This window comes from Curtobacterium sp. MCLR17_054, from assembly GCF_003234335.2.
GTDB lineage: Bacteria > Actinomycetota > Actinomycetes > Actinomycetales > Microbacteriaceae > Curtobacterium > Curtobacterium flaccumfaciens.
Genome location: NZ_CP126263.1, coordinates 2896150 through 2952988, shown reverse-complemented (window position 1 = coordinate 2952988; position 56839 = coordinate 2896150). Strand labels below are relative to the sequence as shown.

Annotated in this window: 53 protein-coding genes (1 of these 53 cut by a window edge); 26 read left to right on the top strand and 27 right to left on the bottom strand. The window is 70.9% G+C overall.

What is annotated here, in order from left to right:
• Nucleotides 1-146, bottom strand: the beginning of a protein-coding gene (locus tag DEJ08_RS13980; RefSeq protein WP_111055130.1) for a DUF3253 domain-containing protein. Its footprint begins 253 nt before the window's first position; only the first 146 of its 399 coding nucleotides appear in the window; it begins with the start codon at nt 144-146; its stop codon lies off the left edge, out of view.
• 81 nt (nt 147-227) lie between these two features.
• Here DEJ08_RS13980 and DEJ08_RS13975 point away from each other — a divergent pair, with 81 nt between their 5' ends.
• Nucleotides 228-1568 carry an alpha-amylase family glycosyl hydrolase gene (locus DEJ08_RS13975; RefSeq protein ID WP_258367201.1) on the top strand — a complete coding sequence of 447 codons (1341 nt, stop codon included), beginning with the start codon at nt 228-230 and terminating at the stop codon, nt 1566-1568.
• Nucleotides 1569-1633: 65 nt separating this feature from the next.
• Here DEJ08_RS13975 and mmsB read toward each other — a convergent pair whose 3' ends face one another.
• The 3 genes from mmsB to chvE form a co-directional block, all read right to left on the bottom strand.
• Complete coding sequence (gene mmsB, locus DEJ08_RS13970) at nt 1634-2815, bottom strand: multiple monosaccharide ABC transporter permease (RefSeq protein ID WP_027466160.1); 1182 nt, start codon at nt 2813-2815, stop codon at nt 1634-1636.
• Complete coding sequence (gene mmsA / locus DEJ08_RS13965; RefSeq protein WP_111055129.1) at nt 2802-4355, bottom strand: multiple monosaccharide ABC transporter ATP-binding protein; 1554 nt, start codon at nt 4353-4355, stop codon at nt 2802-2804. The genes mmsB and mmsA overlap by 14 nt, the downstream gene beginning before the upstream one ends.
• Before the next feature lie 102 nt (nt 4356-4457).
• Nucleotides 4458-5585, bottom strand: coding sequence for a multiple monosaccharide ABC transporter substrate-binding protein (chvE, locus tag DEJ08_RS13960; RefSeq protein WP_071404245.1), 1128 nt, complete (start codon nt 5583-5585; stop codon nt 4458-4460).
• A 179-nt stretch (nt 5586-5764) separates the two neighbouring features.
• On the opposite strand from chvE, the gene DEJ08_RS13955 reads away from it, so the two are divergent.
• Nucleotides 5765-6814, top strand: coding sequence for a LacI family DNA-binding transcriptional regulator (locus DEJ08_RS13955; RefSeq protein ID WP_111055128.1), 1050 nt, complete (start codon nt 5765-5767; stop codon nt 6812-6814).
• 252 nt (nt 6815-7066) lie between these two features.
• Here the strand turns inward: DEJ08_RS13955 and DEJ08_RS13950 are convergent, their stop codons facing one another.
• From DEJ08_RS13950 to DEJ08_RS13935, 4 genes are all read right to left on the bottom strand, one after another.
• Complete coding sequence (locus tag DEJ08_RS13950) at nt 7067-8020, bottom strand: carbohydrate ABC transporter permease (protein WP_027466164.1); 954 nt, start codon at nt 8018-8020, stop codon at nt 7067-7069.
• A gap of 4 nt (nt 8021-8024) precedes the next feature.
• The gene (locus tag DEJ08_RS13945; protein ID WP_111023502.1) at nt 8025-8993 is read right to left on the bottom strand and encodes a carbohydrate ABC transporter permease; all 969 of its coding nucleotides are present in this window, start codon (nt 8991-8993) and stop codon (nt 8025-8027) included.
• A gap of 69 nt (nt 8994-9062) precedes the next feature.
• The gene (locus DEJ08_RS13940; protein ID WP_258367200.1) at nt 9063-10370 is read right to left on the bottom strand and encodes an ABC transporter substrate-binding protein; all 1308 of its coding nucleotides are present in this window, start codon (nt 10368-10370) and stop codon (nt 9063-9065) included.
• A 5-nt stretch (nt 10371-10375) separates the two neighbouring features.
• Entirely contained in the window at nt 10376-12451 is a 2076-nt protein-coding gene (locus DEJ08_RS13935) for a glycoside hydrolase family 127 protein (RefSeq protein WP_111055126.1), read from the bottom strand.
• A gap of 163 nt (nt 12452-12614) precedes the next feature.
• Here DEJ08_RS13935 and DEJ08_RS13930 point away from each other — a divergent pair, with 163 nt between their 5' ends.
• From DEJ08_RS13930 to DEJ08_RS13885, 10 genes are all read left to right on the top strand, one after another.
• Nucleotides 12615-13613 (top strand): LacI family DNA-binding transcriptional regulator, encoded by a 999-nt coding sequence (locus DEJ08_RS13930; RefSeq protein WP_111055125.1) that lies wholly within the window; start codon nt 12615-12617, stop codon nt 13611-13613.
• 717 nt (nt 13614-14330) lie between these two features.
• On the top strand, nt 14331-16034 hold the full coding sequence (locus DEJ08_RS13925; RefSeq protein WP_111055124.1) for a xylulokinase: 1704 nt from the start codon (nt 14331-14333) through the stop codon (nt 16032-16034).
• Nucleotides 16031-16741: an L-ribulose-5-phosphate 4-epimerase gene (locus tag DEJ08_RS13920; RefSeq protein WP_071247850.1), complete on the top strand. Its 711-nt coding sequence runs from the start codon at nt 16031-16033 to the stop codon at nt 16739-16741. The genes DEJ08_RS13925 and DEJ08_RS13920 overlap by 4 nt, the downstream gene beginning before the upstream one ends.
• Nucleotides 16738-18279: an L-arabinose isomerase gene (gene araA, locus DEJ08_RS13915; RefSeq protein WP_071404252.1), complete on the top strand. Its 1542-nt coding sequence runs from the start codon at nt 16738-16740 to the stop codon at nt 18277-18279. Before DEJ08_RS13920 ends, araA begins: the two co-directional genes overlap by 4 nt.
• A 17-nt stretch (nt 18280-18296) precedes the next feature.
• Entirely contained in the window at nt 18297-19571 is a 1275-nt protein-coding gene (locus DEJ08_RS13910) for a D-arabinono-1,4-lactone oxidase (protein WP_111055123.1), read from the top strand.
• A 94-nt stretch (nt 19572-19665) separates the two neighbouring features.
• A complete protein-coding gene (locus tag DEJ08_RS13905) occupies nt 19666-20625 on the top strand; it encodes a cation-transporting ATPase (RefSeq protein WP_111055122.1) in 960 nt (319 codons plus the stop codon).
• Nucleotides 20626-20830: 205 nt separating this feature from the next.
• The gene (locus DEJ08_RS13900; protein ID WP_110865217.1) at nt 20831-22498 is read left to right on the top strand and encodes an ABC transporter substrate-binding protein; all 1668 of its coding nucleotides are present in this window, start codon (nt 20831-20833) and stop codon (nt 22496-22498) included.
• On the top strand, nt 22495-24255 hold the full coding sequence (locus DEJ08_RS13895) for a dipeptide ABC transporter ATP-binding protein (protein WP_111055121.1): 1761 nt from the start codon (nt 22495-22497) through the stop codon (nt 24253-24255). Before DEJ08_RS13900 ends, DEJ08_RS13895 begins: the two co-directional genes overlap by 4 nt.
• Entirely contained in the window at nt 24252-25187 is a 936-nt protein-coding gene (locus DEJ08_RS13890; RefSeq protein ID WP_017888404.1) for an ABC transporter permease, read from the top strand. The genes DEJ08_RS13895 and DEJ08_RS13890 overlap by 4 nt, the downstream gene beginning before the upstream one ends.
• Nucleotides 25184-26188 (top strand): ABC transporter permease, encoded by a 1005-nt coding sequence (locus DEJ08_RS13885; RefSeq protein WP_027466175.1) that lies wholly within the window; start codon nt 25184-25186, stop codon nt 26186-26188. The genes DEJ08_RS13890 and DEJ08_RS13885 overlap by 4 nt, the downstream gene beginning before the upstream one ends.
• Nucleotides 26189-26350: 162 nt before the next feature.
• Here DEJ08_RS13885 and DEJ08_RS13880 read toward each other — a convergent pair whose 3' ends face one another.
• The 8 genes from DEJ08_RS13880 to DEJ08_RS13845 form a co-directional block, all read right to left on the bottom strand.
• Nucleotides 26351-27340, bottom strand: coding sequence for a squalene cyclase (locus DEJ08_RS13880; RefSeq protein WP_111055120.1), 990 nt, complete (start codon nt 27338-27340; stop codon nt 26351-26353).
• 50 nt (nt 27341-27390) lie between these two features.
• Entirely contained in the window at nt 27391-27780 is a 390-nt protein-coding gene (locus DEJ08_RS13875; RefSeq protein WP_111055119.1) for a DUF2087 domain-containing protein, read from the bottom strand.
• Nucleotides 27781-27852: 72 nt separating this feature from the next.
• The gene (locus DEJ08_RS13870) at nt 27853-29172 is read right to left on the bottom strand and encodes a GNAT family N-acetyltransferase (RefSeq protein WP_111055118.1); all 1320 of its coding nucleotides are present in this window, start codon (nt 29170-29172) and stop codon (nt 27853-27855) included.
• Nucleotides 29173-29676: 504 nt separating this feature from the next.
• Complete coding sequence (locus DEJ08_RS13865) at nt 29677-30108, bottom strand: hypothetical protein (RefSeq protein ID WP_111038226.1); 432 nt, start codon at nt 30106-30108, stop codon at nt 29677-29679.
• On the bottom strand, nt 30074-30874 hold the full coding sequence (locus DEJ08_RS13860; protein WP_258367282.1) for a signal peptidase I: 801 nt from the start codon (nt 30872-30874) through the stop codon (nt 30074-30076). Before DEJ08_RS13860 ends, DEJ08_RS13865 begins: the two co-directional genes overlap by 35 nt.
• Entirely contained in the window at nt 30871-31767 is an 897-nt protein-coding gene (locus tag DEJ08_RS13855; RefSeq protein WP_111055485.1) for a hypothetical protein, read from the bottom strand. Before DEJ08_RS13855 ends, DEJ08_RS13860 begins: the two co-directional genes overlap by 4 nt.
• Nucleotides 31764-32342, bottom strand: coding sequence for a TasA family protein (locus tag DEJ08_RS13850; RefSeq protein WP_111047202.1), 579 nt, complete (start codon nt 32340-32342; stop codon nt 31764-31766). The genes DEJ08_RS13855 and DEJ08_RS13850 overlap by 4 nt, the downstream gene beginning before the upstream one ends.
• Before the next feature lie 45 nt (nt 32343-32387).
• On the bottom strand, nt 32388-32942 hold the full coding sequence (locus DEJ08_RS13845) for an alternate-type signal peptide domain-containing protein (protein ID WP_071404262.1): 555 nt from the start codon (nt 32940-32942) through the stop codon (nt 32388-32390).
• Nucleotides 32943-33335: 393 nt separating this feature from the next.
• Here DEJ08_RS13845 and pnuC point away from each other — a divergent pair, with 393 nt between their 5' ends.
• From pnuC to DEJ08_RS13825, 4 genes are all read left to right on the top strand, one after another.
• Complete coding sequence (pnuC, locus tag DEJ08_RS13840; protein WP_111055486.1) at nt 33336-34001, top strand: nicotinamide riboside transporter PnuC; 666 nt, start codon at nt 33336-33338, stop codon at nt 33999-34001.
• Between the two features lie 90 nt (nt 34002-34091).
• Entirely contained in the window at nt 34092-34724 is a 633-nt protein-coding gene (locus tag DEJ08_RS13835; RefSeq protein WP_071404264.1) for a hypothetical protein, read from the top strand.
• Nucleotides 34725-34808: 84 nt separating this feature from the next.
• Entirely contained in the window at nt 34809-35243 is a 435-nt protein-coding gene (locus DEJ08_RS13830) for a chemotaxis protein CheY (protein WP_111029938.1), read from the top strand.
• Nucleotides 35240-35548: a winged helix-turn-helix domain-containing protein gene (locus tag DEJ08_RS13825; protein ID WP_111055487.1), complete on the top strand. Its 309-nt coding sequence runs from the start codon at nt 35240-35242 to the stop codon at nt 35546-35548. The genes DEJ08_RS13830 and DEJ08_RS13825 overlap by 4 nt, the downstream gene beginning before the upstream one ends.
• 11 nt (nt 35549-35559) lie before the next feature.
• Here DEJ08_RS13825 and DEJ08_RS13820 read toward each other — a convergent pair whose 3' ends face one another.
• The 6 genes from DEJ08_RS13820 to DEJ08_RS13795 form a co-directional block, all read right to left on the bottom strand.
• Complete coding sequence (locus tag DEJ08_RS13820; protein WP_111055488.1) at nt 35560-36780, bottom strand: ABC transporter permease; 1221 nt, start codon at nt 36778-36780, stop codon at nt 35560-35562.
• A complete protein-coding gene (locus DEJ08_RS13815) occupies nt 36777-37712 on the bottom strand; it encodes an ABC transporter ATP-binding protein (RefSeq protein WP_111055489.1) in 936 nt (311 codons plus the stop codon). The genes DEJ08_RS13820 and DEJ08_RS13815 overlap by 4 nt, the downstream gene beginning before the upstream one ends.
• 241 nt (nt 37713-37953) lie before the next feature.
• On the bottom strand, nt 37954-39612 hold the full coding sequence (locus DEJ08_RS13810; protein WP_111055490.1) for a glycoside hydrolase family 13 protein: 1659 nt from the start codon (nt 39610-39612) through the stop codon (nt 37954-37956).
• Between the two features lie 32 nt (nt 39613-39644).
• Nucleotides 39645-40559 carry a carbohydrate ABC transporter permease gene (locus DEJ08_RS13805; RefSeq protein ID WP_071405176.1) on the bottom strand — a complete coding sequence of 305 codons (915 nt, stop codon included), beginning with the start codon at nt 40557-40559 and terminating at the stop codon, nt 39645-39647.
• The gene (locus DEJ08_RS13800) at nt 40559-41515 is read right to left on the bottom strand and encodes a carbohydrate ABC transporter permease (RefSeq protein ID WP_110865283.1); all 957 of its coding nucleotides are present in this window, start codon (nt 41513-41515) and stop codon (nt 40559-40561) included. Before DEJ08_RS13800 ends, DEJ08_RS13805 begins: the two co-directional genes overlap by 1 nt.
• A gap of 12 nt (nt 41516-41527) precedes the next feature.
• Complete coding sequence (locus DEJ08_RS13795; protein WP_111055491.1) at nt 41528-42826, bottom strand: ABC transporter substrate-binding protein; 1299 nt, start codon at nt 42824-42826, stop codon at nt 41528-41530.
• 132 nt (nt 42827-42958) lie between these two features.
• Between DEJ08_RS13795 and DEJ08_RS13790 the strand changes: the two genes are divergently transcribed.
• Complete coding sequence (locus tag DEJ08_RS13790; RefSeq protein ID WP_111055492.1) at nt 42959-44188, top strand: ROK family protein; 1230 nt, start codon at nt 42959-42961, stop codon at nt 44186-44188.
• On the opposite strand, the gene DEJ08_RS13785 is transcribed toward DEJ08_RS13790, so the two are convergent.
• Complete coding sequence (locus DEJ08_RS13785; RefSeq protein WP_258367286.1) at nt 44100-44792, bottom strand: NUDIX hydrolase; 693 nt, start codon at nt 44790-44792, stop codon at nt 44100-44102. The genes DEJ08_RS13790 and DEJ08_RS13785 overlap by 89 nt on opposite strands.
• 183 nt (nt 44793-44975) lie before the next feature.
• Between DEJ08_RS13785 and DEJ08_RS13780 the strand changes: the two genes are divergently transcribed.
• The 4 genes from DEJ08_RS13780 to DEJ08_RS13765 all read left to right on the top strand — a co-directional run bounded on the left by DEJ08_RS13780 (nt 44976) and on the right by DEJ08_RS13765 (nt 49749).
• Nucleotides 44976-46307: an alpha/beta hydrolase gene (locus DEJ08_RS13780; protein WP_111055493.1), complete on the top strand. Its 1332-nt coding sequence runs from the start codon at nt 44976-44978 to the stop codon at nt 46305-46307.
• Nucleotides 46308-46342: 35 nt separating this feature from the next.
• Nucleotides 46343-48802: a bifunctional lysylphosphatidylglycerol flippase/synthetase MprF gene (locus DEJ08_RS13775; protein WP_111055494.1), complete on the top strand. Its 2460-nt coding sequence runs from the start codon at nt 46343-46345 to the stop codon at nt 48800-48802.
• Between the two features lie 38 nt (nt 48803-48840).
• Nucleotides 48841-49374, top strand: coding sequence for a hypothetical protein (locus DEJ08_RS13770; protein ID WP_111055495.1), 534 nt, complete (start codon nt 48841-48843; stop codon nt 49372-49374).
• A gap of 69 nt (nt 49375-49443) precedes the next feature.
• Nucleotides 49444-49749, top strand: coding sequence for a hypothetical protein (locus tag DEJ08_RS13765; RefSeq protein ID WP_146248568.1), 306 nt, complete (start codon nt 49444-49446; stop codon nt 49747-49749).
• A gap of 94 nt (nt 49750-49843) precedes the next feature.
• On the opposite strand, the gene DEJ08_RS13760 is transcribed toward DEJ08_RS13765, so the two are convergent.
• The 4 genes from DEJ08_RS13760 to DEJ08_RS13745 form a co-directional block, all read right to left on the bottom strand.
• Nucleotides 49844-50203: a hypothetical protein gene (locus DEJ08_RS13760; RefSeq protein WP_111055496.1), complete on the bottom strand. Its 360-nt coding sequence runs from the start codon at nt 50201-50203 to the stop codon at nt 49844-49846.
• 79 nt (nt 50204-50282) lie between these two features.
• The gene (locus DEJ08_RS13755) at nt 50283-51533 is read right to left on the bottom strand and encodes an MFS transporter (RefSeq protein ID WP_111055497.1); all 1251 of its coding nucleotides are present in this window, start codon (nt 51531-51533) and stop codon (nt 50283-50285) included.
• The gene (locus DEJ08_RS13750; RefSeq protein ID WP_111055498.1) at nt 51518-52090 is read right to left on the bottom strand and encodes an ArsR/SmtB family transcription factor; all 573 of its coding nucleotides are present in this window, start codon (nt 52088-52090) and stop codon (nt 51518-51520) included. Before DEJ08_RS13750 ends, DEJ08_RS13755 begins: the two co-directional genes overlap by 16 nt.
• Before the next feature lie 71 nt (nt 52091-52161).
• Entirely contained in the window at nt 52162-53367 is a 1206-nt protein-coding gene (locus DEJ08_RS13745) for an FAD-dependent monooxygenase (RefSeq protein ID WP_284180471.1), read from the bottom strand.
• Nucleotides 53368-53393: 26 nt separating this feature from the next.
• On the opposite strand from DEJ08_RS13745, the gene DEJ08_RS13740 reads away from it, so the two are divergent.
• From DEJ08_RS13740 to DEJ08_RS13720, 5 genes are all read left to right on the top strand, one after another.
• Nucleotides 53394-54026 carry a TetR/AcrR family transcriptional regulator gene (locus DEJ08_RS13740; protein WP_111055500.1) on the top strand — a complete coding sequence of 211 codons (633 nt, stop codon included), beginning with the start codon at nt 53394-53396 and terminating at the stop codon, nt 54024-54026.
• A gap of 158 nt (nt 54027-54184) precedes the next feature.
• A complete protein-coding gene (locus DEJ08_RS13735; protein ID WP_111055501.1) occupies nt 54185-55279 on the top strand; it encodes an SGNH/GDSL hydrolase family protein in 1095 nt (364 codons plus the stop codon).
• 229 nt (nt 55280-55508) lie between these two features.
• On the top strand, nt 55509-55790 hold the full coding sequence (locus DEJ08_RS13730) for a hypothetical protein (protein ID WP_111055502.1): 282 nt from the start codon (nt 55509-55511) through the stop codon (nt 55788-55790).
• Between the two features lie 70 nt (nt 55791-55860).
• Nucleotides 55861-56064, top strand: coding sequence for a hypothetical protein (locus DEJ08_RS13725; RefSeq protein WP_111055503.1), 204 nt, complete (start codon nt 55861-55863; stop codon nt 56062-56064).
• Nucleotides 56065-56084: 20 nt separating this feature from the next.
• A complete protein-coding gene (locus DEJ08_RS13720) occupies nt 56085-56615 on the top strand; it encodes a hypothetical protein (RefSeq protein ID WP_111055504.1) in 531 nt (176 codons plus the stop codon).
• Nucleotides 56616-56839 lie beyond the last annotated feature (224 nt).

Sequence of the window (56839 nt, the reverse complement as noted above, 5' to 3'; positions counted from 1 at the left end):
CCGTGCCGGCGGCAGGCCGCCGAACACCACTTCGCCTCCGGCGCCGCCGAGGACGGCATCCGTCGCCCGCACGAGGCGCAGGTCCGTTCGGCGTGTGCCGACTCCGATGCCGACGCATCGGCTTCCGTCCTGATCGCCCGTCCCATGGATCCATCCTCGTCCTGCTCGGCAGGGCGGTCCACAGCGACCACGCACACGGTCCAGGTGCGCCTGGCAGCATCGGAGCGGTGAACCCCGACACCGCCCCCGCCCGTCCGTCCGAGCCGGCCTGGGTCCAGCACGTGATGTGGTGGCACGTCTACCCGCTCGGCTTCGTCGGCGCCGAGGTCCGCCCCGCGTCACCGGTGGGGGAGCGTCCGCTCGAACACCGCCTCGACCGCTTGACCGGGTGGCTCGACCACGTCGTCGACCTCGGTCTGAACGGTTTGTTGCTCGGCCCGGTGTTCGCGAGCTCCACCCACGGGTACGACACGGTCGACCACTTCCGCGTCGACCCGCGCCTGGGCGACGACGCCGACTTCGACGCCCTGGTCACCGCGGCGCACGAGCGGGGCGTGCGGGTGCTGCTGGACGGGGTGTTCAACCACGTCGGCCGTGAGCACCCGGCGTTCCGTGCGTTGTCGGACCAGGGCCCGGAGGCGCCCACCGCCGACCTGTTCGCCATCGACTGGTCCGGGTGGCAGCCGGGGCAGCCCGTGCCCGTCGGACTGTTCGAGGGCCACGACATCCTCGTCGCGCTCGACCACGACAGCCGTGCCACCGAGGACCTCGTGGTGCAGGTCATGACGCACTGGCTGGCCCGCGGCGTCGACGGTTGGCGGCTCGACGCGGCGTACGCGGTGCCGCCGGCGTTCTGGGCGCGGATGCTGCCGCGGGTGCGGGAGCGGTTCCCGGACGCCTGGTTCAGTGGCGAAGTGATCCACGGCGACGCGGCGGCGATCGCGCGCGACTCGACGATGGACTCGCTGACCCAGTACGAGCTGTGGCAGGGGATCTGGCACGGCATCGCGGACCGCAACGGCCACGAGCTCGCACATGCGATCGAGCGGCACGACGCGCTGCTGGCCACCTTCGCCCCGACCACGTTCGTCGGCAACCACGACGTCACCCGGATCGCGAGCGCGGTGGGGGAGCGGTTCGCCGGGCACGCCGCCGCGGTGCTGTTCACGGTGGCGGGGACCCCCGTGGTCTACGCGGGCGACGAGTACGGCTGGACCGGGGTGAAGGAGGAACGCGAGGGCGGCGACGATGCTGTCCGCCCGGAGTTCCCGGCCGAGGTGCCCGCGCCGACGGACCTGACGCACGCGTACGAGGCGCTCATCGCCCTGCGCCGCCGGAACCCGTGGCTGCACCGGGCACACACCGACGTCGTGCACCTGACCAACACCGCCGTGGTGCTGCGGACCGCGACGGCGGACGCTGCCGTGGTGACCGCCCTGAACCTGTCGGACGACCCCGTCGAGGTGCCCGTGGCCGACGCGACGCAGGTCGAGGCGGGCGGGGCCGATCTCGGGGACGGGACCCTGCGCCTCCCGGCCGGGGGGTGGGCCGTCCTGTCGCGTTCGTGAGCAGAAACGGTCGGGTCCCCATCGAGGACCCGACCGTTTCTGCTCACCAAGCGAATACGCGAACGCTACTTGCGCGCGGACGCCGCCCGGCGCTTGTTGAACACGTCGAACGCGACGGCGGCGAGCAGCACCAGACCCTTGATCAGGGACTGGAACTCGGTGCCGACACCGAGGATCGACATGCCGTTGTTCAGCAGGCCGATGATCAGACCGCCGACGATGGCTCCCGGCACGGTGCCGATGCCGCCGGTGACGGCCGCGCCACCGATGAAGACGGCGGCGATGGCGTCGAGCTCGAAGCCGTTGCCCGCGCCCGGTGCCGCCAGGTTGAGCTGGCCGGTGAAGACCACGCCCGCCAGGGCCGAGATGACACCCATGTTGACGAAGAGCAGGAACGTGACGCGCTTCGTCTTCACACCCGACAGCTGCGCGGCCAGGGCGTTGCCACCGATCGCGTAGATGTGGCGGCCGAACACCGCGCTCCGCATGACGACCGAGTAGATCACCACGAGGGCGCCGAGCACGACGAGCACGATCGGGGTGCCGTTGTAGCTGGCGAGCAGGAGCGCCACGTAGATCACGAGCACGGCGCCGAAGGCCGTCTTCACGATGAACCAGGCGAACGGCTCGCTCTCGAGCTGGTACTTGCGACGCGTGATGCGACCGCGGAACGCGGCGATCACCATGACGGCCGCGGCGGCGAAGCCGAGGATCATCGTGAGCGGCTCGTACCCGGTGGTGCCGAAGGACGGCAGGAAGCCGGAGCCGAGCGAGCGGAAGCCGGCGGGGAACGGCGAGATCTGCTGGTTCTGCAGGACGATCTGGGCCGCGCCGCGGAACGCGAGCATGCCCGCCAGCGTCACGATGAACGCCGGGATCCCGAAGTACGCGATCCAGAAGCCCTGCCAGGCGCCGACGAGTGCACCGACCACCAGGCAGAGCACGACCGCGATCGGCCACGGGATGTTCCACTGCGTGATCATCACGCCGGCCATGGCACCGGTGAAGGCGACCACCGAACCGACCGACAGGTCGATGTGGCCGGCGATGATGACCATGACCATGCCGATGGCCAGGATGAGGATGTAGCTGTTCTGGACGATCAGGTTCGAGACGTTGATCGGGGCCAGCGTGATGCCGTTCGTGGTCACCTGGAAGAAGATGACGATGACGATCAGCGCGATGAACAGGCCGATCTGTCGGAGCTGCCCGGTGAGGTAGCCGACGGCGGACTTAAGCGCGTTCATTGACAGGGGTCTCCCGTTCCTGGGTCATGTACTGCATGAGGACCTCGGGCGTCGCCTCGGCGCGCGGGACGTCGGCCGTGATGGTGCCCTCGGAGAGGGTGTAGATGCGGTCGCAGATGCCGAGCAGTTCGGGGAGCTCGGAGGAGATCACGATGACCGCCTTCCCCTGGTCGGCGAGCTGGTTGATGATCGTGTAGATCTCGTACTTCGCGCCGACGTCGATGCCGCGGGTCGGCTCGTCGAGGATGAGCACGTCGGGGTCGGCGTACATCCACTTCGACAGGACGACCTTCTGCTGGTTCCCGCCGGAGAGCTTCCCCGTCACGACGTCGACGTTCGGCGCCTTGATGTTGAGGCTCTTGAGGAACTGGGTCGCGACCGTGGTCTCCTCCGAGGAGTTCACGAACCCCCAGTTGGCGAGCTTGCCGAGGGCCGACCCGGAGATGTTCCGCTTGATGTCGTCGATCAGGTTCAGGCCGTACCGCTTGCGGTCCTCGGTGACGTAGGCGATGCCGTTGTCGATCGCCTGCGAGACCGTGTGCGTCTTGATCGGGGTGCCGCGCTTGTAGACGGTGCCGCTGATGCCGGTGCCGTAGGACTGGCCGAAGACGCTCATCGCGAGCTCCGTGCGGCCGGCGCCCATCAGCCCGGCGATGCCGACGACCTCGCCGGCGCGGACGTTGAGGTTGGCCTGGTGGATGATCTCGCGCGACGAGTCGAGCTGGTGGTGGACGGTCCAGTCCTCGATCCGCAGCAGTTCCTCGCCGATGACGGGGTTCTCGCGCTCGGGGTACCGCTTCGACAGGTCACGGCCGACCATCCCGCGGATGATCCGGTCCTCGGACACGTCGTCGGCCCGCATGTCGAGCGTCTCGATGGTCTTGCCGTCGCGGATGATCGTGACCTTGTCGGCGATCGCCTTGATCTCGTTGAGCTTGTGGCTGATGATGATCGCCGTCATGCCCTCGGCCTGCAGCGAGCGGATGAGCTCGAGCAGGTGCGCGGAGTCGTCGTCGTTCAGCGCGGCGGTGGGCTCGTCGAGGATGAGGAGCTTCACCTCCTTCGAGAGCGCCTTCGCGATCTCGACGAGCTGCTGCTTGCCGACACCGAGGTCGACGACCTTGGTGACGGGGTTGTCCTTCAGCCCGACGCGCTTGAGCAGCTCGGCGGCCGTCAGGTTCGTCTTGTTCCAGTCGATGAAGCCGCCCTTGGACTGCTCGTTGCCGAGGAAGATGTTCTCGGCGATCGACAGGAAGGGGCTGAGCGCCAGCTCCTGGTGGATGATCACGACGCCCGCAGCCTCGGAGTCGTTGATGTTCGCGAACCGCACGGGTTCGCCGTCGAGCAGGATCTCGCCGTCGAAGGAGCCGGCCGGGTAGACACCCGACAGCACCTTCATGAGCGTCGACTTGCCCGCGCCGTTCTCGCCGCAGATCGCGTGGACCTGGCCGCGCTCGACCTCGATCGAGACGCCCTGCAGGGCCTTGACGCCGGGGAACGTCTTGGTGATGTCCCGCATCTCGAGGATGGTGTCCGCCATGTGGACGCCTTTCCGTCGTGCGCGCGTGCGCGCGCTGGTGGAGACGGACTGGAGGCGCGGTGCGGGCTGGCACCGCGCCTCCGGTCCGTGAGATGGACCTGACTACTTCAGGTCGGCTTCGGTGTAGTACCCGGAGTCCACGAGGACTTCCTTGTAGTTGTCCTTCGTGACGACCGTCGGCTGGAACAGGAAGGTCGGGACGACCTTGACCTTGTTGTCGTAGCTCTTCGTGTCGTTGACCTCGGGGTCCTTGCCGGTGAGCAGGTCCTCGGCCATGGTGACGGACTGCTTGGCGAGCTTGCGCGTGTCCTTGTAGATCGTCGAGTACTGCTGGCCGGCGATGATCGACTTGACCGAGGCGGCCTCGGCGTCCTGGCCCGTGACCGTCGGGAGCGGGCGGTCACTCGTGCCGTACCCGGCGCCCTGGAGCGCCGAGATGATGCCGATCGAGATGCCGTCGTACGGCGAGAGCACGCCGTCGAGCGTGGTGCCGCCCGAGTAGGACTTCGCGATCAGGTTCTGCATGCGGGCCTTGGCCGTGGCCGGGTCCCACTGCTGCGTCGCGGCCTGGGACAGCTTGTCCTGGCCGGACTGGATCTTCAGCGTGCCGTCCTCGAGGTACGGCTTGAGCGTCTTCATGGCGCCGTTGAAGAAGAACCCGGCGTTGTTGTCGTCGAGCGAGCCGGCGAAGACCTCGATGTTGAAGGGGCCCTTCTCGCCGGTCTTCTTGCCGTCGGCGTCGAGCACGCCCAGGCCGGTGAGCAGGCTGTTCGCCTGGTCGACGCCGACCTTCTCGTTGTCGAAGGACACGTAGTAGTCGACGTTCTTGTTGCCCGTCAGCAGGCGGTCGTACGAGATCACCTTGATGCCGGCCTTGGCGGCGGCGTCGAGCTGGTCGGAGAGCGCGCCGCCGTCGATCGACGCGATGATCAGGACCTTCGCGCCCTTGGTGATCATGTTGCTGACCTGCTGGGCCTGCTGCTGGACCTTGTTGTCGCCGTACTCGAGGTCGACCTTGTAGCCGGCCTTCTCGAGGTCGCTCTTGACGGCGTTGCCGTCCTTGATCCACCGCTCGGAGACCTTGGTGGGCATGGCGACGCCGACGAGGGCGCCCTTGTTGTCGCCGCTGCCGCCACCATCGGTGGACGCACGGCCGCCGGCCGAGCAAGCGGCCAGCGAGATCGCGATGCCGACGGCTGCGACGCCCGCGATGATCCTGCGCTTCATCATCGAAGTACCTCTGTTCCTTCGCGTCGTCCTCGACGCGGTCGGGTGCCGGGGCTGCTGTGCCCCGTGGGATGCGCTCGTGTGAGCGCTCACATCTTGTGGGTTCCGTGACGGGGTGTCAACTCAACACCGCCGTTTCGTGATCTTGCCGCGGCGACCGGACCGAGCGGTACGGTTGGCGCGTGAGCACCACGACCGCCCCCGAGGGCAGGGGCGGCAAGCGCCGGAAGGCCCCGACGATCTTCGACGTCGCCGAACGCGCCGGCGTGTCCCACCAGACCGTCTCCCGCGTGATCAACGGCGATCCGACCGTCCGCGAGCAGTTCCGGACGCAGGTGACCGACGCCGTCACCGAGCTCGGGTACCGGCCCCGCGCCGCCGCCCGGGCGCTCGCCGGTGGGCGGAGCAAGGCGCTCGGCATCATCACCGCCGGCGACGCGCTGTACGGCCCGTCGAGCACCTCGATCGGCTTCGAACGGGCGGCCCGCTCCGCCGGTTACCACGTGCTGCTGTCGACCCTGCCCGAGGAACCGCGGCCGTCCGACCTGTCCGGGGCGCTCACCACGCTGCTCGCGCAGGACGTCGCCGCGATCGTGCTCGTCGCCGCCGACAACCGGGTGCTCGACGCCCTCGCGTCGCTCACCGTGCCGGTCACGGTGCCCGTCGTGGTGTCGAACGCCGTGCAGCGCGACGCCGTCCGGACCCCGGTGGCGCCGAGCGTCGCCGCCGTCGCCATCGACCAGGCGGCCGGCACCTCGCTCGTCATGCAGCACCTGTTCGACCGCGGACACCGTCGGATCGTGCACATCGCCGGGCCGCACGTGTCGCAGGAGTCCGAGGTGCGCCGCGCCACCTACGTGCGGATCATGCAGGACGCCGGGCTCGAACCGGTCGTGCTCGAGGGCGACTGGACCCCGGCGAGCGGCTTCACGGCCGCCCGGCACATCGACGTGGGGACGGTCGACGCCGTCTTCGCGGGCAACGACCAGATGGCGCTCGGGGTGCTGCACGCCTTCGCCGACGAGGGGCTGCGTGTGCCCGACGACATCGCGGTCGTGGGGTTCGACGACGTCCCCGAGGCCGCGCACTTCACGCCGCCGCTGACCACCGTGCGGCAGGACTTCCGGGCGATGGGGGAGCGGGTGCTCGACACCGTGCGGGCCCTGGTCGAGGGGGAGCCCCGCGACGAGACCCTGCTCGCGCCCGAGCTGGTGGTGCGGCGCAGCACGTAGCGCCCCCTCGCACCGTGCGGCGGTGTGCAGGTGGTGCGAGGTTCTTCCTTGCGCGGGTCCGCGGCGCACGGTGCAGCGTTGCGCGGGCGGTGCGAGGTTGATCGCTCGGTGCGGCGCTACAGTCCCGCACCGAGCGATCAACCCCGCACCGGCCGAGCGGCCGCGCACGGTGCGAGGCCGCGCACAACCTCGCACCGGCCGAAGGGCCGCGCACGGTGCGAAGCCGCGCACGACCCCGAGCTGACCCGACCGTCAGCCCTTCAACGCCCCGGACGACAGCCCGGCGACGTAGAACCTCTGCAACCCGACGTACAGCGCGATGCACGGGATCATCGCCACCACCGACCCGGCGACGAGGTTGCCGTACGACACCTGCCCGTACGCCCCGGTCTGCAGGTTGAGCAGCGCGACCGGCAGCGTGTACAGCGAGTCCTTCGTCAGGAACGTCAGGGCTCCGAGGAACTCCGTCCACGACGCCAGGAACGCGTAGAGCGCCGCGGTCGCCGCCCCGGGGAGGAGCAGCGGGCGGAGCACCGACACCACGACGCGGAAGCGCGAGGCCCCGTCGACGAACGCCGAGTCCTCGAGCTCGGTGGGGATCGACTCGAACGCGTTCCGCATGACGAACACCCCGAACGGCAGGTTCACGGTCGTGTAGAACAGCACGAGCCCGAGCAGCGAGTTCGTCAGCCCCATGGCGTTCATCTCGAGGTACAGCGGCGTGAGGATGGCCTGGAACGGCACCATCATCGTCAGCAGCACCAGGCCGAACACGAGCCCGGCGCCCCGGAACCGGAAGCGGGCGAACCCGTAGCCGGCCATCGTCGCGATCACCGCGGTCAGCACCGCCGTGGCGATCGACACGATGAGCGAGTTCACGACGCCGGTGAGCAGGTGCGACGACGAGGCGAACACGGCGGCGAAGTTCTGCCACCCGAGCTGGAAGAACGTCGCCGGGTCGGGGGCCTGCGTGATGACGGCCTCGGACTGGAACGCCCGCAGGATCGACCAGATGAGCGGGACGCCGAACACGAGCGCGGAACCGATGCCGGCGATCGCGTACAGGGTGCGCTTGACGGTGGTGTCGCGGGGATGCTGGACGCTGCCCTGCTGGTGGCGCCGACGGCGGCCGTCACCCGTGGTGGTCAGGGTCCTGGTGGACAGGTCCGGCGCCGCGAGGGCCGCACGGGAGGTCGTGGTGCTCATGGCGTCAGTCCTTCTCTCGCAGTGCCCAGAACTGGAACACCGTCACGGCGGCGATCACCACGACGAGGGCGATCGACTGGGCGGTCGCGGCCCCGAGCTGCAGGTTCACGAACCCGCGGTTGTAGATCGCGTTCACGATCGTCGTGGTCTCGGTGCCCGGCCCGCCCTGGGTCAGGATGTAGAACTGGTTGAACGCCAGTAGCGACCCGATCACCGAGATGATGACGCTCAGCGCGACGGTCGAGCGGATCATCGGGAACGTGATGAGGCGTTCGGTCTGCCACCAAGACGCCCCCTCGAGCTGCGCCGACTCGTAGACCTCGTCGGGCACGCCCTGCATCGCCGACATGAGCAGCACCATGGTCAGCCCGGACACCGCCCAGACCACGAGTACGCAGATGAGCAGCGTCGCCAGCGGACCGTTCACGAGCCACGCGGTGCTGCCGTCGGTGATCCCGAGCCAGCGGAGCACCATGTTGACGGCCCCGGAGTTCGGCTGCGCCTCGAGCACGAGCATGAACGAGAGCGTCGTCAGCCCGACCACGTACGGCAGGAAGAACACCGTCCGCAGGATCGTGCTGCCACGGCGTCGTGCGCGGACGAGCACGGCGAGGAAGTACCCGAGCGCCAGGATCGGCAGGGTCACGATCGCCGTGTACAGCAGCGTGTAGCCGATCGCGTGCACGAACGTCGGGTCCTGGAACAGCGTCAGGTAGTTCTGCAGCCCGATGAACCGGTACGGGCCGATCAGGGGCCAGTTCGTGAACGAGATGTAGAGCGCGAACACGAGCGGCACGAGCACGAAGACGGCGACGAACAGGATCGCCGGGGCGACGAGGACGGCGCCGGTGCGCGGTGGGTGGGTGAGCGAGTTGCGGGTCCGGACGGCGCCGCCGCGCCCCGGGCCGCGGCCCACGGTGGGACGGCCCGGGCCGGTCCGGCCGGCGGGGCGCCGGGTGGAGATGGTCGACATGCGTGCACCTCTCTGTGCATCAACAAGAGCGAGACGAGCGGGACGAGCGGAGAAGACAGGCAGGCCTGCTCAGGCCTGCACCTGGTCGAGGATCCGCTGGTAGTCGGACTGCGCCGTCCGCATGGCGGCAGCGCTCCCCGACCCGAACACGGCCTCGCGGAACATCGCGAAGTACGGCGACGACGGCTGGTTGTTGAGCAGGTTGTACGCCAGCGTCTGCGGTGCGTAGCCCTTGTCGATGGCGTCGAGTGGCCCGTACGCCAGCGGGAACCGCTTGCGGTACTCCGGGGTGGCGGCGTCGGACCGCGTCGGGAAGTACCCGCCGTCCGGCAGCGCCTGCTGCTGCTGGAGCCCGTTCGCGTACTGCATGAAGGCCCACCCACCGGACGGGTTCGCCGCCCCGTTCGGGATGCACATGTTGTCGCCGCCGTCGAAGAACGACCGCTGGCCGTCCCACGACGGGATGAGCACCGTCTGCATCTTCGCCCGCATCGCCTTGGTGGCCGCGGGCACGGTCGCCCCGTACGAGGTCGGGAAGATCCCCACCTTGCCGGCGCGGAAGTCGGCACCCCACGTGGTGCCGGCGTCGGAGTACGTCGCCTTCGACAGCACGCCGTCCTTCCACAGCTGCCGGTAGAACTCGAGCATGCGTTCGAGGGCCTCGTTGCCGGTGATGTTCGCCCGCTGGGAGCCCACCTCGCCGGTCATCATGTCGACCCCGGTCGCCCAGACGTGCGGCTGCGTGACGAAGCCGATGATGCCGGCGGCGTTGCCGGAGATCGACCAGCCGTACACGTCGTCGTCGAGCTTCCGGATGGCCTTCGCCGCGTCGAGCAGCGTGGACAGGTCCTTCGTCGACTCCTCGACGTCGAGGCCCGCACGCTCGAACAGCTCGGTGTTCACGAACAGCTGCGAGTTGTCGGCCAGGTAGGGCAGGCCGTAGTAGCGGTCGCGGTACTCGAGCAGGCGCAGGTGCCCCGGCGAGATCGCGTCGAAGTAGTCGAGGTCCTTGACCACGTCGGTCAGGTCGGCGAACGCCTCGCGGAAGATGAACAGCTGCGAGTTGATGTCGTCGATGTCGACGACGTCCGGCGGCTCACCCCCGCGGATCGCGGTCGCGAGCTTGGTCACGTACTGCGCGTCCGGCACGGGCGTCAGCTGGACCTGCAGCGCCGGGTTCGCCTTGTTGAACCCGGCGACGGCCGACGTCAGGCCGGCCTGGGTCGCCGACCGGCACCACACCTGCACGGTGCCGGTCGCGTTCTTCCCGAAGCTCGCGGGCTTCGCGACGACCTTCGGCAGGGTGCCGGAGCACCCGGCCAGGGCGAGGGCTGCCCCGCCGGCGACGCCGCCGACGAGGAACGCTCGGCGGTCCACGCCGGTCACCGTGCCAGCGGGAGCCAGACGCGCATCGGCGCGGCTCCCCGGTTGGCCCACGCGTAGTACGGGACGGCGATCGCGGTGACGTCGCGACCGGCCTGGAGGCCCGTGCTGGCGCCCTGCGGACCGGCCACGTCGTCGACGCTGGTCGCGTCTCCGGCGTGATCCGCGCCTCTCCCCACGTGCTCGGCCGCCACGTCGCTCCGCAGGCTCCGCGACGGGTCGGAACCGGCACGCGTGGGCCCAGACCGGGTCGCGTCCAGACGCTGGTACGGCCAGGCGGGCTGCACGTGCTCGGCCGGGGCGTGCCCCGGGATCCGCAGCGTGACGACGCCGTCGAGCAGGTCGTCGCGGCGCTCCTCGGTGATCGGCGCATCCGCGTCGACCGTCAGGTCGTCGACCGTGAAGCCCTGCTGGTCCGCCTGCTCGACCGCGTACACGAGCGGGCCGCGCTCGATCGCGACCTGCCCGCGGGCGGCGTCGATGCGGGCGTCGGCGACGTACCGGTGCGGCGTCGTGTCGAAGACGAGCTCGACCGTGTCGCCCGCCGACCACTCGCGCTCGACGACGTGCAGCGTCCCCGCCGTGGGGTTCGCGGACCCGTCCGGACCCGTGACGGTCGTGGTGTCCGACCATGCCGGGATCCGCAGGCCCAGGGCGAGCGGGCCGTCCTCGGTGACCGTGACACGGACGCGGCCCTCGTGCGGGTAGTCGGTCTCGACCCGCACCGGACCGAGGTCGGCGGTGGCGTACTGGTGGACCTGCAGTCCGCCGTCGGTCGCGGTCGCCAGGTAGCCGTCGAGGCTCGCGAAGGTGCGCATGATGTTCGGCGGGCAGCAGGCGCAGTCGAACCAGCCGCGGCGCCCGTGGGCGGGGGAGCGGTTCTCGTCCTGGTGGGCGTGGTCGCGCTGCTGGAGCGGGTTCACGTAGAAGTACTCGGTGCCGGCCAGGCTCACCCCGGCGAGGAACGCGTTGTAGAGCAGGCGCTCGATCGCGTCGGCGTAGACCGGCTTGCCGGTCGCGAGCAGCAGCCGCCAGGCCCACTGCACCCCGCCGATCGCCGCGCAGGTCTCGGCGTAGCCGCGGTCGGTCGGCAGCTCGTACGGGTCGCCGAACGCCTCCCAGTCCCAGCGTGCACCGAGGCCCCCGGTGATGAAGGCCTTCGTCGCCATCATGTCCGCGAACTGGCGCTCGCTCGCGGCGAGGAGTTCGGTGTCCCCGGTCTCGATCGCGACGTCCACGGCACCCGCCGCCAGGTACACGGCGCGCACGGCGTGCCCCTCGACGGTCGTGGCCTGCCGGCTCGGTACCCGGTCGGAGAAGTACGTCGGCTCGCCGCCGGCGCGCTCGATGATCCCGTGCCCGCGGGCGTCGACGAACCAGTGCGCCAGGTCGAGGTAGTCACGGTTGCCGGTCTCGCGGTACAGCTCGACCAGGCCCATCTCGACGACGGGGTGGCCGTCGACGTCGCGCGTCTTCGGCGTGCCGTCCGGTGCGGTGCCGTCGCCGAACGTGCGGACCAGGTGGTCGGCGTTCTTGATCGCGACGTCGAGCAGCCCGGTGTCGCCCGTCGCACGGTGCTGGGCCACGGCCGCCTGGTACAGGTGCCCGGCGCAGTACATCTCGTGACTCCACTTGAGGTCCGTGTACCGCTCGCCCTTCCCACGGACCTGCTGGACGGAGTCCAGGTACCCGTCCTCTGCCTGCGCCCGGGCGTACAGGGCGGTGACTTCGCGCTGCAGGTCGAGCAGGTCCTCGGCGGGGGCGCGGCCGTACTCCCAGGCCACGGCCTCGAGCCACTTCGTCACGTCGGAGTCCATGAAGATCGGGCCGACGGCCTCGCCCTCCTCGAGTCCGGCGGCGATGCGGAGGTTGCGGAAGTTGCCGGCCGTCTCGAGCTGCTGGTAGCCGCTGCGGACGGCGTCGCGGCCGTTGCGCTCCTGGCGGAGCGCCCAGAAGCCGCCGGTGATCCGGGCGTCGCCGGTCGGCAGCGGCCGGAGCGTCAGGCGTGCGTCGGCGGTCGGGAGGACCGGGGTCGCGGTGTGCGCGCCGCGATCGGTCGCGAGCGTGGTGGTCATGTCGCCTCCTTGCGATGTGACTGGCACCGTCCGGATGGACCTGGCAATCCGGAAAACGGTTTCTGCGGTGGACGCTACGACACGGGGCGCACGTCGCGCAAGACCATTCCGGCGGTTTTGTGTAAGGTCATCGGCACGCCCTGATCGTCGGAAAGGTGTTGCCGTGACGCTCGAACGCACCGGACAGCCGATCCGGATCACCGACGTGGCGGCGCTCGCCGGGGTGTCGATCGGCACCGCGTCGAAGGCGCTGAACGGCACCGGGCAGCTGCGGGACGCCACCCGGCTGCGGGTGAAGGAAGCCGCCGAGAAGCTCGGGTTCGTCGGCGATGCCCGGGCCCGCGCGCTGTCCTCGGGGCGGACCTACACCGTCGGCATGATCACCACCGACTCGTTCGGACGGTTCTCGATCCCGGTGCTGCTCGGTGCCGAGGACGCCCTGTCCGCCGGACGGATGGCCGTCCTGCTGTGCGACACCCGCGACGACCACGTCCGTGAGGCCCACTACCTGCGCTCCCTGGCGGCCCGCGGCGTCGACGGCATCATCGTGACCGGCCGCTCCGCCGACGCCCGGCCCCCGATCGACGTGTCGATCCCCGTCGTCTACGCCTTCACGCCCTCGACCGACGACGCCGACGTGTCGATCACCCTCGACGACGCCGCCGGTTCGGCACTCGTCGCCTCGCACGTGCGCTCGCTCGGGCGGCAGCGGGTCGCGATCGTGACCGGGCCGGCGCGACATCGGTCCGCCGCGCGACGGGTGGCAGGTGCCTCGTCGGTTCTCGGGCCGCACCTGGTCACCGACCCGCTGTACGGCGAGTGGTCGGAGCGCTGGGGACGGCAGGCCGTGGACGTGCTCGCTCGGGAGTCGCCCGACGTCGACGCGATCGTCTGCGGCAGCGACCAGATCGCCCGGGGCGTGTGCGACCGGCTGCGGGAGCTCGGGCGTTCGGTGCCCGGAGACGTCGCGGTCACGGGGTTCGACGACTGGGACGTGATGGCGCTCGCCTCCAGGCCGCCGCTGACCACCGTGGACCTGCGGCTCGAGGAGCTCGGACGCGTCGCGGGGCAGGCGCTCCTCGCCCTGATCGACGGCGGGACAGCGTCGTCGGCGGCTGTCACCCCGTCGCTCGTCATCCGCGAGAGCACCGTCGGCGCGTAGGGCGCGGTCGGTCGGCGGTCGGGGCTCGGGGCTCGCGAGGTCGCGAGAACTGCCGCGCGTCGTGCCGTCGGGCGGCAGTTCGTGCGACCTCGGCGGACCGGTTGCGGCGTGTCGTGCGACCTCGGCGGCGCTGGTGCTGGTGCTGGTGCTGGTGCTCGTGCTGGTGCTCGTCGTCGAGCGGTCACAACACCCCGTCCGCCGTGGTCGAGCGGTCACGACTCGTCGCTCGACGCCCCTCCAGTCGACACTTCGTGACCGCGCGGAGGGGAGGCAGCGGGGTGTCGTGACCGTCCCGAGCGCCGCAGTTCGGGGTGCCGCGGGTTCGGAGAGTCGGTGGTCGGGACGTGCGCGGGTGTGGGGCGGCGGGTGGTCGGGACATGCGCGGGTGCGGGGTAGCCGGTGGTCGGGACGTGCGCGGGTGCGGGGCGGCGAGTGGTCGGTACTTGCGCGGGTGCGGTGTTGCGGTGGTCGCACGTCGTGGTCGCCCTCGCTCGTCGCGCGGTCACGACCCGTCGCGCGTGGGACGTCGAGTGGTCAGGAACGGTCGGCTGCCGATGCGATGGGCGACGGTTCGTGACCGGTCGGGGGAACTGAGCGGGGTGTTTCGACCGCTGGCGGGACGCGCGCACCGGCGGCGCGCCGCGGCGTTGCACGAGTGAGCGCTCACGTGCCAGGATGTGAGCGCTCACTGAGGACGACGAGGTTCTGGAGGAACACATGGGTGACGACCGCCGACAGCGGATCGTGGACGGCCGCACCACACTCGGGATCGAGCTCGGTTCCACCCGCATCAAGGCCTGCCTGGTGGACGAGGACCTCGTGCCCATCGCGGCCGGTTCCCACGAGTGGGAGAACGAGTACGTCGACGGCCGCTGGACCTACTCGCTCGAGGCCGTCGAGACCGGACTCCGTGCCGCGTACGCCGCCCTGGTTGCCGACGTCGAGGCGCAGTACGGCGTCGCCCCGAGCACCTACCGCGCGGTGGGCGTGAGCGCGATGATGCACGGCTACCTGGCGTTCGACGCCGCGGGTGAGCTGCTCGTGCCGTTCCGCACCTGGCGCAACACCTCGACCGGCCCCGCGTCCGAACGGCTCAGCGAGGCCCTCGGGTTCAACATCCCGCTGCGCTGGTCGATCGCGCACCTGTACCAGGCGGTCCTCGACGACGAGCCGCACGTGGCCGAGATCGCCGGCGTCACGACCCTGGCCGGCTACGTCCACCGTCGTCTGACCGGCCGGAACGTGCTGGGCGTCGGTGACGCGAGCGGCATGTTCCCGATCGAGGGCGGCCCCGTCGACAGCGGCCCCGGCGACCCGGGCGCGAAGGACTTCGACCACGCCATGCTCGCCACCGCGCAGGATCTGATCGGCGTGCCGGACCTGCGGTCCCTGCTGCCCGAGGTCCTCGTCGCCGGTGCCGAAGCCGGTGAGCTGACCCCCCAGGGTGCGGTCTGGCTCGACCCGACCGGCACGCTCGAACCCGGCGCACCGCTCTGCCCGCCCGAGGGCGACGCCGGAACCGGCATGGTCGCGACGAACGCCGTCGCCCCGCGCACCGGCAACGTCAGCGTCGGCACGAGCATCTTCGCGATGGTCGTGCTCGAGCAGCCGCTGACCACCGCGCACGAGGAACTCGACGTCGTCACCACCCCGGCCGGTGACGCCGTGGCCATGGTGCACTGCAACAACGGCGCGAGCGAGATCGCGAGCTGGGCCCGGGTGTTCGGACGCTTCGCCGAGGCCTCGAGCGAGCGGACCGGCGCGACCCCGATCGGCATCGACGACGTCTACGCCACGCTGCTCGCCGAGGCCGTCGCCGACGACACCGACCCCGACGCCGGCGGTCTGCTCTCGTTCAACTACCTGGCCGGCGAACCCGTCACCCACGTCGAGGACGGCCGGCCCCTGCTGCTCCGCACCCCCGGCGCACGCTTCACGCTCGGCAACCTGGTGCGCTCCGAGGTGCACGGCGCGTTCGCGACCCTGGCCATCGGCATGGACGTCCTGCACGGCGAACAGGTGCAGGTGGACCGGATGACCGCGCACGGCGGGCTGTTCCGCACGCCCGGCAGCCCGCAGCGGCTCCTCGCGGCGGCCCTGCGGGTGCCGATCGCGCTCGAGGAGACCGCGGGCGAGGGCGGCGCGTGGGGGATCGCGGTGCTGGCCGCCTACCTCGAGCACACCGACCAGCAGCTCGCCGACTACCTGTCCGACACCGTGTTCGGCGGGGACGCCGTGCACGTGGCCGAACCCGAGCCGGCGGACGTCGCCGGGTTCCAGACGTACCTGGACCGCTACCGGGCCGCACTGCCCGTGCAGGACGTCGCCGCGGCGGCGACCCGCCCCAGCGCGACCACAGGACCGACCGAAGAGACCGACGGCGCCGACCCGCGCCTCCAGACAGAGGAAGTGACCCGATGACGGACGCGATCGACGAGACCACACGCCAGGCGGTGGCGACGACGCGGGAGCGCGTCGCACGCCTGCACGGCGAACTCGTCCGCTACGGCCTCGTGATCTGGACCGGCGGCAACGTCTCCGAGCGCGTGCCCGGCACGGACCTGTTCGTCATCAAGCCGAGCGGGGTGTCGAGCGACGACCTGACGCCGGAGAACCAGGTCGTCTGCACCCTCGACGGCGTGCCGGCCGAGGGCTGGGGCAACGAGCACGGCCCCTCCAGCGACACCGCCGCGCACGCCTACGTGTACCGGAACATGCCCGAGGTCGGCGGTGTCGTGCACACCCACTCGACGTACGCGACCGCCTGGGCCGCCCGCGCCGAGGCGATCCCGTGCGTGATCACGGCGATGGCCGACGAGTTCGGCGGACCCATCCCGGTCGGCCCGTTCGCCATCATCGGCGACGACTCGATCGGCCACGGCATCGTCGACACGCTGAGCGGCCACCGCAGCCGCGCGGTCCTGATGCAGAACCACGGTGTCTTCACGATCGGCAAGGACGCGAAGGACGCCGTCAAGGCGGCCGTGATGTGCGAGGACGTCGCACGGACCGTCCACATCGCGAAGCAGGGCGGCGAGGTCGTCCCGATCCCCGAAGCAGACATCGATCGACTCTTCGATCGCTACCAGAACGTCTACGGACAGAACCCCGAAGGAGCCATGCGATGACGCAGGACACCCCGACGCACGTCGACCCGCAGGAAACGCTCGACAGCTACGAGGTCTGGTTCCTCACCGGCTCCCAGGGGCTGTACGGCGAGGAGACCCTGCGCCAGGTCGAGGAGCAGAGCAAGGCCGTCCACGCGGAGCTCGCCGGGCACCTGCCGGTGAAGCTCGTCTGGAAGCCCGTGCTCAAGGACGCCGACGGCATCCGCCGGGCGCTCATCGAGGCGAGCGCCGACGACAAGGTCATCGGCGTCACCACGTGGATGCACACGTTCAGCCCGGCCAAGATGTGGATCGGCGGCCTGCAGGCGCTGACCAAGCCGCTGCTGCACCTGCACACGCAGGCGAACGTCACGCTGCCCTGGGCGGACATCGACTTCGACTTCATGAACCTCAACCAGGCCGCGCACGGCGACCGTGAGTTCGGCTACGCCCTGGCCCGCCTCGGCGTCCGGCACGCCACGGCCGTCGGCCACGTCTCGGACCCCCGCGTCCAGCAGCGCGTCGCGAACTGGACCCGTGCCGCCGCCGGCGCCGCGGCCGTCCGCGAGCTGAAGCTCACTCGCTTCGGCGACAACATGCGCTACGTCGCCGTCACCGAGGGCGACAAGACCGAGGCCGAGATCGAGCTCGGCGTGCAGGTCAACACGTGGGCCGTCAACGAGCTCGCGGCAGCGGTGGACGCCGCCGCAGCGGACACGGCAGCGGTCGACGCGCTCGTGGCGACGTACGAGCGCGACTACGACGTGGACCCGTCACTCCGCAGCGCCGGCGGCGAACGGCACGCCGCGCTCCGCGACGGTGCCGCCATCGAGATCGGCCTCCGCACCCTGCTCGCGCAGAACGGCAGCGCCGCGTTCACCACGAACTTCGAGGACCTCGGCTCGCTCAAGCAGCTGCCGGGCCTGGCGGTGCAGCGCCTGATGGCCGACGGCTACGGCTTCGGTGCCGAGGGTGACTGGAAGACGGCGGTCCTAGTGCGCGCGATGAACGTCGCCGGCGCCGGCCTGCCCGGTGGTGCCTCCCTGATGGAGGACTACACCTACGACCTCACACCGGGCGCCGAGAAGATCCTCGGGGCGCACATGCTCGAGGTCTCGCCGACGCTCACCACCACGAAGCCGACGCTCGAGATCCACCCGCTCGGCATCGGCGGCAAGGACGACCCGGTCCGCCTGGTCTTCACCGCCGACTCCGGCGAGGCCGTCGTCGTCGCGCTGTCCGACACCCGCGACGGCTTCCGCCTCACGGCGAACGTCGTCGACGTCGTGCCCCCGACCGAGGCCCTGCCGAAGCTGCCCGTGGGCCGCGCGGTCTGGGAGCCCCGGCCGTCGTTCCCCGTCGCCGCCGAGGCCTGGCTCACCGCCGGCGCCGCCCACCACACCGTCATGACGACGGCGGTCGGCCTGCAGGTCGTCGAGGACTTCGCGACCATGGTCGGCACCGAGTTCCTGGTGATCGACGAACACACCACCGCACGCGGGTTCCGCGACGAGCTGCGTCTCCAGCAGACGTGGCACCGTCTCGACCGCGGCTTCTAGAGGAGTCAGGACCCACGATGGACGACGTGATCGCGGCCGAGCGCACCCGCACCAACTGGGCGGGCAACGTCACCTACCGCGCCTCGGCGCTGGCCCGGCCGACGTCGGTGGACGAGCTCCAGCAGCTCGTCGCCTCGACGCCGCGCCTGACGGCGCTCGGCTCGCGACACTCGTTCAACACCATCGCCGACACCGATGCCGTCCAGGTCTCGTTGTCGGACCTGCCGCCCGTGCTCGACATCGACACGTCGCGGCGCGTCGTGCGGGTCGCCGCAGGCATGACGCACAGCCAGGTCGCGGCCGGTCTGGAGGCCCGTGGCTGGGCACTCGGGAACCTCGCGTCCCTGCCGCACATCTCCACGGCCGGGGCCGTCGCCACGGGGACGCACGGCTCCGGTGTGCGGAACCCGTCGCTCGCGCAGGCGGTGGTCGGCCTCGACGTCGTCCGCGCCTCCGGGGGCCTCGAACACGTCGACGCCTCGTCGCCGGACGGGCTCCTCGACGCCCACCGGGTCGGGATCGGCGCGCTCGGCGTCGTCACCGCTGTGGAGCTCGCGATCGTGCCGACGTTCCAGGTCGCCACGACGGTGCACCTCGACCTGCCGTGGGACGCCGTCGCCGCGCAGTTCGACCAGGTGATGTCCGACGCCTACTCGGTGTCGATGTTCACCTCGTTCGACGACCGCGGTGCCCGGCAGGTCTGGGTCAAGCACCGCGTCGACGAGGCCGCACCGACCGTCGACCTCGTGGCCCTCGGAGCCCGTGCGGCCTCGGGTCCGGTGCACCCGGGTGAGAACGACCCTGCCGGGGTCACCGAGCAGGGCGGCGTGCCGGGGCCGTGGTCGGAGCGACTGCCGCACTTCCGGTCCTCGTTCACCCCGTCGACCGGGGCCGAGATCCAGGCGGAGTACCTGATCCCCGCTGCCTCGGCGGTGGCGGCACTCGAGGCGCTCCGACCGCTGGCGTCGCTGTTCGCCCCGATCCTCATCGCCGCCGAGGTCCGCACCATCGCGGCCGACACCGCCTGGCTCGCGCCGTCGTCCGGACGACAGTCGGTCGGCCTGCACTTCACGTTCCGCCGGGACGCCGCCGCCGTGGCCGCGGCGGTTGCCCGGATCGAGGACGTGCTCGAGCCCTTCGACCCGCGGCCGCACTGGGGCAAGGTCTCCGCGGCCAGTGCCGAGCGGCTGCACGAGGCGTACCCGCGGCTGTCCGACTTCGCCGCACTCGCCCGTGACCTCGACCCCACGGGGCGGTTCCGGAACGCGTTCCTCGCGCGCATCCTGTCCTGAGCCGCGCCGGTTCCCAGCGGATCGGGATGCGTTGTCCGGGTGTCGCACCGGAGCAGCGCCGGGCGTTCACATGTGAGGACGCAAAGGTCGGGGCATGGCGAACCTCAACCGCATCATCGGCATGGCCTCCAAGGTCATCGACAAGCAGCTCCAGAAGCGTGGGCAGGGGGGAACCGCGCCCGGCGCCGGATCGCAGCAGGGCGGAACCGACTGGCGCGGCATCGTGCGCAGCGCCGCGGACAAGCTGACCGGCGACGACCGGAACCAGCAGCAGCAGCCGCAGCAGCAGTACGGCCAGCAGCCGTCGCAGCAGTACGGCCAGCCGCAGCAGTACGGCCAGCCGCAGCAGTACGGCCAGCAGCCACAGCAGTACGGCCAGCAGCCGCAGCAGCACGCCGGCACGCCGCAGCACGGGGCCGACGCCGACAAGGTCGCCCTGGCGAAGTACGACTACCTGCTCCGCACCTCGTCGCCGGAGCAGCTCGAGCAGGTCCACCACGACGCCTTCGCGCGGCTCACCCCCGCGCAGCGCCAGCAGGTCCGTGACCGCCTGAACTCCGAGCTCCCGCCCCACGAGCACCTGCGTGACGACTCGGCGGGCGGCATGGCCCGTGCGATGACGCGCGGGGAGATGTCGCGTCCGGGTCTGGTCCGACGGGTCCTCGGCGGTTCCGGCCGCTCGGGCAACGGCAACGGCAACGGCCGCGGCCGCGGCGGGGCCTTCGCCGGTGGTGCAGCGGTCGGCGCCGGCGCGATGGCGTTCGGTGGCCTCGCCGCCGCGGTGGCCGGGGGAGCGGTGCTCAGCGCTGCCGCCGGTCCGGTCCTGGCAGGGGCGGCCGACCTCGGCGTCGACTTCGAGGGCATCGCCTCGGGCATGGGCGACCTCGGGCTCGGTGACCTCGGCGGTGGCGTCGAGGGACTCCTCGGCGAGGGCGAGCAGCTCCTCGGCGGGTTCGGTGAGCAGGCCGCGGGGTTCGGAGAGCAGGCGTCCGGGCTCGGCGAGCAGGCGTCGAACCTCGGCAACGACTTCCTCGGTGGGCTCTTCGACCGCTGACGCACTGCGGTGCGAACGCATCGGGAATAGCGGGACGGCGTCCGGCGCTTGCAATGTTTCGTCGTGCGTCGTCCGACGCACGCGAGATTCGGACGGGCCACCGTCGCGGTGTCAGGATGGACGCCGCCCGGCGGGTGAACCGTTCCGCCGTCGCAGCGACCGCCACCGCGATCGCGACCCCCCTTCCCCGAGGAGCAGCACCGTCATGAGACGCCCCAACCGCCTGACGATCACCGCGGCCGTCGCCGCAGCAGCAGCCCTGGTCCTGACCGGCTGCTCGGGTGGGGGTTCGTCCGACGACGGCGCCGAGGGCACGGCCAAGGGCGGCACGCTCAACATCCTGACGCCGCAGACCTCGTTCCACCTCGACCCCGCGACCAGCCAGAGCCTCGGCATCACGTCGATGGGCCTCGTCGCCCGACGGCTCACCACGTGGGACGTCGAGCCGGGCAAGACGGCGAAGGTCGTCCCCGACCTGGCGACCAACACCGGCGTCTCGAGCGACGACGGCAAGACCTGGACCTACACGCTGAAGGACGGCGTCGAGTTCCAGGACGGCACGCCGATCACCACGAAGGACATCAAGTGGGGCATCGAGCGCTCGTTCGCGCCGACCCTGAGCGGTGGCCTGAGCTACCACAAGTCGCTCCTGGTCGGTGGTGACTCCTACAAGGGCCCGTTCGACGGCAAGTCGCTCGACAGCATCGAGACCCCGAACGACAAGACCATCGTCTTCAAGCTGAACGACGCGTACGGCGACTGGCCGTGGCTCGCGTCGATGCCCGCGTTCACCCCGGTGCCCGAGGGCGACGGCAAGGACACCGGCGCCTACGACCTGAAGCCGGTCGCGTCCGGTCCGTACCAGGTGCAGTCGAACACGCAGGGCTCGCAGGTCACGCTCGTCCGCAACAAGAACTGGAGCGCGAAGACCGACGAGGTCCGCACCGCCGGCCCGTCGAAGATCGTCTTCAAGGAGAGCCAGGACCAGTCCACGGCGACGCAGACGCTGATCGCGGACAACGGCGACGCCAAGAACTCCTTCGGCGCCATCTACCTGGGGGCCGCCGAGCTCAACCAGGTCCGCAGCAACCCGGCCGCCCAGGACCGCCTCGCCACCTCGAAGGCCGGCCCGATCAGCTACATGGCGATCAACACGCAGCGCGGTGAGCTCAAGGACCTCAAGGTCCGCCAGGCGCTGCAGTACGCGGTCGACCGCAAGTCCTTCCGGATCGCCGCCGGCGGCGCGATCGCCGGGTCGTACGCCTCGACGCTCATCACCCCGGGCATCGCCGGGCGCCAGGACTACGACCTGTACAAGACGAAGGCCACCGGTGACGTCGACAAGGCGAAGGAGCTGCTCAAGGAGGCCGGCGTCAGCAACCTGAAGCTGACCCTGGTCACCCAGAACGACCCGACGTACCTCGCCCAGGCGCAGGCGCTGCAGTCCGGCCTGAAGCGTGCCGGCATCGCCGTGACGCTCAAGCCGCTCGACTACGACTCCTTCACGCAGGCGACCACCAACGGCACCGACTTCGACCTGTCGCTGTCGAGCTGGCAGCCGGACTTCCCGAGCGCGAACGCCAACCTGCAGCCCCTGTACGACTCGTCGCAGATCGGTGGCGGCGGCTACAACGTCTCGAAGTACAGCAACCCCGAGGTCGACGCCCTCATCGCGAAGGCCAGCTCCACGGTCGACCAGGACGACGCGCAGAAGCTCTGGGCCCAGGCGGACCAGAAGATCATGGCCGACGCCCCCGTCGTGCCGCTGATCTACGCGAAGCAGTCCTTCCTGGCCGGTTCGAACGTGCAGAACTTCCAGATCGCGGACTTCCCCGCGTACCCGAACTACCTCAAGGTCTCGCTCAAGCAGTGACCGAACCGATCCTGCAGGTCGAGGGGCTCCGCGTCGCGTTCGGCGACGCGGAGCCCGTCGTCCGTGACGTCTCCTTCGACCTGACGCCCGGCCGGGTCCTCGCCCTGGTGGGGGAGTCCGGCTCGGGCAAGTCCGTCAGCGCCATGAGCGTGCTCGGGCTCCTGCCGCCGCAGGCCTCGGTGTCGGGCAGCGCCCGGTTCCGTGGTGAGGAACTCATCGGTGCCCCCGCCGAGACGGTCCGCGCCGTCCGGGGTGCGGGCATCGGCGTGGTGTTCCAGGAGCCGATGAACTCGTTCACGCCCGTCCTGTCGATCGGCACGCAGATCGCCGAGGCCGTCCGAGCCCACCCGACCGGGCTCGACCGCGCCGGCGTCCGGGCACGCGTCGACGAACTGCTCCGTGACGCCGGGCTCACCGACCCGGAGCGCATCCGGAAGGCCTACCCGCACGAACTGTCCGGCGGTCAGCTCCAGCGCGCGATGATCGCGATGGCCCTGGCCGGCGACCCGGTCGCACTCTTCGCCGACGAGCCCACGACCGCGCTCGACGTCACCGTGCAGGCGGGCATCCTCGACCTGCTGCGGCGGCTCGGCCGCGACCGTTCCCTGGCTGTGCTGCTCATCACCCACGACATGGGCGTGGTCGCGGACGTCGCGGACGACCTGCTGGTGCTGCGCCGCGGGGACCCGGTCGAGCACGGGACCGTCGCCGAGGTCTTCGCCCACCCGACCGCCGACTACACGCGCGAACTCCTCGCGGCCGTCCCCAGCCTGGAGGCGCGTCCCGCGTCCGCAACGCCGGCTGCGGACCCGGACGCCCGGGCCGGCGATCCCGGCTCACGCGCCCAGCGACAGCTCACGGCTCCGGGCGCGCGTGAGGTGTCGCCCAGCCCGAAGACCGCTGCGGTGACCGACGAGGCGGACGCGAGTCGCGCCTCCCGGCCGCTCGTGGCGCGCCTGCGCGACGTCGCCGTGCGGTACTCGCGCCGAGGCGGACCGACCGTGTCCGGCATCGACCTCGACCTGCATGCCGGCGAGACCGTCGGCCTGGTGGGCGAATCCGGTTCCGGCAAGTCCACGATCGGGCGCGCGCTCGCGGGCCTGGTGCCCGTCGTCGCCGGCTCGGTCGAGGTGGACGGCAGCGACCTGCGCACCGCTCGCGGACGACGACTGCGCGAGCTGCGCAGTCGGGTCGGCATCGTGTTCCAGGACCCGGCGTCGTCGCTCAACCCGCGGCAGACCATCGGCTGGAGCATCGCGGAACCGCTGCTCGTGCACGGCACCGACTCCGCTGCGGAGCGGGCCGAACGGGTCCGTGAACTGCTGACCGCCGTGCAGCTCGACCCGACGTGGGCCGAGCGGTTCCCGCACCAGCTGTCGGGCGGCCAGCGGCAGCGCGTCGCCGTCGCGCGTGCGCTCGCACTGCGGCCGGCACTCGTCATCGCCGATGAACCGACCTCGGCACTCGACGTGACGGTGCAGGCCGCCGTGCTCGACCTGCTCGCCGGGCTGCAGCGGGAGTTCGGCTTCGGCATGCTGCTCATCAGCCACGACCTCGCCGTCGTCCGCCAGCTCGCCGACCAGGTGATCGTGCTGCGCGACGGCCGGGTCATCGAACGGGGGAGCACCGACGCGGTGCTCGACGACCCGCAACAGGACTACACGCGCATGCTCCTCGCCGCAGCGCCCGTCGCCGATCCCGTGCGACAGGCCGCTCGCCGCGAGGCGTGGCGCGCGTGGGAAGGAGTGGCCTCGTGACGGCCAACGTCGTCGACCGACCGGTCGCACCGTCCGGCCGGACCACCGGCTTCCGGGCCGTGGTGCGACGCGTCCGGCAGGACCGCTGGGCGGTGGCCTCGGCCGTCGTCATCGCGGTGTTCCTGGTGGTCGCCGTGGCGGCCCCGCTCATCGCGAAGGCGTCCGGGCAGGACCCGTACTCGTACGACATCGACGCGCTCAACTCGTTCGGTGCGCCGCGCGGTCCGGGTGGCGGCATCAGCGGCGAGCACTGGTTCGGTGTCGAGCCCCTGACCGGGCGCGACCTGTTCTCGATCGTCACGTACGGTGCGCGGACCTCGCTCGGCATCGGACTCGCCGCGACCCTGGTCTCGATCGTCATCGGCGTGCTCGTCGGCGTCACGACCGGGTTCTTCGGTGGCTGGTACGACCGGGTGCTCTCGCGGGTCGTCGACGTGATCTTCGGGTTCCCGTCGCTCGTGTTCATGATCGCCCTCACCGCGATCGTGCCGTCGTCGTTCCCGAAGCCCGTGCTCGTCGTGCTCGTCATCGGGTTCTTCGGCTGGCCGGCCGTGGCCCGTGTCGTGCGGGGACAGACGCTGTCGCTCGTCAGCCGGAACTACGTCGTGGCCTCCACCGCGATGGGTGCCGGCCGGTGGCACGTCATCCGCACGCAGCTGTTGCCGAACCTCGCCGCGACGATCACCGTCTACGCCACCATCTCGATCCCGTCGATGATCGGTGCCGAGGCCGCGCTCTCGTTCCTGGCCGTCGGCGTCAACCCGCCGACGCCGTCGTGGGGTCGCAGCATCGGCGACGCCATCGGCTGGGTGCAGACCGATCCCATGTACCTCGTGTTCCCCGGAGCCGCACTGTTCCTCATCACCCTCGCCTTCAACGTGCTCGGTGACGCCCTGCGCGACGCCCTCGACCCGCGAGGGGGCACCGCGTGAACGCCGCCACCCTGCGCTTCCTGGCGATCCGCGTGCTCGGGGCCGCCGTCGTGCTGCTCGTCGTCGCGGCCATCACGTACGCGCTCTTCATGCTCCTGCCGACCAACCCGGCCCGGGCGATCTGCGACAAGCCCTGCACGCCGGACCGGCTGCGAGAGGTCCAGGCGTTCCTCGGCACTGACAAGCCTTGGCTCGCGCAGTTCGGCGCCTACCTGGCCGGTATCTTCACCGGCCGGACCTTCGGCAGCGGCAACAGCGTCATCGAGTGCGCGGCGCCGTGCTTCGGGTACTCGTTCCAGCTGCACGAGAGCGTCACCGAGCTGATCCTGGCGCGCCTGCCCGTCACCGCTTCGATCGCCGTGGGCGCCGCCGTGCTGTGGCTCGTCGCCGGGGTGTTCGGCGGCACCGTCTCGGCGCTGCGCCGCGGCACCTTCGTCGACCGGGCCGTCATGACGGTCGCGGTCGCCGGTGTCTCGTCCCCGGCGTACCTGGTCGGGCTGCTCGGCATCCTGCTGTTCGGGTTCGTGCTCGGGATCCTGCCGACGAGCGGGTACGTGGCCTTCGGCGACGACCCGGTCGGCTGGTTCACCCACCTGATCCTGCCGTGGTGCGTGCTCGCGTTCATCAGCGCTGCGATCTACGCCCGGTTGACCCGTGGCGAGATGCTCGAGTCGATGTCGCAGGACTTCGTGCGGACCGCCCGGGCCAAGGGGCTGCGCGAGCGCCAGGTCGTCGTGCGGCACGGGCTCCGGACGGCGATCCTGCCCGTCGTGACGCTGTTCGGGCTCGACCTCGGGTCGCTGCTCGGTGGTGCGGTCATCACCGAGAAGGTGTTCTCGATGCAGGGCCTCGGCGCGCTGCTCATCGACGCGGTGCACACGCTCGATCTGCAGGTGGTCGTCGGCTTCACGCTGTTCTCGGCGCTGCTGATCGTCACCGCGAACGTGATCGTCGACGTGGTCTACGCGTTCGTCGACCCGCGGGTGCGGCGCCGGGCGTAGGGGCGCCCCCGCACGGTGCGAGGTGCCGAGCCTCGCACCGTGCGAGGTCAGGTGCCCCCGCCGCTGTTGTGGTGCGAGGTTCCGTACTCCGTGCGAGCGCATCCGCCTGCCACGGAATCGGGAACCTCGCACCAGAGCGCCTGCCCCTCGCACCGTGCGAGGTCAGCCGGCCGTTGCCGCGCCGTCCCACCACCGCAGGACCCGCGTCCCCATCAGGGTGAGCCACTTCGAGCGTTCGCCCGCCGGGACGTCGACCTCGAACCACTGCCGTCCTGGTGCACGTTCACCTTGGGTCCAGGTGCCGTCGGCGTTGCGAGCCGCCCGGACGAGCTCGATCGCCTCGGCAGCACGTGGGTCCGGCGGGGTCCCGTCCTGCAACCCGGCCGCCCGCAGGTGATCGGTCGCCCGAAGCGCGGTGTAGATCCATCGCGACGGGTACGCGAAACGGTGCACCCAGGAGCCGACGAGCTCGCCGTCGGACTTCCGGTACAGCAGCCGCCGTTCGAGCAGGTACTCGGCTCCGCGGTGTCGGACAGCGCGGAGCTCCGTGGCGCGCGGGTGCGATCCCTCGGACAGCTGCTCGTGCTGCAGCAGCCCGTCGAGCACGTTGAGGGTCGAGTGGAACGACGACACGGTGGACCCTTCGACCCACTCGCAGTTCCAGCCACCGTCGGCGAGCTGGTGCTCGAGGATCCACTCGGCGATGTCATCCACGTCAGCACCGAGCCAGGTGCCGTTGGCGAGCGTGAAGGCGTTGATGCAGCAGTCCACTTCGCCGCCCCAGTACGGCAGGTCGTCGTAGTCCCACCGACTGTTCTCGGCGAGGCGCACGGCGGTGTCCCCGAGCACAGCGGCGTCGAGCCCCCAGTCGCGCAGCGTGTTGAGCGACCAGGTCGTCGCCGTGTAGGGCTGTCCGGCGGCCTGGGCCTCGGGACCGTCGGGGTCGAAGTCGGCGGGGAAGTACGAGCCGCCAGCCCACTGTCCGTCCGGGTCCTGGTGAGCGAGGAGCGCTGCGCCGAACCCATCGGTCGCGACCCGGGCACGGGTGGCCTGCCACGTCGCGGCGGGGGCGTCGACGAGGTCCCGCTCGACCTGCCAGCGCAGTGCCGGGTCGGAGGCGACGAGCCAGTCGACCACCGTGTCGTCCGTCATGGCGGGGAGACTACTCGCTGCTGCGCGCCGTGCGGGACGACCGAGCAGCATCAGGCCGGACGACGCACCATCCGGTAGACCGAACCGTCGTCGGTGCGCGTCAGGACGCCGAGGTCCACGGCGTCCCGGCGCACGACGGAGACATCGGTCGCGAACATGCCGATGGCCGCGTTCAGGACGGCCTCCGGCACGGCTCGCTCCTGTCCGAGTCGCTCGAACACGAGCTCCACGATCCGGACGGACAGCGCATGTCGTTCGACGTCCTTCACCGGCATCCGCTCGATCCGGTCGAAATCGAGCACCGCGGCCGGAGACTGCAGCCGTTGGAGTTCGCGTGACGTCCTGCCGAGCACCGACGCGTCCGGGCCGTCGTCGGTGACCCAGTCGAACGAGTCGATCGCTGCCCGGGTGCGGTCATCGACGGGGCTCCCGCCGAGCACCGCTGCTCGCAGGGTGGGGGACGCCAGGACGGAGACGACCTGACGCGCGCCCCACCACCCGGGCGACGTCCATCAGAAGTACGTGATGCCGTGCGGCGTCCGCGGCGGCAGCAGCATCGCGCGGAGCAGCTCCACCGACGCCGGGTCCGCAGCGCGGACGAGCCCCGCGGCGGCCAGGGTGACGGGGGAGACTGACCCGATCAGCAGCGCACCGAGCTCTGCGACGTCGAGCTGGACGTCAGACCCGGCCACGTCGACGTCGTCGGCGATGCGCGTGACGGTGCCACGGGCCTCCTGGACGTCGAGGCGGTACGTACCGGTGGTGAAGCCGAGAGCGTCGGTGACCCCGAGTGTCAGCGACCCGTCGACGGCGAACGGCCGCGAGGCCAGCACCGCCGGCACGTCGAGCACGCGCAGCCAGACGTGGTCCTCTTCGTGGTCGACGTCGTACGCGCGGTTGTCGCCGAGCGCCGCGACGATGGGGTCGTCGAGGCGGGAGCGGTTGTACTTCACGACGTCGTTGAGGTCGATCGAGAGCAGGAACTCCCACAGGGCGGTGTAGGCCTGGTCGTCCGCGTACACCAGGTCGACGATCTCGAGCGCGGTGTCGGAACCGCGATCCTCCTTGACGCGCCAGGTCACGTAGCCGTCGATCTCGTCGGAGCCGTCGGGACGGTGCACCGCCGCACGGACGTCCTTCGCCTTCTGCCCGTCGTGCCCGAGCAGGCCGAACACGATCGGCCAGGTGCCGGTGTTGCGGACCATCGAGCCGGGGGTGCGGACGTGGAACCGGTCGAAGACCGCCTTGCCCGGGCCGTCGGCCAGCCACTGCGGCGTGACGACCGACACCGTGCCGGAGGTCGGGGCGAGCAGGGGGAGCGCGCGCTCGCGGCGGACGTGCACGGCACGCTCGCGGATGGCGCAGCCGAAGCCGAAGCGGCGGTAGATGGTGCCCTCGGACGCGGTCAGCGACGCGACGGCGTAGCCCTCGGCGACCCCGCGCTCGAGCGCGTGCGTCATCATCCGGCGCAGGATGCCGCGGCGACGCTCGGTCGGGCGGACGGTGACCGCGGAGATCGCCTGGGTGTCGACGGAGGACCCGTCGCCCCAGCTCAGCGCCTTGCGGAACCACGTGAAGGTGCCGGCCGGCCACGTCTCGTCGACGGAACCCGGGAACGGCTCGCGCACGTAGACCCCGAGGAACGTCTCTTCGTCGGCGATGAAGTGCGACGCCATGCGGGCTGCGCCCTCGGCGTCGGGGTCGGCTTCGTGGAAGCCCATCCCGACGGCCTGCATCCACGCTGCCGTCTCGGCGTTCGGTGCCCCCTTGTCGTCCGTCCCGGGCGCGAACTCGCGCAGCTCGTAGCGGTCGTCGAATGCCTCGTTGCTCACGTTCCGACACTATCGGGACCGGGTGACGTCGTGACAGGCGCGTGGTCTGTCCGGTCGGACTGGAGGCCCGGATCGCGTCCGGCGGACGGGCTGCGGGGTGCGGGTGGCCGGTTCGTGTGCCGGGTTCGGGTGCCGCGGACGCGCGGTGCGGGATGCAGGGCGGGCCGCACGGTGCTGAGTTCGTGGGTCGGGGCGGTGGAGGTGGCTCGGTGCGGGGTCGTGGCGGGGCACGGGGCGGGCAAGTTCGCACGGGTCGGGAGATCCGGCACGGTGCGCATGCTCGAGGAACCGGCACGAATGACGAACCCGGCACGGTGCGGTTCCGTGGTCGCGTCCTTCGGGCTCACCCGGAGCCGCACGGTGTGGGGTTCGTGGGTCGGGGCGGCGGAGGTGGTTCGGTGCGGGGTCGTGGTGGGGCACGGGGTGGGCAAGTTCGCACGGGTCGGGCGATCCCGCACGGCATGACGAACCCAGCACCGTGCGATTCCGTGGCCGCTGGCCGCGTCAGTCGGTCGCGCCCCGCGGGGGATCGACGAGCAGCCCGACGCGGTCGTCCAGGTAGTCGGCGAGGGGGACTGCGGCGCCGGCGGTCGGGGACCACCGGACCGAGGGCACGTCCTCGATGACGACGAGTACGCCCTCGGCGCCGACGAGGGAGTCGTCGACGGGGATCGGGACGGCGCCGTGGTTCACCGTGTCACCAGCGTCGAAATGGCCCTTCGCGGCGGCGGCGCGGTAGGCGCGGCGGACCTCGGCGGAGACCGACTGGTACTGCGACCGACCGGGTTCGGTGACACGGGTGATCGACCCGGTGGCCCAGACACGGCCGGCGGTCTCGGGGGACGACCCGATCAGGAGTGCTCCGACCCGCCACACCCGGCCGAGGGGTCGCATCGTCGGGTCACGACGGATCCCGAGGACCGCCTTCGGCTGCACGTACTCGCCGAGTGCTTCGTCCGGGACGTCCGCGCCGCGGAGCCGTCGTGCCGCTGCGTCGAGGAGCTCCCGCGCCCGCTGCACTCCGTCCGTCACGTCCACCGAGCCTAGACCGGGTGGTGGCCGTCGTCTCGGTCCTGTTCTCGCTGGTGGTCCGCTCGACGTGGTGCGCTGCGCTGCGGCGTCCGTGGCTGGTGCCGGCGCGGTTCGTGCCGGCGCGGCGACGACGCGCGGCGCTCACGAAGCCCGCCGTCATCATGACCGCACCGTACGTCAGGAGCACGCCGGCGACCGCGGGGATGAGCCAGCTCCGCGACCCGTTGACGACCTGGTTGACGACGCCGATCTCCGGCACGGAGTACCAGACCACGCCGCGGATCTGCACGGCGGTGACCGGTGCCGGGTCGGCCTCGGCGTTGTTGTCGCCCTTGAGCACGAAGGTCCGCTCACCGTCGGACGACGACGACACCGAGACCACGCGGTGGCTGACGACCGCGGGCTGGCCGGACACGATCTGGTAGGTCACGACGTCGCCGACCCGGATGTCGTCGATCGGGGTCGGACGGACCACGAGCAGGGTCCCCGGCGGCAGGGTCGGCTCCATCGACTGCGTCAGGACGGTGAGCGGCATCGAGCCCGTGGCCTTCGGCACGACGATCAGCACGACCGCCAGGGCGGCGACGAGCAGCAGGAGTCCGGTACTGAGACCGAGCACGACGGCGTGGACGACGGCGCGCCAGCCGGAGCGCGGGGTGGGGGTGCTCATGCGCCGCATCGGATCGCCGCCCCGTTGTCCTGCGTGAAGAGCGTGACCTTGCCGGTGCCCGCGACGGTGCTCGTGGGGTTGCCGGCGCTGTCGAGCACCTTGACGGTGACGGTCAGCGTGCCAGCGGTGCCGGCGCTCGCGGGGACGTCCGGCGGCGCGATCGTGATGAACGCGGAGTAGTCCTGCGCCTTCTGCCCGACCGGGGTCGAGCCGACGAACGCGCCGTACCAGGTGTCCATCGGCCGGTTCGCGGCGTCCCACCGGATCTCGACGTACCAACCGCCGTGGTCCGTGCAGACCAGCGAGGGCGTGGTGTCGACGGTCGCTGCCGGGGTGGTCAGGGCGAAGCCGCCGGCGACGACGCCCGAGGTCCAGGTGCCGCTCGTGACGGTGAGGTTGACGTTCACCTTGGCGGTCGAGCCGGCCGGGGCCGATGACTGCAGGGTGCTGCGGGTACACCAGACGGCGGAGGCGCCGGCGGCGAGCTTCGCGCTCATGCTCGGCAGCGACGCCCAGGTGCCGGTGACGGACCCGGTGCCGACGGCCGTGCTCGTGGTGCAGCCCGCGGTCGAGGCGACCGGCCAGGCGACGACGGTGACGGCCTTGGCGAGTGCGGTCGAGCTGCCGGACACGACGGAGACCGTGGTGGTGGCGGCGCCGGCGAGGGTGCCCGAGTCGGTCAGGGTGATCGGCTTCGTCGTCGAGGTGACGCTCGACGAGAACGCCGTGGTGAGGGCACTCGTGCCGCTGATCGACGCCGCGACCGTGCCGACCGTCGTGCTCGCCGCGGTGGTGCCCGACGCGCTCCACAGTGCCCACGCGGCGCTCGAGGTGCCACCGACGAACACGGCGGTGAGGAGCACGGCGACGAGGAGCCGGAGGCGGCGGTTCATGCGGAGACCTGCGTTCCCGTGACGGTGAGGGTGAAGTCGGTGGTGGCGCCGGCGACGCTCTGCGGGGCGTCGGCGTCGAGCGCCATCTCGAGGCAGGCGATGCCGCTGACCCCGGCCGGCAGGGTGAAGGACCCGGTGCCGGTGTCGAAGGTGGCGAGCCGCGCGCTCGTGCCGGTGAGCCCGGGCACGCACTTCGCGGCCGAGGACACCATCGCGAGGTGGAGCGTCAGCTCACCGGTCGCCGCCGCGACGGACGACTTGGAGGCCGTCGTCGTGACGCGCATGGACAGGGGGATCGAACCGGTGTTCCGCACCGTGAAGGTGCCGGTGGTGCTCGTGCCCGGCCCGAGGACCGCGGTGTTCATCGCCGTGGTGCTGCCGACGGTGATGGTCGCCGTGGCGGAGCGCACCGTGGTGGCTCCCGTGCTGGCGGTCCCGTTCCAGAGGGCGTACGTGCCGCCGGCGCCGAGGAGCGCCGTTCCGACCGCGACGACCAGGGCGATCGCGACCGGCCACACCCAGCGGTACCGTCGGGCTGCGCGGTGGCGTCCCGTCGTCCGCGGTGTGGCGGTCATGTGCGTGCTCCTGGTCGTCGTGGTCGGTGGGGTGCGATCGGGGGATCAGGAACCGATCGCGGTCTGGGTCAGCGTGAAGGCCAGCGCGCTGAGGTTGATCGATCCGCCCTGACCGGTGGTCGCCGATGCGGGGAGCGTCACCGTGAAGACGACCTTGACGGTCGACGTGGACGAGGACGGCGAGACCACGAAGGTGTTCGTGTTCGACGAGGACTGCACGACCGAGGCGCTCGTCGACGTGACGGCCAGCGTCTTCGTCGTGGCGGCGAGCAGCGCGGCGTCGCCGGTGATGCTCTGGTTGGCGTAGGTCAGGTTCGCCTTGAGGTCCTGGCCGGTCGCACCGATGTTCAGCGTCTGGGTGAACTGGAACGTGTTGCCCGGGACCATCAGGGCCTTCGTCGGGTCGATCGCGGTGGAACGACCGTTCGTGATGTCGGTCCAGGCGCCGTCGTTGTTGGCGCTCAGCGTCAGGGTGCCGGCGCTCACGGCGGACGCGGCGCTCGAGGCGCTGGCGTTCCAGAGGGCGAACGTGCCCGCACCGCCGAGGAGGAGTGCGACGCCTGCTGCGCCGGCGATGGCACCGGTGACGATCTTGTGCATGGGGTGGATCCGTTCCTGCGTGCTCCGGGCACGCTGAAGCCCACCGGGGACATTCGGGCGTCGTGTCCGGTGGGGAGGTTGTCATCGACCCAGTGGTTGGAGGGGGTCGCGGCTGACCGGTGCCGAGAACGGTCGCCGGGCCTCGGAGCGCATGTGCTGCTGCTCGGGCGGGCTGGACTCGCTCTGGTGACGACGTTAGCTGTCCCCCAAAGTGCCGACAAGTGAGAACGACCGTTCACCCGGACCCCAGAACAGGGGTCATTTTTGTCCCCGCTAGGGAGGACATGATTTGTACCCCGGTTTCTGGGTGTGCGCTTCGCGTGGGCGGAGCGATCCCAGAAGGAATGCCGGTACGCGCGGCGTCGTTGCACCGTCCGGAAACGAGGAGGGCCCATGGACATCGTGCGCTGGTTGTTCGACGCGCAGATCGTCATCGGCGACCAGACGGTGCTCTGGCGCGAGGTGGTCGGCAACGTCTTCGGGCTGCTCAGCGCCCTCGGGGGCATGCGCCGGAAGGTCTGGGCCTGGCCGGTCGGACTGGTCGGCAACGCCCTGCTCTTCACCGTCTTCATGGGCGCGCTCTTCGACACCCCGAACCCCGTCAACCTGCTCGGGCAGGCCGGCCGTCAGGTCATGTTCATCATCGTGAGCATCTACGGCTGGTACCGGTGGACGCACCGCCCCGAGGACGCGACGACCGTGATCGACCCGCGCTGGGCCTCCTGGTGGACCCGTCTGCTGCTCGTCGTCGGCATGGTCGGCGGCACCGCCCTGCTGACCCCCGTCTTCCGCGCGCTCGGGTCCTACGAGCCGGTGTGGAGCGACGCGTGGATCTTCGTCGGATCGCTGCTCGCCACGTACGGCATGGCGAAGGGGTGGGTCGAGTTCTGGCTCATCTGGGTGGCGGTCGACCTGGTCGGCGTGCCGCTGCTGTTCTCCGCCGGGTACTACGCCTCCGGATTGATGTACGTCTTCTACGGCGTCTTCACCCTGACCGGGTTCTTCGTGTGGATGCGCCAGCGGGTCCGGCCTCCGGCGGCGCCCGTCACCGTCGGCTGACCGCTGTGATCACGACGCGCTGACGCGGCCCGGAGCACGGCCCCCGCTCTGGGACGAGACAAACGGCCCGGAATGCGCTGCAATGGTCGGATGGAACCCCTGCACGGCGAACGCGTCGAGGACGACGAGTCCCTCGCAGAGCGCACGGTGCGCGCGGCCATCCGTGCCTACCGGCTGCACCCGTTCGACACCGTCGACGCGGCGGTCGTCGCCGAGGTGGCCGGTATCCCGCTCGAGACCGTCGAGCGGCTGTTCCCGACCTGGCACGCCCTGCTCCTGGTCACCTACGACCGGTGGGCGCAGCTACGGGGGACCCGGCGGAAGAACCCGCCCACGTGCACGATCGAGCACGTCCGTCTGACCCTGGCCGAGGACGTCGCCGACCCCGGGCTCGTCCGGGTGCTCGCCGGGCTGATCACCGTGGCCAGCTCGGAGTCCGGGTTCGCCGAACTGTTCCGCAAGCGGTTCGAGGAGTACGCCGAGCAGCTGACCGTCGGGCTGCAGCGCGACTTCGACAAGGGCTCGGAAGAGGCCGGCATCCCCGCGTACCAGGCTGCGACCCAGCTGCTCTCGGTCTACGAGGGGCTGCAGATCCAGATGCTGGTCCGCCCGCACATCGACGTCCTGGTCGAGTTCGACCGCGCGGCGAACACCCTGCGCCAGGGCTGGAAGCGGCACGCCGTCCCGTCGTGGGACCTCGACGAGGCACCCGTCCGCGTCTGAGCGCAGCGGCAAGCTCTCCGGTTTGGAAAGTGCTTGCCAAACTGGAAAGTCCTTGCAACACTGGTGTCAACGAGAGGGGACACCATGGAGGACACCACCGCACGACCCGGACCCGCCGAGGCGGCCCGACTGCTCGACCAGGCGGACCGGATCGGCCGACGTGCGCACGACGCCGTCCGCTGGCCGTACGTCACGTTCATCACCGCGCTCGGCGTCGCGACGTCGCTCGGCACGCTCGGCATGGGGCTCACGACCGGGGACGCGTTCGCCGCCGTCTACGTCGGCACCCTCGTGGCCCTGTTCGCCCTGGTGGTGTTCTTCATGGTGAGCATCCGCGGCCGCTCGGCCTTCGCCCGGAGCCGCCGCTGGACCGTCTACATCGCCAGCTGGGCGGTCACCTACCTGGCGGCGATCGCCGTGGTCGGGTGGGTGCACGGCTCGGTGCTCTGGTCGGGCATCACCTCGGGGCTCGTGCTGCTGGTCGCCCTGGTGTGTGCGGCGCGCGAGGCCCGCTCGTGAGCACCACCGACCGGGTGCATCCCCGGCACGAGCTCGACGACCTGCTGCAGCACCCGGTGCGCTTCTCGGTGATCGCCGCCCTGACCCGTGCCGGCACCCTGGGGTTCCGCGAGGTGCGCGACGCGGTCGAGGTCAGCGACTCGGTGCTGAGCAAGCAGGTGTCCGCGCTCGAGGCGGCCGGCTACGTGTCGGTGGGGAAGGGCTTCGTGGGCAAGACACCCCGGACGTCGATCACCCTGACGGCGTCGGGGCGAGCCGTGTGGGCCGCCCACCTGGACGCGCTCCGCCGCATCGCCGCCAGCTGATCAGCAAGGGATCAGCCCCGCCGCCCCCGCCGCCACGACAACATCTGCCGCACCGTCACCTTCGACCCGTACTGCGCGACCGAGTGCCGGAACAGGTACTCCGCGAACCACAGCAGCAGCCCGGCGACGACGAACACCTCGACGATGCAGACCACCGACTCCGTCACGGTCAGGGCCCCGACGGCGTTCCGCACCATCGCGGTGATCGGCGTGAAGGTCGGGAAGTACGTGAAGAACTGCGCGACGGGCGACGTCGGCGTCGTCATCACGAAGAACGCCGCGTACAGGGGGATGATCAGCGCGAAGATCGCCGCCGACTGCAGGGCCGAGGCGTCCTTGATCGACGGGACGGCGGCCCCGACGGCGACGAACAGCCCGGACGCCAGCAGCACCCCGCCGACGAGCAGCAGCGCCCCGGTCACCATCCGCCACGGGTCGACGGTCAGCCCACCGAGCTGCGACGACACCAGCGGCAACGCGACGAGCAGCCCGACCAGGCCGGGCACGACGAACACGCTGACCTGGACGAAGCCGACGAGCAGCATGGCGATGACCTTGCCGCGGATCAGGTCGCCCGCGGTCACCGTGGTCAGGATCATCTCGGAGATCCGGTTCTCCTTCTCCTCGACCACGACGGTGACCATCCGAGCGGCGAGCAGGATGACGAGCCCGAAGAACGCGGCGACGAACAGGAACGGCGGCACGACGGACAGCCAGCCCGGTGCGACCCGGCCGTCCGCGTAGGTGGTGACGTCGGTGGCGGGCGGACTGCGGAGCAGCTGCACGGTCTCGGGGTCGTCGACGGACGTGGCGACGCTCTGCTCGAGCACCCGCTCGGCCAGCGACGAGTACACCCCGTTCGCGAAGAGCCCGCGGTCGGCGGCGTCGACCCGGATGGCCGTCGTGGACGGCGACGACGGGAACGCGATGAAGGCGTCGAGGTCACCGGACCGGACGGCGGCGCGGTCGGTGGCGGCGTCGGTGGACGGGATCCCGCCCCACTTCGCGGCCACGGACTCCGACACCAGGCCGGACTCGTCGACGTAGTGGAACGGGGTCTTCGTGGCCGACGACCCGGACACCACGGAGTTGGTGCCGGCTGCCTGCCCGATGCCGACGAGCAACGAGACGACCACGATGACGACCGGCAGCGCGAGGGTGCCGATCCAGAACGCGGGCTTCTTGACCGCGCGGACGAACTCGAACCGGACGACCGTGCCGAGGTTGCTCATGCCGCTGCCCCGTCGGTCGACGCCGCAGCCAGGGCGTCGTGCCCGTAGACCTGCACGAAGATCTCGTCGAGCGGGATCCGGCGCATCTCGAACGCGGTGACGTGCACCCCGGCCGCGACCAGTTCTGCCAGGACGTCCGCACCGTCCGGAGCGGCGGCCTGGGTCGGGACCAGGTACGCGACGTGCCCCTCGTGGCGGGCGAGCCGGTACAGCGGTGACTTCGGTACGGGGCCGTCGAGCCCGACGCGGGCGACGGCGCCGCCGAAGGCGTCCTGCACGTCGGGCACGGATCCGTACGCGGTGGCCCGCCCGTCCTTGAGCAGCAGGATGCGGTCGCAGAGCCGCTCGACCTCGTCCATGTGGTGCGTCACGAGGACCACGGTCGCCCCGTCGGCCTTCCGTTCGTCGACCAGGTCGAGCAGGAGCCGCCGGTTCACGGGGTCGAGGCCCTTGGTCGGTTCGTCGAGGATGAGCAGCCGCGGCTGGTCCATGATCGTGATGCCGAGCTGCACCTTCTGCTGCTGCCCGCCGGACAGTTTGTCGACGCGCAGCTTCGCGCGGTCGGCGAGCCCCACCCGGGCCAGGTAGTCCATGCTCCACGCGGTCGCCTCGGCACCGCGGAGTCCGCGCAGGCGCCCGAAGTAGGTCATCACGTCGATGACGGACTCCTTGCGGTACAGCCCGCGCTCTTCGGGCAGGTAGCCGATGCCGCCGGTGGCCGGTCGGTAGGGGCGGCCGTCGATCGTCAGCGTGCCCGCCGTCGGGGTGGTGATGCCGAGCAGGGCCCGGATCGTCGTGGTCTTGCCGGGGCCGTTGCTGCCGAGCAGCCCGAACGTCTCCCCGGGGGCGACGTCGAACGACAGCCCGTCGACCACGTTGCGGTCCCCGAACCGCATCACGAAGTCCTGCACGCTGATGCTCGCCCCGCTCATGCGGCGACCCTACCGGGCCTTCCTTCCCAGAACGGCTGCGATGGGATGCGAGAACGGGCGTACCTGGTCGGAACTCTCGACCCGGTACGCCCGCTTCCGGCAGGTACGCCCGCTTCCGCCGGGCACGCCGGGTGCGCCGGGTTCCGCGGGCAGACGCGGGAGACGACGGACGGGAGGCGCGGTGCCAGCTGGCACCGCGCCTCCCGTCCGTCATCCGGTCGCGCCCAGGGCGCGACTCGCGTCAGGAACGCAACCAGGCCGTCCCCACGCCCGACAGGGCACCGTCGACCACCGGGGCCGAGGCGAGCAGCAGCTCGCCGGCCGGCAGCGCGAAGGGCTCGTCGCCGAAGACCGTCACGCTCGTCCAGCCGTTCGGCCGACGGAACGCGAGCACGTCGTCGCGGCGGGTCTCGATCCACTCGAGCTGTTCCTCGGACTGCAGCTGGCCACGCAGGCCGAGCGCCTCCCGGTACAGGTTGAGCGTGGAGTCGGGGTCGGCGTCCTCGGCCTCGACGCTGGAGTCGGCGAACCACGCCGGCTGCGGCAGGTGCGAGCCCTCCGGACCGAAGCCGAACGACGAGCCGGTGCGCGTCCACGGGATCGGAACGCGGCAGCCGTCACGACCGACGTCGACGCCCGGGTTGCGGAAGAACGCCGGGTCCTGGCGGTCGCCGTCGGGGATGTCGCCGACCTCGTGCAGGCCGAGCTCCTCGCCCTGGTACAGGTAGGCGGAGCCGGGCAGGGCGAGCTCGAGCAGCGTTGCGGCCTGCGCGCGACGGAGGCCGAGCGACCGGTCGAGCGCGTCCTGCGAGCCACCGGCGAGCAGCCAGGCGCTGCCCTGCTTGTCGGTGCCACCGGCGCGGGGCGGCAGGGCGTAGCGGGTGGCGTGCCGGACGACGTCGTGGTTCGAGAACACCCACGTGGTCGACGAGCCGGACTGCTCGGCGAGGCCGAGGTTGAACTCGATGATCGTGCGGAACTGGCCGGCGTCGAAGTCGGCCTCGAGCAGGTCGAAGTTGAACGCCTGACCGAGCCCCTCGGCGCTGGCGTAGCGGGCACGGCGGTGCGCGGGGACCCAGGCCTCGGCGACCGCGGTGCGGGCCGGCGTGTACTCGTTGAAGACCGTCCGCCACTCGGCGTAGATCTCGTGCACGTCGTCGCGGTCCCAGAGCGGGTGCGTGCCGTCCTTCGGCATCTCGGCGAGCTCGGCCCAGGTGGGCAGGGTCTCGCCCAGGTCCTTCGCCAGGCCGTGGGCGACGTCGATGCGGAATCCGTCGACACCGCGGTCGGACCAGAAGCGCAGGGTGTGCAGGAAGTCGTCGCGGACCTCGCGGTTCGCCCAGTTCAGGTCGGGCTGCTCCTTCGCGAAGCTGTGCAGGTACCACTGGCCGTCCCCGACGGCGGTCCAGGCCGGGCCGCCGAAGATCGAGATCCAGTCGGCGGGGGCTTCCTCGCCGGACGGTCCGCTGCCGTCGCGGAACACGTAGCGGTCGCGGGCGGGGGAGCCCTTGGGTGCTGCGAGTGCCTCGCGGAACCACTCGTGCCGGTCGCTCGTGTGGTTCGGGACGACGTCGACGATCACCCGGATGCCGGCGGCGTGCAGTGCCTCGACCATCCGGTCGAAGTCGTCGAGGGTGCCGAGGCGCGGGTCGACGTCGCGGTAGTCGTCGACGTCGTAGCCGCCGTCGGCCAGGGCGGACGGGTAGAAGGGGCTGAGCCAGACGGCCTCGATGCCGAGTGAGGCCAGGTACGGCACCCGCTCGGTGATGCCGGGCAGGTCGCCGATGCCGTCGCCGTTCGCGTCGGCGAACGAGCGGGGGTAGATCTGGTAGACGCTGGCCTGGCGCCACCAGGTCTCGTCGTGCGAGGTGGCGGCGGGCTGGGTGAGGGTGTCGGTCACGTCGGGCCTTTCGTTCGAGGGGTGTGTGTCGGTCACTTGATGGCCCCCTGGGTCACGCCGGCCATCACCCACCGCTGGGTGACGAGGTAGACGATGATCGCCGGGGCCATCGCCATCAGGTACGAGGCGAACGACACGTTGTAGTTGTTGCTGAACTGCGTCTGGAACATCTGCTGCAGCACCGGCAGGGTCTGCAGCGCCGGGTCGGAGGTGATCAGCGACGGCATCACGAAGTCGTTCCAGGACGCGAGGAACGCGAAGATGCCGACGGTGGCGCTCATCGGTGCCAGCAGCGGGAACACGAGTCGCCAGAACACCTGCCCCGTGCTCGCACCGTCGATGCGTGCACTCTCCTCCAGTTCCGCCGGGATCGACCGCAGGAAGGCGGTGAAGAGCAGCACGCTGAAGGACAGCTGGAACATGACGTGCAGGATCGCGACGCCGAGCGGGTTGTCCAGGTGCGCGAGTCCGGTGAGCTTCACCTGCGACAGTGCGAGCACCGGGAACGGCAGGAACATCGCCGCGAGCAGGTAGAAGAACGACCAGCGGAACAGCCGGCGGTCCCAGTTCCGGGCGATCGCGTAGGCCGTGAACGAGGCGAGCAGGATCGTGCCGACGACGGTGATCGCGGCGACGAACACCGAGACCCCGAACGCCCGCGGGAAGTCGGTCAGCTGCCACGCCTGCACGAAGCCGTCGACGCTGAACGGCGCCGGCAGTGAGAACGCGTTGCCGTCGACCGCCTGGCCGGTGGTCTTGAACGCCATCGTCAGGGTGACGTACAGCGGCACGAGCACCGACAGCGCACACAGCACGAGGACGACGGTGACGGGCCAGTTGGAACGACCGCGGCCGGCCTTGCCCGAGCCGGAGGACCGGTCGGCGTCGACGGAACGGATGCTGCCGGTCGCGGTGGTCCCCGGTCGCAGGGGTGCTTGCAGGGACATCAGAGCGCTGCCTTCCCGCGGGTCGCCCGCAGCTGGATCACGGCGATGACGACCGCGATGACGAAGAAGATCGTGGCGTTCGCCATCTGGTAGGCGTAGTCGCCGCCGTTGAAGCCCTTGAAGATCGACATCGCGACACTGGTGGTCGAGGTGCCGGGGCCGCCGTCGGTCAGGCCGACGATGATGTCGTACGAGTTCAGGAAGTTCTTGAACCCGATGACCAGGTTGATCAGGATGTAGCCCGCCGTCAGCGGTGCGGTGATCGAGACGAGCTGCCGCCACGCGCTGGCACCGTCGAGGGCCGCCGCCTCGTACACCTCGCCGGGGATCGAGAGGACGCCGGCGATGTAGATGAGGAGCGTCGACGGGATCGCCTGCCAGGCGGTGACGACCACGATCGCCAGCCAGGCCAGGTCCGGGTTCGCCAGGATGCTCTGCTCGAGCGGCCCGAAGCCGATCGCGGTGGCGAAGGCCGGCAGGCTGTTCGCGAACAGGAACGAGAACACGTAGGCGATGACGATGCCCGAGATCACCATCGGCAGCACGAACACCGCACGCAGCGCGATCTTGCCGCGGATCTTCGACGTCAGCGCGATGGCGAGCAGGAACGCGATCGCGTTCACGACGATCACGGTGACGAGCGAGAACCCGAGCGTGAACAGGTACGCCTGCAGGATCGCGGGGTCGGAGAACACCGCGATGTAGTTGGTGAGCCCGGTGAACCGGAACTCGCCGAAGCCGACGGAGTTCGTGAAGCTCAGCACGATGCCCATCACCGCCGGCAGCGTGATGGCGAGCGTGAAGAGCACCAGGGTGGGCAGCAGGAACGCCAGGAAGAGCGGGTCGACGCGGGGCTTGCGTCGTCCGTCCCGTCGTCCGGCCTGGAGGCCCGGTGCGGCCCCGCCACGGCGGCGGCGGTCCGCCGTCGTGATGGATTCGGTGGTCGTGGTTGCCATTCGGACGTCTCCTTACGCGGCCGTGCGGAGCGCGAGACGCGCCCAGTCGGCGTCGAGGGTGCGGAGCTGGCGCTGCGGGTCGCCGCCGAAGGCGATCGACTGCGCGTAGTTCGCGACCGGGATCTCGGCGGGGATGAGCTGCGAGGCGCCGAGGTAGAAGGCTGCGTCGTCGTAGTACGACTGCATGCCGCGGAGGGCGGGGTTCGACGCCGGGGGAGCGTCCTTGCGGACCCCGAAGCCGTTGTTGTCCGCGTTGTACTTGTCGTTGACCTGCTTGGTCATCAGGAACGACAGGAACTCGCGGGCGGCCTCCTGCTTGCGCGACGCCTCCGGGATCCAGAGCGCCAGGTCGACGTTCACGCGGACCTTGCGGTCGGCCGGGTCGTCGGTGACGGGGAGCGGGAAGGTGCCGAGGTCCATGTCCTTCGTGGTCTTGGCGATCTCGCCGAGGGCCCACGGCCCCTGCAGGTACATGCCCGCCTTGCCCTGGGCGAAGGCGAGGTTGCCGTCGCCGTACCCGCGGCTCGCGGCGCCGTCCTGGTGCCAGGCGCGGAGCTGCACCATGCGCTCCATCGGCTTCCGCAGGTCGCGCTCGAACGAGACCGCGGACCCTTCTCCGACGTTCGTGCCCTCGCGCCGGAGTGCCTCGAAGGTCGCCGGGGTGTCGATCATGCCGCCGATCGAGTAGTCGAACATGCCCTGGGCGATCGTCCAGTTGTCCTTGAACGTGCCGTAGATCGGCGCGATGCCGGCCTTGGTCAGGCGCTCGCACACGTCGGCGAACTCGCTCCACGTCGTCGGGACCTCGAGCCCCTGCTGCGCGAAGAGCGCCTTGTTGTAGATCACCGACGCCGCCGTCACCGAGTACGGCAGGGCGCTCTTCCGGCCGGGGTAGTCGGCGGTCTGCTCCATGAGCGGCCACAGGTCGGGGTTGATGGTGTCGGCCTGCGGCAGGTCGGACAGGTCGGTCAGCGCGCCGTGCTCGACGAACGGGACGACCGAGAAGTTGTAATTCCAGCACCCGAGGTCCGGCGGCCGGTTCCGCACGAAGTTCGCGGACATGCTCGAGGTCGAGTCGCGCACGACCCGGACCTTCGACTGGCTCTGGTGGAACTGCGCGATGACGTCGTCGAAGTAGCCGATGACCTCGGGCTTCGACACGTAGAACGTGATGGTCTCCGGCTTGGCGCTCGAGGACCCGATCGGGGCGCATCCGGCGAGCGCGAGGCCCGCTCCGATGCCGCCCGCTCCCAGCAGGAACCCGCGTCGGCTGACCGATGCTGCGCTCCTGGCGGTGGCGTGTGCTTGCACGTCGTCTCCGTCCGTCCGGACCCGGCGTCCCTGCCGTTCCGTCCCGCGAGCGGCTCCGATGCTGCCCGCGGAACTAAATGTAGCGAGAAAATCTAATTCCGCAAGGAACTCGTCGCGCGATAGGGTCACGACATGCCGCCACCCCGTGGAACGAGCGCAGAGACGCTGCTCGCGTACGCCTTCGACTCGTCCGCGTTCACCGCGACCGAGGCGATCGACGCCACCGGCCTGACCCGGTCGACCGTGCTCGGGGCGGCCGAGGAGCTCGTGCGGCTCGGCTGGCTCCGCGAACTCGACGATGCCCGGGCCGCGGGGGAGTACCGGATGGGACGCCCCGCCCGCCGCTACGAGCTCGACACGGTCGCCGGGGTCGTCGTCGGTGTGGACGCCGGCCAGCACCGGGTCACCGCCTTCGTCGCCGACCTGCGCGGCACGGTGCTCGGTCGCGCCGAGGGGTCGCTCGGAGAATCAGGCCTCGACGTGCCCGTTCGACTCGGGGTCCTCGCCGACACCGTGGCCGCCGCCCTCGCCTCGGCCGACGTCGACCGCGGACGGGTCCTGGTCACGGTCGTGGGCATCCCGGCGCCGGTCGACGCCGCCGGTGCCTCGCCCGACGACGGCGGCTTCTGGGTCCGGATGAACCCGGGGTTCGCCGACGCCGTGCCGGACGGGCGGGTGCTGGTCGAGAACGACGCGAACCTCGCCGCGCTCGCCGAACGGCCGTCCTCGGGTGACGCCTCGTTCGCGGCGCTGCTGTCCGGCGAACGCTTCGGCGCGGGCCTCGTCGTCGACGGGGTCCTGCTGCGCGGTGCCCACGGTGGTGCCGGGGAGATGCGGGTGCTCGAACTCGTCGAGGGTGTCGGATCCTCCGACGGCATCGGCGCGGTCGCCCGCACCTTCGTGGCCGACGCCGTCGTCGCGGGGCACATCCCCACGGACGCCGCGCTCGCCGCTGACGCCGCCCTGGTGTTCGCGGCCGCACGGAGCGGTGATCCGGTCGCGCGCACGATCGTCGACCGTCTGGGGGACCGCCTGGCCCGGGTCTGCATCCTGCTCGCGAGCCTGCTCGACATCGACCGCGTGGTGGTCGCCGGCGCGATCGCCCAGCCCGCGGTCGCCGTGATCGACCGCGCGCGCGACCTGCTCGCCAAGGGGCACTTCGACCCGGTGCCCGAACTCGTCGCGTCGTCGCTCGGGGCCGACGTCGTCGTCATCGGGGCCGTGGCCCACGCGGTCGACGCGGTGCGGGCCGACCCGCTGTCGTTCGCGCTGCTCAGTCGGGCAGCGGCGCCTCGAGGCTCCGGTCCCACGGTTCCGTCCAGCCGAGTCGGTCGAACAGTGCATCCAGCAGCATCGCGGTGAAGCCCCACACCAGGTGCTCGTCCCCGTCGGCCTCGATGGTGAACGCCGGTCCGCGCCACTCCTGACCACTGCGGCGGATCACGGTCACGCCGCGGTTCGCCGGGTCGAGCAGGTCGGCCACGGGGACCCGGAACACCGCCGCCGACTCGTGCTCGTCGACGACGCGGATCGGTGAGGGGTCGCGCCACCAGCCGATGACGGGCCGGACCAGGTGGTTCGAGAACGCCAGCGGCACGGCTGGCAGGGTGCCGAGCACCTCGACGCCGGCGGGGTCGAGGCCCGTCTCCTCCTGTGCCTCGCGGAGTGCGGCGGCGACGGCGTCCGCGTCACCGGGGTCGATGCGTCCACCGGGGAACGCGACCTCGCCGGCGTGCGCGCGCAGGGTCGTGGCCCGGGCGAGGAGCAGGACGTCGAGGTCCCGCGGGACACCGGGCGCTGCTGCCGGTCGGTCACTCGGCGTGTGGTCGAGCGCGCCGAAGAGCATCAGGACCGCGGCCCGACGTGGTGAGGCCGTGCCGCCGGGTTCGACGAGCGGCCCACCGTCACCCCAGCCGTCCGCTGCGACCGCCGCGAGTGCAGCCCGTACCGATCCGTCGTGCGTCACCCGTTCACCCTAGGCGCGCGCCACCGAGAGGCCCGGCGGCGGCACCGCACCGGACGCTTCGCTGGGTGTTGGTCGAGTGGGGTCTGGGAGCCGCACAGGTGGGAACTGTGCGAACCGGAAGCGCCTCGGTGCCCTGTTCGCAGCGGGCCGCCGCCACGATTGCACCGTCCGCCGGGAGGCCCCATGTTCCACGATCTGCTCCGACCCCTGTTCCACGTCGCCGTCGTCACACCGTCCGTGCTCGTCCCGGTGGACGTCGCCGCGGGGCTCCTCACCGTCGCCGCGCTCCTGCCGGCGTTCGGCCGTCACTCCCGGCATCCGGTCCGGGGCCTGCTCTGGCGGCTCGGCGTCGTGGCTGTCGGCGCCGTGATCGGCCTGGTCGCGGTGTGGTGGTTCGGGGACGTGCAGGACCTGTACGGGGTGTCGTTCACCCCGATCACCCGGATGTGGGTGGCCCTTGCGTTCGGCGGTGTCGGGCTCCTCGTCGTGACGGTCGTCCAGGGCGGCTGGCTCCGCCGCGTGCTCGGCGTGCTCGCGGCGGTGGCGGTGGCCCTGGCCGCCGTCCTCGGCGTCAACGTCGACTTCGGGGCGTACCGCACGATCGAGCAGGCCGTGACGACCGATCCGTACCCGTCGGGTCCGCTGGGACACGAGACGGGGGTGGGGCGCGCCTCCAGTCCGGTGGTGGACCCGGCCACTTGGCGGGCCCCCGCCGGCATGCCGCGACGCGGGAAGGTGCTCTCGGTCACCATCCCGTCGACCGTCTCCCACTTCCACGCACGGCCGGCGGTGGTGTACCTGCCGCCGGCCGCCCTGACCGAGCGACCACCGACCCTGCCGGTCCTCATCAGCCTGGCCGGGCAACCCGGGCAGCCGAGCGACATGTTCCAGGCCGGTCGGCTCGGCGCAGTGATGGACGCGTTCGCCGAGGCCCACCACGGACTCGCCCCGATCGTCGTCGCGCCGGATCAACTCGGGGCACCGGACCGGAACCCGATGTGCGTCGACTCGTCCCTCGGCCGTTCCGCGACGTACATCATGACCGACACCACGAACTGGATCCGGCAGCACCTGCGCGTCGGGGCAGCGCCCTCGGCCTGGGGCATCGTCGGGTTCTCGCAGGGGGCCACGTGTGCCATGCAGTTCTCCACCGCACACCCCGGCGTGTTCGGCACGACCTTCGCGATCTCGAGCGAGCTCGCACCCCTGAACGGCTCCGTCCAGCACAGCATCCGGTACGGGTTCGGCGGCTCGGCCTCGCGGTACGCCGCAGCGGCACCGCGGGCGATCATGCGGGCGCACGGGCCGTACCCCGGGCACCTGACCGTCTTCGCCTACGGTGGTGAGGACGCCCCCTACGTCGCCTCGACCACCGCGCTCCGCACGGCTGCGGAGGCCGCCGGCATGCGGACCCGGCTGTTCGTGTCCGAGGGCTCCGCCCATGACTGGAACACCGTCCGCTACGCCCTGCGCGTCGGGATGCCCGGCGTCATCGCGCACCTGGGCCTGCGGTGAGCGCGGTGGTCGCGTGGGCGCATCCGAGACGGCTCGTGCCGGCAGCCCGTCGGTACCCGCTGACGAGCGTGGTCTCCGCCCTGACGATCGTCGCCGGCATCGCCGCCGTGGTGCTCCGATGCCTCGGCACGAAGGACGGTCGCACGCCCGACACGCTCGGCGGGACGATGGGCCCGCTCGGCGTGGTCGCGGTGACGAGCAGCGTCGTCGGGTTCCTCGTCACCTTCGTCGCCGTCGTGGTCTGCACCGCGGCGTCCGAACGGCTGCTCGGCTGGCGGCGCACCCTGCTCGCGATGGTCGTCACGACCGTGGTGGGGACGGGGCTCGGCGCCCTGCTGCAGCTGTTCGACGGCGCCCCGGCGAACCGCGGCTTCCTCGTGCACCTGGGACACGTCGGCCCCTGGACCTGGATCGTCGGGACCATCGTCACCGCGAGCGCGTTCGCCGGCGCGCTGTGGCGACGCCGGATCCGGGTGGTGTCGATCGCCGTCGTCGCGGCACTGCTGCTCTACGCCGGACACGCGTCCGACCTGCACGCTGCGCTCGCCCTGGTCGTCGGCCTGGTGCTCGGCCGCGTGCTGCGACGGTCGCCGGTGCGGAGCGGCTGGACCCGGAGCTCCTCACGCGAGACCCGGGTGCTGCTGGTGGCAGCGGTGACCGTGTCGGCCGTCGGGCCCGTCCTCGCGCTCGTCACCGGTGCCCAGTTCGGGCTGCTCGCCCCGCTCGCCGTGGTGCTCGACACCGGGCCGACCGGACGGATGCCGCACTGTTCGGTGACCGGGGTGACCGCCAGCTGCGTCCGGGCGCTCGCCGAGGTGCACCCGCACGGCCTGTTCCACTCGCTGCTGGCCGTGATGCCGCTCGTGGTCCTGGCGGTCGGCGCCGTGGGACTCCGGCGGGGGAGCCGGTTCGCACTGTGGCTCGTCGCGACCGTCGACCTGGTCTCCGGCGTCGCGACCGCCGTCTCCTACGGGGTGCTGCCCGAACGCCACCACGCCGTCGTGCAGCGCCTGGCGTCGGACCACCTCGCGGTCTCGCTCTCGATCGCCGCGTCGGTGCTGGTGCCGATCGCGACCGCCGTGGTGCTCGTCCTGCGCCGCGGGGACTTCCCGGTCCGGACCGACCAGCGACGACTCCGGACCTTCGTCCTGACGGTCGCGGGTTCGGCCGTGGTGCTCGCGGTCGTCGTCGTCGGTGTCGCCGTGGCTTCGGGCGACAGCGTGCGCGAGCCCCTCCACCTGGCGCTCGCCGTGCTCGGCCCGATCGCCCCCGTGACCCTGCCGACGCACCTGGCGCAGGCCGACCCGGCGCTGCGGTTCGTCGTGGGTGTCTCCGGCCCGCTCCTGTGGCTCGCCGTGGCGATCGCCGCGGTCCGGCCGACCGGGGCCGGGCGCTCGGACAGCGACCTCGACGGGCAGGACGCCGCACGGGTGGCCGCTCGGGCCCTGCTGGTCGCGGGCGGGGGTGACACCTTCGGGTGGATGACCACCTGGCCCGGCAACGAGTACTGGTTCACCGAGGACGGCCGCGCCGGTGTCGCCTACCACCGCACCGGCAGCGTCGCCGTGACGACCGGTGGCCCCTTCGGACACGAGGACGCGCGGCTGGCGGCACTCGAGGGCTTCGCACGGGCCGCGGACGACCACGGCTGGACGCCCGTCTTCTACGGCATCGACGCCACCCTCGGCGCGGCACTCGCCCGACTCGGTTGGACGACGCTCCCCGTGGCCGAGGACGCCGACCTCGACCCGCGCACCTGGACGACGACGGGCAAGCGCAAGCAGGACGTCCGCACGGCCGTCAACAAGGCCGCACGATCCGGCACCACCGCGCTCTGGTCGGACTGGGCCTCGCTGCCCGGCTCGGTCACACGCCAGATCGAGGCGATCTCGGAGGAGTGGGTCGCCGAGCGCGAACTGCCCGAGATGGGGTTCACCCTGGGCGGGATCGACGAGATGCGCGACCCCGCTGTGCGGACGCTCGTCGCACTGGGCGGGGACGGCACGGTGCTCGCCGTCACCAGCTGGCTGCCCGCCTACCGCGCCGGGCAGGTGGTCGGGTGGACGCTCGACGTGATGCGCCGCGCGCCGGACGCCCCGAACGGTGTGATGGAGTTCCTGGTCGCGAGTGCGGTCGACCGGATGCGCGCCGACGGTGCCGAGCGGCTCAGCCTGTCCGCGGCCCCGCTCGCGTCGTCGGCCGAGCCGCAGGGTGCCGGCCGGAGCGGCGTCGAATCGTTCCTCGATGTCGTCGGCGGTGCGCTCGAGCCCGTCTACGGGTTCCGCTCGCTGCTGCGCTTCAAGGCGAAGTTCGGCCCCGACCTGCACCCGCTGGTGATGGCGTACCCGGACCCGGTGGCGCTGCCCACGATCGGCGTCGCGATCGTCCGTACCTACCTGCCGGGGCTGTCTCTGCGCCAGGCGGTGGCGATCGTGCGGGAGCGGCGTCCGGCGCACGGGGTCCGGGCCGAGCAGCCGGGGGAACGGGTCGGCTGACCCGGACGGTTCCCCAGCGCCGTCGGTACGTTCGGAGCATGGGAACCGAACGGGCCGACGGACCGGCCGTGGACGAGCACGATCCGTACGAACGCCGCCCCGGTTACGTCACGAGTGCCGACGGCCGGACCGACCGGATGACCTCAGACATGTTCGTGGGCATCGCGGTCGGCTTCGTCCTGGTGATGGTCTTCGGGTTCTTCCAGCTCGTCGAGTGGATCGCGATCGGAGCGGCCGTGGTCATCGGCGCGGCGGTGTGGTTGGTCCTGCGCAGCCGGCGACGGCGTGCAGATCGCCGCGCTGGTCGGTCGCCGGACGCCGTCCCGCGTGCTCGGGACCGGGCGATCGCCGAAGCGAACGGCGGTCGCCGGTTCTTCGTCGCCCAGAACCCGGTCGTCGTCATCGTGATGGGGGCGATCTTCATCGGTGTCGCGGTCGCCCCGCTGCTGTTCGGAGGATTCTCCATCGGCCGGATCGTGACCGGGGTCATCGTCGTCGCGAGCGGCGTCGTCTGCATCGTGCAGGGGATCGGCACGCTGCGGGTGCGTCGTCGGGAGCGCGCCGCCAGCTGAAGCCCGGTCGTCGGCCGCCGCCCGAAGTGGGTGCATCCGCGTGCCCCGCGGGCCAATATGCTCACCACCGTGACTGCACTGCACGCCGGGCGACGCTTCGGCTCGACCCGAGGCGAGTTCGCGCTCCTGATGACCGTGACCGTCGTCCTCGGACTCGTGATCCCGGCCGGAGGGCTGCTCGCGGCGTTCGGCTCGCTGCTGACCGGCGTCCGTGACGACCGTCGCCGTGTCCGCGCCCTGTTCATCGTCGGCCTGAGCATGTTGGTGCTGCAGGTCGCGTGGGTCGTCCTCAGCATCTGGGGGCCGGTGGAGGTCTGCGGCTCGACGAACGGTGGCCCCGAGACCTGCCAGACCTACTGGCCCTGGGAAGCCTGACGCGTCGTCGACGCGACCACAGGGCGGACGGGAGGCGCGGTGCCAGCTGGCACCGTCCCTCCAGGCACGGCCGCCTCGTGTGGTCTTCCGGGCGTCAGGGAGAGGGCTCGCGGGACCAGTAGTCCGCTCGGACCACGAGAAGTTCGCCCTGGACCTCCGACGTCAGATTGACGACGCGGGGATCCCACAGCGTCCCGGGCAGCTTTGCGAACGGCTCGGTGCCCAACGTCGTCGACAGTTCGGACGGGCTCACTCCCGTCGGCGGCTGCACGGACACGACCGACCAGCATCCACCGGATGCGCACTCCTCGTCCTCGTGGACCACCCTGCTTCCCGCAGGCAGGGGGATCGACGACGACGTCGGCACGTCGCCTTCCGTCGCCCCCGCGAACAGCAGTGCGGCGCGCAGACCGATGAACAGGACGGCCGCGGCAGCCAAGACCAGAACGGTCACGACGATCGCTCGTCGGGTGTCCGTCCGGTGCCTGGTCACCTCCGCAGCCTAGGCGGCGCTTCGGGCGGACCACCGGACGTCAAGCCGCCGACACCGTGACCGAGCGGCGTTCCATCAGCCGCCATGATCCGCCGAGCAGCGGCGTGAGCGTCACGACCGTGTACACGACCGCGACGACGGCGAAGGTGGCCTCGACCCCCACACCGTCGGCAGCGAGCCCGGCGAGCAGGCCGCCGACGGGGATGCCCGCCCACGCGCCGGCACCGAGCAGGCCGAACACCCGCGCGCGCATGTGCTCCGGGATCCGCTCGAGCTCGACGGCTCCGAGGATCGGGTTGATCGACCCGGCCGCCAGCCCGGACAGCGCAGCCGAGGCGAGCATCCACGGCAGGCCGAGCCCGAGCGCCGGGACCACCAGGGACGGCCCGCCGGCGAGCACGAAGCACAGGGCGAAGACCAACCGCCGTGGCACGCGGTGCGCCACGTACCCGAAGGCGACGGAGCCGAGGAACGCCGCACCCCCGAAGACACCGGTGACGAGCCCGAGCGCCTGCGCGCCGCCGAGCTGCTGGTCGGCGTAGAGCGGCAGGAGCGTGGTCGAGCGTGCGGCGTCGAGCAGGTTCGTCACGAGCACCAGCGCGACCACGAGCCGGAACAGGGGATCGCGGACGCAGAACCGGAACCCGTCGGCGATGTCGCGCCAGTACCCCTGCGACTCCACGGGCTCGCCGGACGCGACCGGCGCCACCGCACCGCGGACCGTCAGCGCCATGAGCATCGCGGCTGCCCCGAAGGCGATCGCCACGCAGGCGAGACCCGGCATCGGACCGAGGACGGCGACCAGGGTCCCGCCGAGGGGCGCACCGATCAGCACCGACAGCCGTGACGACGCCTCGAAGTGGCCGACGGCACGTTCGAGCGGCACGCCTGCCGCGGTCGCGAGCCCCGGCAGGAGCACCCGTCGGGCGGACTCACCCGGGGTGTCGAACAGCCCGCTGACGAACACGAGCGCGAGGAGCGCCCAGAACGGCAGACCGACGGTCCAGGCGAGCACCGGCATCGCGAGCAGGGTGAGCCCGCTGACGACGTCGGACGCGACACTCGAGCGGACGAAGCCGACCCGCTCCACGATGGCACCGCCGAACGGGCCGCCGAGCATGATCGGCACCGTCGCCATGAACGCGGCGATGCCGACGTCGGTGGCGGAGCCGCCACGCGCGAGGACGGCGAACGGCACGGTGATGGTCGTGATGACGTTCCCGATGCGCGACACCACCTGCACCGCGAGCAGTGCGCGCAGTTGCGCCCGGGGGCTCAGCCGCGAGGCCATCGGTATGCCTGGTTCAGCACGAAGACCTGCTCGGAGCCGTCGCCGGCGTGGTGCTCGGCAGCGACACCAGCCCAGCGGTCCACGACGCCGCGGAGTTCCTCGCCCATGTCCTGGAGCTCGGCTGCCGTGAGGCGGAGCACGCGGTCCGAGCTCGAGGACGCGGACACCCAGTCGCGTCCGAGCGTCGGCGCGAGGTCGACGAACGCCTCGTAGTTCGCGGCGTACACGCGGGCGACCGCGTGGTCGAGGGTGTTGGTGGCGAGCAACCGCTCCGGGTCGTCGAGCGCATCGGCGAGCTCCCACACGGAGGCGTCGTGCGCGGCTCGCCACCAGCGCTCACGTCGGTCCGTGCCCGCGTCGGGAGCGGGTTCGATGAAGCCCGCGGCGGCGAGTCGGGTGCAGTGGTAGCTGATCGTGCCGGGCGCTTCGTCGATCACCTCGCCGATCGTCGCGGCGGTTTGCGGGCCGTTCGCACGCAACAGGCCGAGGATGCGCAGGCGTGTCGGGTGAGCGAGGGCGCGCATCTGGGCGGGGTCGTCGATCCGTCCTTGGGTCATGGTGCGACCCTATACGCACAAGAAGTCTTGTGGAATTGTTTCGAACAGGCGCAACCGCGGGGCGTCCGTACTCAGCGGTCGAGCAGCATCCTGTTGCGCGCATCGATCTGGTCTGCGGTCGCGGGGAAGTAGCTGCTGACACCGATGTGCTCGGCGTCGTGCTGTACCGCGTCGACGACCGGCCGGAGCGCGCGCTCGTAGTCAGCGAATGCCTGCTCGACGTCGCCGTCCGCGTCCCGGAGAGCGTCGTGGAGTGCAGTGGCGCCGATGATGGCGAGCGAGCCGCCCATCCCGGCGGCCGGGGAAGGGCAGTAACCGGCGTCGCCGACGAGTGCGACACGGCCGGACGTCCACGCCGGCATCTTGATCTGGCTGAGCTTGTCGAAGTAGAAGGTCTCGGCGCCGATGGCCTCGTCGACGTGGTCCGAGAACGGCGAACCGGCCCGGAGCATGTGCTCGCGGAGGATGTGCTTCTGTGCCGCTTCGTCGTGGTGGTCGAAGGGGATCTCCTGCTCGGAGCGGAAGCCGAGGACGAGGTCGGTGGTGGTGTCGTACGAGTTGATCAGCATCGTGACGCCCGGTGCGTTGGTGATCCGGGTCGTCTGCGGTTCGATGACGAGGTCGTCGAGGATGGCGACGGAGAAGTACGTCCGCAGGAAGTGGCTGTACAGCGCTTCCTGCCCGAAGTGCAGTCGACGCACTGTGGAGTGGTTGCCGTCGCAGCCGAACACCATGGAGAAGTCCCGTTCGGTTCCGTCGCGGAAGGTGACGTGCACGCGCTCTTCGTCGGTCTCGTGCAGGGACGTGACCGAGTTGTTCCACAGCATTTCCACTTCGCCTTCGGTCGCGGCGGCGAGGATGTCGAGCAGGTCGTCGCGGTGGATCTCGTAGCCGTCGCCCGTCGATCCGGCCGAGGGTGGCACGGGATCCATCCGCGCGATGCGGTCTCCCTCCGGCGTCGTGAACTCCGTCACCCGCGGCGCCAGCGCCTTCGCCGAGATCTGCTCGAGCAGGCCCATCCGATCGACGATCGCGATGGTGTCGTCGCGGATGTCGACCGGGGTGCCACCTCGCTTCAACCCGGAAGCGACCTCGACGATCGAGACGTCGTACCCGAGCCGACGCATCCACAGCGCGGTCGTGAGCCCAGCGAAACTCGCTCCTGCGATGAGTACCTGTTCCTGCTTCTGCGTTGTCATCGATCGTCCTCGTTCCTCGGCATCCGCCGAACTTGTAGTGACTCTAACTTTGATCAACGTACCAGAACTTTGGGTCACTCAACGTTTCGTGCCAGACTCGGGGGATGGTGGAGTCGAGCACGGGCGTTTCGTCGGGCCTGCGAGAGCGCAAGAAACGGGAGACCCGCGAGCGCCTGGGTGACGTTGCTGCACGCCTGTTCGCGGAGCACGGGTACGACGAGGTGTCGATGTCAGACGTGGCCCGAGCTGCAGGCGTCTCGGATCAGACCGTCTACAACTACTTCCCGACCAAACCCGATCTGGTGTTCGACCGAGCCGACGAGGTGCTCGAGAAGATCCGAGCTGCGGTTGCGGGCCGAGGTGCGCAGCAGTCACCCGCGGAAGCGATGCGCACCATCGTCCTCGAGGATGTCGATCGGTACGTCGTAGAGGACCCGGCCTTGGCGCGAGGGGAGTTCCCCGCGCAGTGCCGGCTCAGCGCGGTGCTCCGGCGCCGGGCGCTGGAGTTCTACGACGAAGTCACGTCCGCGGTGGCAGCAGAACTGGCGGACACGGGTTTCGACTCGATGACCCGGCGTGCTCAGGCTGCCGCGCTCGTGGCCGTCGTGCAGCAGACCACCGAGGCCATCGGCGACGCGGTCCTCGCGGACGCCGACCGGGAATCGACCCGCAAGCGCTTGGTGGCCACGGCCGGAGCGGCGCTGGACCACCTGTCCACCTGGTGCACATCGGCCTGATCCACGTCGAAGGACAGGACGCGACAGGACAGGACGGGTGCGCGGAGCGCATCCCATGCACCTTGTGGCCCTCTCATGGCGCGGGGCGTCGTACCGACCTACCGTCTACTTGTCAGACGATCGTCTGTCGAATAGGCACTCTGGAAGGAACCTGCTCCATGCGTCACGCTCCTCGCCTCCGCCGGACCAACGCGCTGCTGATCACCAGCGGCGTCCTCACGGCGGCAGCGCTCGCTGTCGGGGCGGCCGGGCCCGTCTCCGCGGCCAATGCCGACGGCGCGGCACCCACTCGGTCCGTGGCCACCGCCAGCGGTGACAACTACGTGGCCCTCGGCGACTCGTACGCGGGCGGCTTCGGCGTCGCCCCCTACAGCTCGGGTCCGGCAGCCGGCTGCTTCCAGTCCACCACCGACTACCCGCACCAGGTCGCAGCATCCCTGGGACTCCAGCTCGACGACCGTGCCTGCGTTGGTGCCACCACCGGCAACATCTCCCGGGTCGCGCAGAAGACCGGAGCCGGAAGCGCCACCGCGTCCGTCCAGGCCGACGCGCTGTCCAAGGACACGGACGTCGTCACGGTGTCGATCGGCGGGAACGACCTGGGGTTCGCCGGCGTCATCGCGAACTGCGTCGCGCTGGACAAGGCCGGCCCGGTGTTCTCGGAGATCCACGGGAAGACCTACGACCACTGCAGGGACTACTACGCACCGGTCGTGCACGGCGTCACGCGGGATCGTCTCGCATCGCGCATCCGCACGGTCGTGGCACCTCGGCTCGCTGCGACGTTCCGCGTGATCGCGCAGCGTGCTCCGCAGGCGAAGGTGTTCGTCGTCGGCTACCCGATGCTCGCGCCGGGTACGGCGCAGGCCCCGAAGGGATGCTTCTCGAGTCTCCTCGGTGACTCCGGTCTCGAGCCGCCGTTCCCGCAGAACGCGTTCCCCTTCACCGCCACCGACACCGCCTACTTCCACCGCACCCAGAACGCGCTCGATGCAGCGGTCAAGGCTGCGGCGAAGGCTCGTGGGTTCACCTACGTCTCGACGCTCCAGGGCTCTGCCGCGCACACCCCCTGTGCTGCGTCGGGCTCGGCATGGATGTCGGGACTCACCTTGACCGATCGCGGCACCGCTGCGGACAGCACGCCGCTGGCCGGGACGAAGTACAGCATCCTCTTCGGCGCACTCCACCCGAACGCCGCCGGCATCGCGTACCTGCGTGACCAGACCAAGGCCGCGATCGTCGGATCGCGCTGACGCACCAGTGCCTGCGGGTCGCGTCGTCGACGCGACCGCGAGACGGACGGGAGGCCCGGTGCCAGCTGGCACCGTCCCTCCAGGCACGGCCGTCACCCCGCTGGCGCGGTGCGCCGGTACCGGCTGGTGGGGCCCACCTCCCGTCCGCCTCGGGTGGACTACCGGGCGTCGGGTGTCCGAGGGACGGTTCGTAGGCAGGGCTGCGGATCATCGGGGGTAGCGTTCCAGCATGACGTCTTGGTGGGACCGTACCGATCCGACGGACCGCCCGGAGCTGACGAACCGCGCTCCCTCGGGGTTCATCGAATCGTGGTGGAACGTCATCGCAGGGGCCGCGTTGTTGGTCGGCTTGCCACTCATCGTGCTCAGCGGCGGTATCAGTCCGGCGCGCGTGGCGTTCGCACTCTTCGGCCTGGCCATCATGGTGGCGCTCGAGCTCGTCTTCCTGCGGAAGCTCGTCCAGCGGATCGCGGGCCGGCGAGCCCTTCGGGCGGCACACGACGACGAGTGAGCCGCCGCGCTGCGCCGCGGCGAGAGGCAGCGGTCGATCCCTCGGCACGTGGAAGCAGTAGGTTCGGCACGTGGACGTCGTGAGCGCGAAGGTGTTGGGCACAGCCGCAATCGTGTCCGGACTGTTCTTCATCGCGACGTCCATCGTGCGTCTGGGTCGCCCCGACCTCGACATGTTGCTCGTGGTCCTCAACGTCGTCCTCGGTGCCCTCTTGCTGGCCACCGGCTTCAGACTGTGGCGGTCCGCGCTTCGACGAACGAATCGCCGCCGTTAGGTGATCGGCGGCTGGAGACGGTGACAGCATCAACCGACGGCGCAGCAGCCCTCCCGTACACCGGGCAGCGCTTCGTGTCGTTCCGGGTGAACGGTGCCGACTTCCGCTGGATCGACGTCCTCACGTTCGACGTGGCCCGCACGGCTTCCGACGAAGAACTGCTCGCTGCCCTGATCGGGAACCCTTGGTACTCGCACACCTACGCGGCACCGCGCGAGAAGGAGCCGGAGGCAGGAGAGATCCACGGCCCGTACCTCCTCGACCACATCACAGTCCCCGCGTTCCGGCGTCGCGAGCGCAGTGCAGTCGCGGACCGGATCTGGGCGTGGGCCCTGAGCGAGGGTGAACTGCCCCCGGAACTGCTCTCGGCGATCGGGGCGGAGGTCCGGGCGATCGAGGCCGCGGACTCAGATGTCTGGGAGCTTCCAGACCTCGGAGCCGGTGCTCTCCACGAGTGGGGAGGGGTCGTCGGAACGGCGGGATTCATCGAGTTCGTCGCCGTGTCCAGGAAGCACGGCATGCTGACGCTCCTCGTCGCCAGCGACGATTGAGCGTTGCGGCGCTGGGTCGGTAGCGAGACCGTGAAGTTCCCGACGGCGCATCCGTTCCGTGTGCCGATCGAAACTTCTTTGGGCGCGAGCCAAGGTCGGAGTAAACCGGGCCGGCCGGCGCGAACTCCGAATCAGGGTTGCTGGTTACCGCAAGATCGGTGAGGAACCGTCGTGTGCGCCGGTTGTCCGGCAGTACGGTCCGGGAACAGCCTGACCCGAGGCTG

Excerpts from the sequence above, each read along its gene's own strand:
- mmsB (WP_027466160.1), bottom strand. The coding sequence starts at position 2,815 with ATGAACGCGCTTAAGTCCGCCGTCGGCTACCTCACCGGGCAGCTCCGA.
- mmsA (WP_111055129.1), bottom strand. The coding sequence starts at position 4,355 with ATGGCGGACACCATCCTCGAGATGCGGGACATCACCAAGACGTTCCCC.
- chvE (WP_071404245.1), bottom strand. The coding sequence starts at position 5,585 with ATGATGAAGCGCAGGATCATCGCGGGCGTCGCAGCCGTCGGCATCGCG.
- DEJ08_RS13950 (WP_027466164.1), bottom strand. The coding sequence starts at position 8,020 with ATGAGCACCACGACCTCCCGTGCGGCCCTCGCGGCGCCGGACCTGTCC.
- DEJ08_RS13945 (WP_111023502.1), bottom strand. The coding sequence starts at position 8,993 with ATGTCGACCATCTCCACCCGGCGCCCCGCCGGCCGGACCGGCCCGGGC.
- DEJ08_RS13935 (WP_111055126.1), bottom strand. The coding sequence starts at position 12,451 with ATGACCACCACGCTCGCGACCGATCGCGGCGCGCACACCGCGACCCCG.
- DEJ08_RS13925 (WP_111055124.1), top strand. The coding sequence starts at position 14,331 with ATGGGTGACGACCGCCGACAGCGGATCGTGGACGGCCGCACCACACTC.
- DEJ08_RS13920 (WP_071247850.1), top strand. The coding sequence starts at position 16,031 with ATGACGGACGCGATCGACGAGACCACACGCCAGGCGGTGGCGACGACG.
- araA (WP_071404252.1), top strand. The coding sequence starts at position 16,738 with ATGACGCAGGACACCCCGACGCACGTCGACCCGCAGGAAACGCTCGAC.
- DEJ08_RS13910 (WP_111055123.1), top strand. The coding sequence starts at position 18,297 with ATGGACGACGTGATCGCGGCCGAGCGCACCCGCACCAACTGGGCGGGC.
- DEJ08_RS13905 (WP_111055122.1), top strand. The coding sequence starts at position 19,666 with ATGGCGAACCTCAACCGCATCATCGGCATGGCCTCCAAGGTCATCGAC.
- DEJ08_RS13900 (WP_110865217.1), top strand. The coding sequence starts at position 20,831 with ATGAGACGCCCCAACCGCCTGACGATCACCGCGGCCGTCGCCGCAGCA.
- DEJ08_RS13880 (WP_111055120.1), bottom strand. The coding sequence starts at position 27,340 with ATGACGGACGACACGGTGGTCGACTGGCTCGTCGCCTCCGACCCGGCA.
- DEJ08_RS13860 (WP_258367282.1), bottom strand. The coding sequence starts at position 30,874 with ATGAGCACCCCCACCCCGCGCTCCGGCTGGCGCGCCGTCGTCCACGCC.
- DEJ08_RS13855 (WP_111055485.1), bottom strand. The coding sequence starts at position 31,767 with ATGAACCGCCGCCTCCGGCTCCTCGTCGCCGTGCTCCTCACCGCCGTG.
- DEJ08_RS13850 (WP_111047202.1), bottom strand. The coding sequence starts at position 32,342 with ATGACCGCCACACCGCGGACGACGGGACGCCACCGCGCAGCCCGACGG.
- DEJ08_RS13845 (WP_071404262.1), bottom strand. The coding sequence starts at position 32,942 with ATGCACAAGATCGTCACCGGTGCCATCGCCGGCGCAGCAGGCGTCGCA.
- pnuC (WP_111055486.1), top strand. The coding sequence starts at position 33,336 with ATGGACATCGTGCGCTGGTTGTTCGACGCGCAGATCGTCATCGGCGAC.
- DEJ08_RS13835 (WP_071404264.1), top strand. The coding sequence starts at position 34,092 with ATGGAACCCCTGCACGGCGAACGCGTCGAGGACGACGAGTCCCTCGCA.
- DEJ08_RS13830 (WP_111029938.1), top strand. The coding sequence starts at position 34,809 with ATGGAGGACACCACCGCACGACCCGGACCCGCCGAGGCGGCCCGACTG.
- DEJ08_RS13820 (WP_111055488.1), bottom strand. The coding sequence starts at position 36,780 with ATGAGCAACCTCGGCACGGTCGTCCGGTTCGAGTTCGTCCGCGCGGTC.
- DEJ08_RS13815 (WP_111055489.1), bottom strand. The coding sequence starts at position 37,712 with ATGAGCGGGGCGAGCATCAGCGTGCAGGACTTCGTGATGCGGTTCGGG.
- DEJ08_RS13805 (WP_071405176.1), bottom strand. The coding sequence starts at position 40,559 with ATGTCCCTGCAAGCACCCCTGCGACCGGGGACCACCGCGACCGGCAGC.
- DEJ08_RS13800 (WP_110865283.1), bottom strand. The coding sequence starts at position 41,515 with ATGGCAACCACGACCACCGAATCCATCACGACGGCGGACCGCCGCCGC.
- DEJ08_RS13790 (WP_111055492.1), top strand. The coding sequence starts at position 42,959 with ATGCCGCCACCCCGTGGAACGAGCGCAGAGACGCTGCTCGCGTACGCC.
- DEJ08_RS13780 (WP_111055493.1), top strand. The coding sequence starts at position 44,976 with ATGTTCCACGATCTGCTCCGACCCCTGTTCCACGTCGCCGTCGTCACA.
- DEJ08_RS13770 (WP_111055495.1), top strand. The coding sequence starts at position 48,841 with ATGGGAACCGAACGGGCCGACGGACCGGCCGTGGACGAGCACGATCCG.
- DEJ08_RS13755 (WP_111055497.1), bottom strand. The coding sequence starts at position 51,533 with ATGGCCTCGCGGCTGAGCCCCCGGGCGCAACTGCGCGCACTGCTCGCG.
- DEJ08_RS13750 (WP_111055498.1), bottom strand. The coding sequence starts at position 52,090 with ATGACCCAAGGACGGATCGACGACCCCGCCCAGATGCGCGCCCTCGCT.
- DEJ08_RS13740 (WP_111055500.1), top strand. The coding sequence starts at position 53,394 with ATGGTGGAGTCGAGCACGGGCGTTTCGTCGGGCCTGCGAGAGCGCAAG.
- DEJ08_RS13735 (WP_111055501.1), top strand. The coding sequence starts at position 54,185 with ATGCGTCACGCTCCTCGCCTCCGCCGGACCAACGCGCTGCTGATCACC.
- DEJ08_RS13730 (WP_111055502.1), top strand. The coding sequence starts at position 55,509 with ATGACGTCTTGGTGGGACCGTACCGATCCGACGGACCGCCCGGAGCTG.